This is a genomic window from Mycobacterium sp. DL440 (assembly GCF_011745145.1).
Classification (GTDB): Bacteria; Actinomycetota; Actinomycetes; order Mycobacteriales; family Mycobacteriaceae; genus Mycobacterium.
Genome location: NZ_CP050191.1, coordinates 454,139 through 509,843 on the forward strand (window position 1 = coordinate 454,139; position 55,705 = coordinate 509,843).

Consider the following 55,705-nt stretch of genomic DNA (forward strand, 5'->3'; position numbering starts at 1 on the left):
ACGATCGTGGCCGCACGCCGATCCACCCCGCTGGTGGTCGGCATCGGCGAGGGCGAGATGTTCGTCGGCTCCGATGTGGCGGCGTTCATCGAGCACACCCGCCACGCCGTGGAGCTCGGCCAGGACCAGGCGGTGGTGCTGACCGCCGACGGCTACCGGATCACCGACTTCTTCGGCCGCGACGATCTGCAGGCCGGCCAGGACTACCGGGAATTCCACATCGACTGGGATCTCGACGCCGCCGAAAAGGGTGGCTACGACTACTTCATGCTCAAGGAGATCGCCGAGCAGCCCGCCGCGGTCGCCGACACCCTGCTGGGGCATTTCGTCGACGGCCGTATCGTGCTCGACGAGCAGCGCCTGAGTGATCAGGAACTGCGCGAGATCGACAAGGTCTACATCGTCGCCTGCGGCACCGCGTACCACTCCGGCCTGCTGGCCAAGTACGCCATCGAGCACTGGACCCGGCTGCCGGTCGAGGTCGAGCTCGCCAGCGAGTTCCGGTACCGGGACCCGGTGCTGGATCGCAGCACGCTGGTGATCGCCATCTCGCAGTCCGGCGAGACCGCCGACACGCTGGAAGCGGTGCGGCACGCCAAGACGCAGAAGGCCAAGGTGCTGGCGATCTGCAACACCAACGGCAGCCAGATCCCGCGCGAGGCCGACGCGGTGCTCTACACCCGGGCCGGGCCGGAGATCGGTGTGGCCGCCACCAAGACGTTCCTGGCGCAGATCGCCGCGAACTACCTGGTGGGGCTGGCCCTGGCGCAGGCCCGCGGGACCAAGTACCCCGACGAGGTCGAGCGCGAGTACGCCGATCTTGAGGCCATGCCGGACTTGATCGGCCGAGTGCTGGCCGGCATCGAGCCGGTGTTCCAGCTGGCGCAGCGGTTCGCGAAGTCGCCCACGATCCTGTTCCTGGGCCGGCACGTCGGATACCCGGTGGCGCTCGAGGGTGCGCTCAAGCTCAAGGAGCTGGCCTACATGCACGCCGAGGGCTTCGCCGCCGGTGAGCTCAAGCACGGCCCGATCGCCCTGATCGACGACGACCTGCCGGTGATCGTGGTGATGCCGTCACCCAAGAACGCGCAGATGCTGCACGCCAAGCTGTTGTCCAACATCCGCGAGATCCAGGCCCGCGGTGCGGTGACCATCGTGATCGCCGAGGAGGGCGACGACACGGTGCGGCCCTACGCCGATCATTTGATCGAGATCCCGGCCGTGTCAACGCTTTTTCAGCCGCTGCTGTCGACCATTCCGCTGCAGGTGTTCGCGGCCGGGGTGGCCCGGGCGCGAGGGTACGACGTCGACAAGCCCCGCAATCTGGCCAAGTCCGTCACCGTCGAGTAGCCCTGTCATCCCGTCGAACGTGAACAAGATCGCGAAGTTTCCGAGAAATCTCGCGATCTTCTCCACGTTCGGTGTCGAGGTCTGATGGATCTGCGGGTTCCCACGGTCAACATCGCCGGGCGGTGGGCCCGCGGAGCGCTGGGAGCCTTTGTCTCCGCGGCGGCGTTCGAGCATTTCCTGGGCACCTACCGGGCCGGGATGGCTGCGCTGCCGCCGTTCGAACTGTTCGATGTGCCAACCTCGTTCGGGACCGTACGGGCCTACCGTTTCGCCGGGCCGGACACTGGTGCGCCGGTGGTGCTGCTGCCCGGCCGCAACGCGTCGACGCCGATGTACCGGACAAACCTCGGGCCGTTGCTGGAACGTCGCACTGTCTACGGCATCGATCTGCTCGGTGAGACCGGCTTATCGGTGCAGCGCAAGGTGATTCGTGGCGGTCTGGATCAGGCGCAGTGGCTTGACGAGGCACTGGCCGGGCTCGACCTGGAAAACGCGCATCTACTCGGGGTATCGATCGGCGGCTGGACTGCCGCGAACTGTGCGGTGCATCGGCCCGGGCGGATCGCGTCGCTGACCCTGCTCGATCCGGTATTCACTTTCACCGGTATCCCAGCCAAGGCAATGCTCGCCTCGGTGGCACTGTTCGCGCCGGGCGTACCGGAGAGCTGGCGCCGGCGGGTGCACAGCTGGATAGCCGGCGGTTCCGACCTGGCAGCCGCCGCGATCGAATCCGCGCTGATCGATGCCGGGGCAAAGGATTTCACGCTGCACACGCCGATGCCCAAACTGTTCACCGATGAGCAACTGCGGAGCCTCGACATGCCGGTGCTGGCGTTGATCGCGGGCCGAAGCGTCATGCTCAACCCGACCCGCGCTGTCGCGCGGGCGCGAGAGTTGCTGGTGCACGGTCAGATCGAGCTCTGGCCAGATGCTTCCCACGCCATCAACGGTGAATACCCGGAAGGGATCGCTCAGCGGGCGGGCCGCTTCTGGGACGCCGTGTAGCGTGTGCGGGTCATCCGCCCGGTCGGTCCTCAGGCGCGGATCACCGACGGCCCCAGTGCTTCATAGCGCTGTGCTTCCTCGGCGGGCAACTCGGTGCCGGTGACGATCGACTCGAAATCGGAGACGTGAGCGAACCGGCAGAAACTCGTCTCCCCGAACTTCGAATGCGCAGCCACCAGTACGCGCCGCTGCGCGACGTTCACGGCCGTCTGCTTCACCGCTGCCACCGCGGGGTCCGGGGTGGTCAGGCCATGCTCGGCAGTGATCCCGTTGGTGCCCAGGAAGGCGATATCGATCACCAGGCCGCTCAGTCGCTCCACCGCCCAGTGGTCGACGGTGGCCAGGGTGCGTCCTCGCATGCGCCCACCGATCATCAGGACGGTGACGGTCTCGCTGTGTGCCAGCGCCTCGGCGGCCAGCAGCGATGATGTCACCACGGTCACTTCCTGATCGGCGAGCTGTTCGGCGATCAGCCGTGGCGTGAAACCCTCATCCAGGTAGACGGTTTCGGCACCGTGCAATAGATGTGCCGCTGCAGCACCGATGCGGTGCTTCTGGGCCAGGTCCACCTGGCTGCGGTATTCGACGGTGGATTCGAACGCTGCGGTCTCCAGTGGGATCGCGCCGCCGTGCACACGTTTGAGCAGTCGTCTCCCGGCCAGCGCATTGAGGTCGCGACGGATGGTTTCGGCTGCGACGTCGAGTTCGGAGGCCAGATCCAACACATCGACGCGGCCCCGGCTGCGCGCGAACTCGACGATGCGACTCTGGCGGGTATCTGAATCCACGCTTGCCATTCTGGGGCACCCGGGTGTGGCGTCGGTTATTTGCTGTCGGAGAGCACTGCGCGCACCTCGTCGGCGCTGGTCGCCGTCCGCAGCCGGGCCACCTCGTCCTTGTCGAGGAAGACGTGCGCGATCTTGGTCAGCAGTGCCATGTGGTCGTTGCCCAATCCGGCGATGCCGACGACGAACTCGGCGGGTTTACCGTTCCAGTCGATGGGTTCGGGGTAGCGCACGAAGGAGATCCCGGTACGGCGGATCGCAGTCTTGGCCTCGTTGGTGCCGTGCGGGATGGCCAGACCGTTGCCCATGTAGGTCGACACCGACTTCTCGCGTTCGTGCATGGCATCCACGTAGGCCGGCTCGACGGCGTCCGCTGCGACCAACAGGGCGCCGGCCTCGTCGATGGCGGCGTCTGCTGAGGTGGCGGTGCCGGCCAGCACGATCGAATCCAGCGGCAGCACGTCGCTCTCAGTTGTCTGGTCTTCGCGCAAGCGCTCATCCGCAGTTGTCTGGTCTTCGCGCAAGCGCTCATCCGTAGCCGAATTGGTGTTCCCAAGCATCTCGACGATCTCGTCGTAGCGAGGTGAACTCATGAAGTCCTCCACCGAGACATGAACGGCCGAAGCGGTTTTCAGGCGCGCCCGGTCGGTCAGGTCGCGGTGGGTGACCACCAGGTCGTAGGTGTCGGTGAGGTTCGCGATGGATTGGTTGGTCACGGCGATGTCGCCGAATCCGGCCGAATGAATCTTTTTTCGCAGCACCGACGCCCCCATCGCCGAGGACCCCATCCCGGCGTCACAGGCGAACACGATGCTGGTCACCGGACCCCGGGGCGCACCGACCAGGGCGGAAGCCACACTGGACTTCTTGCCCTTGAGTGCCTCCATCTCGGCGGTGGCCGCAGCCAGATCGGGTTCGGCATCGGCACGATCGGTCTTGAGCAGCAGTGACGCGACGGCGAACGAGACGGCGGTGGCCCCGAGCACCGACAACGTCACCCCGAGGAAGCTGCCGCTCGCGGTCTGCGCGTAGATCGCGATGATCGAACCGGGTGCGGCCGGGGCGCGCAGTCCGGAACCGAACAGCACGTTGATGAAGACGCCGGTCATGCCGCCGAGGACCGTGGCGGCGATCAGCTTGGGCTTCATCAGCACGTACGGGAAGTAGATCTCGTGGATGCCGCCGAAGAACTGGATGATCGCGGCACCCGGGGCTGAGGCACGGGCAGTGCCGCGGCCGAACACCATGAATGCCAACAGGACTCCCAGGCCGGGGCCGGGGTTGGTCTCCAACAGGAACAGAATCGACTTGCCGGTCTCCAACGCCTGGGTGGTGCCCAACGGTGTCAGCACCCCGTGGTTGATGGCGTTGTTGAGGAACAGCACCTTCGCCGGTTCGATGAGCACTGAGGTCAGGGGCAGCAGGTCATTGTTGACCAGGAAGTCCACCGCGTTTCCAGCGGCGCGGGTGAACGACGACACGATCGGTCCGACACCGAAGAATCCGAGGATGGCCAGCAGCATGCCCAGAATGCCTGCCGAAAAGTTGTCGACGAGCATCTCGAAACCGGGCCGGATCTTGCCTTCCCAGAGTGCGTCGGCCTTCTTCATCGCCCAGCCGCCCAGTGGCCCCATGATCATCGCGCCCATGAACATCGGGACATCAGCGCCGGCGACCACCCCCATGGTGGCGATCGCGCCGACGACGGCGCCGCGGTTGCCGTGGATCATCCGGCCACCGGTGTATCCGATCAGTACGGGCAGCAGGTAGGTGATCATCGGGCCGACGATGCCGGCGCCGTCATAGCTGCCCCAGCCGCCGATCTTGGCCACCCATCCGTCTGGGTCCCTGAGCCCGGAGAAGATCGCCTGCAGCCAGCCTTGCTCGATGAAAAGGGCCGTGATCAGGCCCCAGGCGATGAAGGCACCGATATTCGGCATCACCATGTTCGACAGCGAGGTGCCCAGCTTCTGCACGTGCACCCGAACTCCGGTGCGTGGCGCTTCGACAGTGGACATCTGACGACCTCCGATCTTGCCGGCTGCTGGGTGACGCCGGTCACATGCATACCCAGTAGACCGCATAAATGGGCACTAGTGCAAGCAATCGGGCGTAAATGGGCAGTAGATATTGTGGTTTTATGACTGGATTGGCGTTAGGGTGCTGATACCGACCCGGTTATCGCCAGTTCCTGTGAGTCGAGAGGACCGCCATGAAAGCCCTGCGTTACTACGCCCCCGAGGATGTCCGCCTGGAGGATGTGCCGGAGCCCCAGTGCGGCCCTGACGAGGTGAAGATTCGCGTGCGCAACTGCTCCACCTGCGGCACCGATGTCAAGATCCTGCACAACGGGCACCAGAACCTGACCCCGCCACGCACCATCGGGCATGAGATCGCCGGGGACATCGTGGAGGTGGGTGCCGACGTGAATTCCGCCTATGGCACCGATTGGACCGAGGGCGACCGAGTCCAGGTGATCGCGGCGGTCCCGTGCGGAGAATGCCACGAGTGCCGTAAGGGCTGGATGGCCGTGTGCCAGAACCAGACATCGATGGGCTACCAGTACGACGGCGGTTTCGCCGAGTACATGATCGTTCCGCGCCAGGTGCTCAAAGTCGATGGGCTGAACCGGATTCCGGACAACGTCGGCTACGACGAGGCGTCGGCGGCCGAACCGTTCGCGTGCGCGATCAACGCGCAGGATCTGCTTGGTATTGAAGAGGGCGACACAGTCGTGGTGTTCGGTGCCGGCCCCATCGGCTGTATGCACATCCGCATCGCGCGCGGTGTGCACAACTGTGGCCCGGTCTATCTCGTCGACGTGAACGAAAGCCGGCTCAAGATCTCGGCCGACGCCGTGCATCCCGATGAGGTGATCAACGCGGCGGAGGGCGACGTCGTCGAGAAGGTGATGGAACTGACCGGCGGCCGCGGCGCCGACATCGTCATCACCGCCACCGCGGCCAACATCACCCAGGAGCAGGCCATCGCCATGGCGGCCCGAAACGGGCGCATCTCGTTCTTCGGCGGACTGCCCAAGACCAACCCGACCATCACGTGTGATTCGAACGTGGTGCACTACCGGCAGTTGCACATCCACGGCGCCAACGGCTCCGCGCCGGAGCACAACAAGCGTGCGCTGCAGTACATCTCGAGTGGGCAGGTGCCGGTAAAGGACCTCATCACGCGCCACATCCCGCTCGACGATGTGCTCGATGCCTTCTCGATCGTGCAGAACGGTGAGGCCATCAAGGTGACGGTTGAACCTGCCGCTGCGACGGCAGCGGTCTGACGGCGCGGTCATCACGTGTGGGGTCTTCGCTGAAGCCCAGCATCACCCCGCACGCGATCAGGCCGATGCCGGTCCACACCGGTGCGGCGGGAAAGGTCCCGGTGACAGGTATGCCGATCACCGCCGCGGCAATGGGCGCCACTCCGGTCAGCAACCCGGCTCGCCCGGCGCCCAACGCGCGCACGCACGTGTACCAGAGGACGAATGCGACGGCCGTCACGCAGACGGCCAGATAGCCGATCGACAGGATCTCGCCGACATCGAAACTGCTTGCTGCTCTCCACCCTTCGGTGGTCAGCGCGAGCACGCCGAACATCACGGCAGCCATCCAGGTGGTGTGCACCGAAACTCCCGCAGGACCGTGCGAGCTCAGCACCGGCACCGCCAGGAGCGTGAAGCCGGCCTCGCACGCGAATACCACTGCGGCCCAGAACAATCCGATGGCATCCGCGTGGCCCAGCCCTTCGACGACCACCGCCCCGACGCTGACCACGACGGCTGCGGCAAGCACCCGGCTCCGCGGCTGGTGACCTTCCAGTAGTGGTCCCATCGTCGCCAGCGCCACCGGCACGCAGGCCACCGCGACTGCCAGCACCGCGGGTTCGGCATGGCGGGATCCGTACACCAGGGCCACGTTGAACAGCATCAGGCCGCTCCCGGTCACACTCAGCAGCCAGAACCAGTCGGAGCCCCGCGGACGGCGCAGTGGTTGGCCGGTGCATCGGGCCCAAGCGAGCAACAGCACGCACGCAATGCCGTAGCGCAGTGCCTGCGCGGTGTGCAGTGGCGCGTCGGCGAGTGCACCCGAGACGGCCACGCTGCCGCCGACGAACGTCATGCCGAGGGCGCCGGACAGACCGGCGCGGGTGGGGCTGGACATGCTCCCATGCTGGCGCGAATATGGTCCAACAAATAGAACCAAGTTTGGATATCTGTCATGGACCAAATTGCGGGCGCGGACTTCCTCCAACTCGACCCGGCGACCGCCCCGGTGCGCGGACTCACCGACTGGCTCGCGGATGCGCTGCGCTCGGCGATCGCAGACGGGAGGCTTACTGCAGGCACCCGTTTTCCGGCGACCCGGATCCTGGCCGGCGAACTGGCGGTATCACGCGGTGTCGTTGTCGAGGCCTATCGGCGCCTCGCCGACGAGGGGCTGGTGAGCGGGCACGCGGGTGGTGGCACCCACGTGCTCACCCAGCCGGTCCGGCCGCCACGGGCAGGCCCAACAGCGCCGGCGGTGTCACGCCTGCCGCATCCTCGCCTGCCGGTCGGTGAGGGAATCGATCTCTCGCCGGGTGTGCCCGACCTGTCGGCATTTCCGCGCAGCACATGGCTGCGAGCCGAGCGCGCGGTGCTGGCCGAGACCTCGCCCGAAGACCTCGGATACGGGGATCCCCGCGGCCATCCACGGTTGCGGGCGGCGCTCGCCCCATGGTTGGGCCGGACCCGTGGGCTGCGGATCGCTCCTGACGACATCCTGGTGGTCGCGGGTGTCGCCCAGGCTGTCGCATTACTTGCCCAGCAGTTGCGCGGTGAAGGCCTCGACACGATCGCGGTCGAGGATCCCGGCTCGCGCGGGGCCGTCGACGAACTCGAGTATTGGGGTCTGCGCCCGGTGCCCGTCCCCGTCGACGACGACGGCCTCCTCGTCACGGAGCTGGCCGCCACCGGCGCACCGACCGTCTTTCTGACCCCGGCGCATCAATTCCCGACAGGTGTGGTGCTGGGCCCGCACCGGCGCCGCGAGCTGCTCGAATGGGACGGGGAGCTGATCATCGAGGACGACTACGACGCCGAATATCGCTACGACCGCGCACCCGTTCCCTCGCTGCACCCGTCGGCGCCGGACCGCATCGCGTACGCCGGCAGTACCTCCAAGAGCCTGGCGCCCGCATTGCGTCTGGGCTGGGTGGTCGCGCCCCCACAGCGCCACCCCGACCTGGTGGCGGCCAAGCACGCCACCGACCTCGGCAGCCCCACCGTGCCGCAGCTGGTGCTCGCCCGGTTGCTGGAATCGGGCGAGTACGACCGGCATGTCCGGCTGATGCGCGCGCGGCACCGGGCCCGGCGCGACGCTTTGGCCGAGGGACTAGCGGGCCTGCAGGTCACCGGAGTTGCCGCCGGTCTGCACCTGCTCGTCACCCTGCCCGAGGACGTCGATGACGCTGCGCTGGCGGACGATCTGCGTGCAGCGGGGGTCCTCGTGCATCCCGTGTCGTGGCACCGGCGGCTACCCGGACCACCCGGCCTGGTTCTCGGGTACGCCTCGCATCCACCGGACCGATTACGCGAAGCCGCAGCCACGATCGCGCGGGTCGTCGGGGCGAATCGGTGACTGCTCCGAGCAAACACACGTAACCTGTTGGCGCGCGGCAAAGTCGAAGTCATTCGAGTGGAGCGGGAGCTGATGCGGTACTACTACTCGGCCGATGCGATCCGTGCCGCCGAGGCGCCACTGCTGGAATCGCTGCCCGACGGTGTGCTGATGGGCCGCGCCGCGTATGGGCTGGCGAGGGCGATCGCCATCGAACTGAAGCTGCGTACCGGAGGCATTGCCGGCCGGCGGATCTGTGCGGTGGTGGGCTCCGGTGACAACGGCGGCGACGCCTTGTGGGCGGCGACGTTCCTGCGCCGCCGCGGAGCGGCCGCCGATGCGGTCCTGCTGAACCCGGAGCGCACCCACGCCAAGGCGCTGACGGCATTCCGGCGGGCCGGGGGCCGCGTGGTGTCCGGGATCGCCGCAGCAACCGATCTGGTGGTCGACGGTGTCGTCGGCATCTCCGGGCGCGGCCCGTTGCGTCCCAACGCCGCGGCGGTATTCGAGGCCAACACCGCTCCCGTGGTCGCCGTCGACATCCCCAGCGGCCTCGATGTGCAGACCGGTGCCGCCGACGGCCCACACGTGCGAGCCGTCCTGACCGTCACGTTCGGCGGCCTCAAACCCGTACATGCACTGGGCGAATGCGGTCGCGTCGAGCTCGTCGACATCGGCCTGGACCTGGCGCCCTCCGACCTGGCCGGGTTCGAGGTGGCCGATGTCCGGACCCACTGGCCGATCCCGGGGCCGCACGACGACAAGTACACCCAAGGGGTGACGGGCGTGGTGTCCGGCTCGGCGACCTATCCCGGTGCGGCCGTGTTGAGCACGGGGGCCGCGGTGGCTGCCACCTCCGGCATGGTCCGCTATGTGGGAAGCGCTGGACCGCAGGTGCTTTCGCACTGGCCAGAGGTGATCGCCGCGCCCAGTTCGCAGGAGGCAGGCCGGGTCCAGGCCTGGGTGGTCGGGCCCGGACTGGGCACCGATGACACGGCGAAGGCCGCGCTGCGTTTCGCGCTCGATTCCGACCTTCCGGTGATCGTCGACGCCGACGCTCTCACGCTGCTTGCCACCGATCCGGGCCTGCTCCGCGGGCGCAGCGCACCGACTGTGCTGACACCGCATGCCGGCGAATACGAGCGGCTGGCCGGAGATCCACCGGGCGCCGACCGCGTCGCCGCTACCCGCGGCCTGGCCGAAAAACTCGGCGCCACCGTGCTGCTCAAAGGCAACGTCACCGTCATCGCCTCGCCCGGGCACACCACGTATCTCAACCCTGCGGGCCAATCCTGGGCTGCCACAGCCGGATCCGGCGATGTGCTGTCCGGGATCATCGGCGCCCTGCTGGCCGCCGGACTGCCGGCCGGGGCGGCCGCGGCCGCAGCCGCCTTCGTTCATGCCCGCGCCGCCAACCTGTCGGCGGCCGACCCCGGTCCCAGCCCGGCGCCGACCTCGGCGTCACGCATCCTCGCCCATGTCCGCGCGGCGATCGCCGCGCTGTAGAAGAAAAGGATCTCCATGCCGCACAAGCACCGTCACACCCATCACATCTCGCCGGCCTACACCGGCAGGTTGGCGATGGCTCCCGTTCCGTCCCTGCGCCTGCCCGACGATGCGATGGAACCTGCAGCGGCGTACCGCTTCATCCACGACGAGCTGATGCTCGACGGCAGCTCACGGTTGAACCTCGCGACATTCGTCACCACGTGGATGGACCCCGAGGCCGAGAAGCTCATGGCCGAGACGTTCGACAAGAACATGATCGACAAGGACGAGTACCCGGCCACCGCAGCGATAGAGGCGCGCTGCGTGAGCATGGTCGCCGAGCTGTTCCACGCCGAAGGGCTGAGCGACGAGGATGCCTCGGCCGCATGCGGAGTCTCCACGATCGGCTCCAGCGAGGCGGTGATGCTGGGCGGCCTGGCGATGAAATGGCGGTGGCGGGAGAAGGTCGGAAAGGATTGGAAGGGGCGCACCCCCAACCTGGTGATGGGCTCCAACGTCCAGGTGGTGTGGGAGAAGTTCTGCCGGTACTTCGACGTCGAGCCGCGCTACCTGCCGATGGAAAAGGGCCGCTACGTGATCACCCCCGAGCAGGTGCTCGACGCGGTCGACGAGGACACCATCGGCGTCGTCGGGATCCTGGGCACCACCTACACCGGGGAGCTGGAGCCGATCGCGGAGATCTGCGCGGCGCTGGATCAGCTCGCGCAAGACAAGGGCCTGGACATCCCCGTGCACGTCGACGCCGCCAGCGGCGGATTCGTCGTCCCCTTCCTGCATCCCGACCTGGAATGGGACTTCCGGCTGCCGCGCGTGGTGTCGATCAACGTCAGCGGTCACAAGTACGGGCTGACCTACCCGGGCATCGGCTTCGTGGTGTGGCGCAGCAAGGAGTACCTGCCCGAGGACCTGGTGTTCCGGGTCAACTACCTCGGCGGCGACATGCCGACGTTCACTCTCAACTTCTCGCGGCCCGGCAACCAGGTGGTGGGCCAGTACTACAACTTCCTGCGGCTGGGCCGGGCCGGATACACCCAGGTCATGCAGTGCCTGTCGCAGACGGCGCGCTGGCTGGGGGACGAGCTGCGTGACAGCGAGCACTTCGAGCTGATCACCGACGGTTCGGCCATTCCCGTGGTCAGTTTCCGGCTCAAGGGCAATCCGGGGTACACCGAGTTCGACGTGTCGGAGGGGCTGCGCTCCTTCGGCTGGCAGGTGCCGGCCTACACGATGCCCGACGACGCCACCGACGTCGTGGTGCTGCGAGTGGTGGTCCGTGAGGGGTTCTCGGCCGATCTGGCCCGGGCGCTCAAAGAGGACACGATCACGGTGCTCGGGCGGCTCGACAAGCTCAAGCCACGCGGAGCGTTCGACGACCTGCAGCCGTTTGCGCACTAGAGGGTGCTAATCGGTCCGCTGATCTGGCCCGATGCCTACCTCTGGGACAATGGTCGGCGGTGATATGACATGCAGACGACTGAACTCGCGACCGCGCTGACCCCGCACGCCTCGCCGCGCGCGGTCGTGGACCTCGGCGCGATCGACCACAACGTCCGCCTGCTGCGTGAACATGCCGGCAGCGCCCGTGTGATGGCCGTGGTCAAGGCCGACGGATACGGCCACGGCGCGGTCGAGGTGGGCCGGGCCGCCTTGGCCGCCGGGGCCGCCGAACTCGGGGTGGTGACCATCGCCGAGGCGGTGGCACTGCGGGCCGGCGGGATCACCGCCCCCGTGCTGTGCTGGCTGCACCCGCCGGGCTCTGACTTCACCCCCGCGCTCGAGAACGATGTGCAGATCGCGGTGTCCTCGGTGCGCCAACTCGACGATGTGCTGGCGGCCGTGGACCAGACCGGCCGTACCGCGACGGTCACGGTGAAGGCCGACACCGGCCTGAGCCGCAATGGTGTCAGCCCGGCCGATTTCCCCGCGATGGTCGCCGCGCTGGGCCGGGCCCAGGCCGACGGCGCGATCCGCGTGCGCGGCATCATGAGTCACCTGGTGCACGGCGACGAGCCCGACAATCCGTTCAACGAGCTGCAGGGCAAGCGCCTCACCGCGATGCGGGAGCAGGCCGCCGAGCAGGGTGTGGTGTTCGAGGTGGCCCACATCGCGAACTCTCCCGCAGCGATGACCCGTCCCGATCTGGCCTTCGACATGGTGCGGCCCGGGATCGCGGTGTACGGCCTCAGCCCCATCCCGGAGCGCGGCGACATGGGACTGCTGCCTGCCATGACATTGAAATGCCCTGTCGCGCTGGTTCGTTCGGTGCACGCCGGCGACGGGGTGTCCTACGGTCACCGGTGGATCGCCGACCGGGACACCACGCTGGGGCTGCTGCCGGTGGGCTACGCCGACGGCATCTTCCGCTTGTTGAGCGGGCGGATCGAGGTGCTGATCAACGGCCGGCGCTGCCCGGCCGTCGGGCGAATCTGCATGGACCAGTTCGTCGTCGACCTCGGACCGGACGCCACTGACGTCGCCGAAGGTGACGACGCGATCTTGTTCGGCCCCGGCACCAAGGGCGAACAGACCGCCCAGGACTGGGCCGAACTGCTCGGCACCATCAACTACGAGGTGGTCACCAGCCCCCGCGGCCGGATCACCCGCACCTACCTACAGGCAGGTCGCGAGCGTTGAGTCGCAATGCTCAGTGGCTGGCCGGAGCGGCCGGGGTCACTGCCGTGGGTACGGTGGCGGGCAGGTCGGTGGCGCGGTCGCTGACCCGGCGCAGTACCGGCGAGGATCCCTACCTGGGTGAGGATTTCGAACGCCTCGATGCCGACCGCAGTTCCGTGGTGACGACCGACGACGGCGTCCCGCTGGCCGTGCGTGAAGTCGGCCCGAACGATGCACCGTTGACGGTGGTTTTCGCCCACGGTTTCTGTTTGCGCATGGGCGCCTTCTACTTTCAGCGCACCCGGCTGGCCGAACAGTGGGGTCCGCAGGTGCGGATGGTGTTCTACGATCAGCGCGGCCATGGTCAGTCGGGGACTGCACCGCCGGACACCTACACTGTCGAACAACTCGGGCGTGATCTGGAAGCGGTTCTGGCCGTGACGGTTCCACGCGGCCCCGCAGTGCTGGTCGGCCATTCGATGGGCGGCATGACGGTCCTCTCGCATGCCCGGCAGTTCCCGCAGCGCTACCCGAAACAGATCGTCGGCGCCGCGGTGATCTCCTCGGCGGTCGAGGGCGTGGCGCGCTCACCGCTAGGGGAGATCTTGCGCAACCCGGCGCTGGAGGCGGTGCGGTTTTTGGCCCGCTATGCCCCGGGCACGGTGCACCGCACCCGCGGCGCGGCTCGGTCGGTGATCGGGCCGATCCTGCGCGCGGCGTCCTACGGCGACGAGTCGGTCAGCCCCAGCGTGGTCGAGTTCTCCCAACGGATGATGCACGGCACGTCGATCACCACGCTGGTCGAATTCCTGCACGCCCTCGAGGTGCACGACGAGGCCGGCGCCCTGCGGGTGCTGGCCAAGGTACCGACACTCATCGCCTGTGGTGACCGGGACCTGCTCACCCCAATGGAATACTCAAAGGCCATGGCCGCACAGCTACCCCGCTCCGAACTGGTGATCGTCGGGGGAGCCGGTCATCTGGTCCAGCTTGAGGAGCCCGTGGTGATCGACGACGCACTGGTCCGCCTGGTGGAGCGGGCCACGCCCTCCAAACTGGTCACGCTGTCGCGCCGGGTCCGCGATCGGGTCTGGTTCCGTGGCTGAGCGCAGCGCCGGTACGGCCGAGCTCGCCACCACCGAGGACACCCTCGCCCTGGGCGCGACGCTGGGCGCGGGGCTGAAGGCCGGTGACGTGGTGGTGTTGTCGGGTCCGCTGGGGGCGGGCAAGACGGTGATGGCCAAGGGCATCGCGGCGGCCATGGATGTGGACGGGCCGGTGGTCTCACCGACGTACGTGCTGGCCCGGGTGCATCGCGCCCGTCGGGCGGATCGCCCGGCGATGGTGCATGTGGACATGTACCGGTTGCTCGACCATCCCGGTGTCGATCTGCTGGGGGAGCTCGATGCGCTCGACCTCGACACCGACCTGGATGACGCCGTGGTGGTCGTCGAGTGGGGCGAGGGCCTGGCCGAACGCCTCTCCGACCATCACCTGGACATTCGTATCGAGCGCGACACCGACACCGAGACGCGCACGGTGATCTGGCAGTGGAGCGCTCCGTGAACATCTTGACCATCGATACCGCGACCCCGGCGGTCAGTGCCGGCGTGGTCCGCCGAGCGGCGGAGGGCAGCGTGGAGGCCCTCGCCGAGCGGGTGACCGTAGACGCCCGCGCTCACGCCGAACAGCTCACGCCGAACGTGCTCGGCGCCGTGTCGGATGCCGGGATCACCGTTGCGGATCTCGACGCGGTCGTGGTGGGCTGCGGACCCGGCCCGTTCACCGGGCTGCGGGTAGGGATGGCCAGTGCCGCGGCGTTCGGTCATGCGCTGGGCGTTCCGGTGCACGGGGTGTGCAGCCTGGACGCCATCGGAATCCACACCGACGGCGATGTATTGGTGGTCACCGATGCGCGGCGGCGCGAGGTGTACTGGGCGCACTACCGCGACGGAGTCCGGGTCGACGGCCCGTCCGTCAACGCACCCGCCGATGTGGCGTCCGTACTGCAGACCTCGGTCGCCGCAGTGGCCGGCTCACCCGAGCACGCCGCACTGTTCGCCCTGCCCCGGCTCGACGTCGTGTACCCGACACCCGCGGGCCTGGTGCGCGCCGTGACCGATTGGCACGATCCGCAACCGCTGGTACCGCTGTATCTGCGCCGTCCCGACGCGAAACCCTCTGCGGCGGTGCGGAAATGACCGTGTTCGAGGCGTTAACCCGCGCCGACGCCGAGCGGTGCGCGGAGCTCGAAGCCAAGCTGTTCGCCGGTGACGATCCCTGGCCGGCCAAGGCATTCCTGTCCGAACTCGACGCCAAGCACAATCGCTACCTGGCCGCCCGCAGCGACGGTGTGCTCGTGGGCTACGCCGGTATCGCTCGGCTGGGCCGAATGCGCCCGTATGAGTACGAGATCCACACCATCGGCGTCGATCCAGAATTCCAGGGGCGCGGAATCGGGCGTCGGCTGCTCGACGACCTGCTCGACTTCGCCTCCGGCGGAACGGTTTTCCTGGAGGTACGCACCGACAACGAACCGGCCATCGCACTGTACGAAAGCGCCGGATTCGTCAACATCGGCCTGCGCAAGCGGTACTACCGCGTCAGTGGGGCCGACGCCTACACCATGCAACGCCTTCCCCAAGGGGGCCCGACATGATCATTCTGGCCATCGAAAGTTCCTGCGACGAAACCGGAGTCGGTATCGCCGATCTTGGGGACGACGGCACGATCCGCCTATTGGCCGACGAAGTCGCCTCCAGCGTCGACGAGCACGCCCGCTACGGCGGCGTCGTCCCCGAGATCGCCTCGCGCGCGCACCTGGAGGCACTGGGACCGACCATGCGCCGGGCCCTGGACACCGCGGGCATCGAACGGCCCGACGTCGTCGCCGCGACCATCGGGCCCGGGCTGGCCGGGGCACTGCTGGTCGGGGTGGCCGCCGCCAAGGCCTACGCGGCCGGCTGGAACGTCCCGTTCTACGGCGTCAACCACCTGGGCGGGCATCTGGCCGCCGACGTCTACGACCACGGACCGCTGCCCGAGAGTGTCGGCCTGCTCGTCTCGGGTGGACACACCCACCTGCTGCATGTGCGGTCGCTGGGGGAACCGATCATCGAGCTGGGCAGCACCGTCGACGATGCCGCGGGCGAGGCGTACGACAAGGTGGCCCGGCTACTCGGACTGGGTTATCCCGGCGGACGGGTGCTCGACGACCTGGCCCGCACCGGTGACCGCGACGCCATCGTCTTCCCGCGGGGGATGACCGGGCCGCGGGACGACCCGTACGTGTTCAGCTTCTCGGGCCTCAAGACCGCGGTGGCCCGCTATGTGGAGGCCCACCCGGAGGCCTCGCAGGCCGATGTGGCGGCCGGTTTCCAGGAGGCCGTCGCTGACGTGCTGACCGCCAAGGCCGTGCGCGCGGCCACCGACCTCGGGGTGTCCACCCTGCTGATCGCGGGTGGGGTAGCGGCCAATTCCCGGCTGCGGGAACTTGCCGAAGGACGTTGCACGGCAGCAGGTCTGACGCTGCGGGTGCCGAGGCCACGGCTGTGCACTGACAACGGCGCGATGATCGCCTCGTTCGCGGCACATCTGATCGCCGCCGGTGCGGCTCCGTCGCCGCTGGATGCGGCCAGTGATCCGGGGTTGCCGGTGGTGAAGGGACAGGTGGCATGAGTTCGGTCGAGGACAAACTTGAGGTCACCGAGCTGCTGTACCGCTACGCCGAGCTCATCGACGCCGGCGACTTCGACGGGGTCGGGGAGCTGCTCGGACGCGGCTCGTTCATGGGCGTGGCGGGTGCGCCGGCGATCGCCAAGTTGTTCGCGCACACCACCCGCCGGTTCCCGGACCACGGCAATCGCACCCGAACCCGCCACCTCGTGCTCAACCCGATCGTCGACGTCGAGGATGTGCAGGCAACGGCCCGCTCGACGTTCGTCGTCGTGCAGAAGACCGACACCGTGCCACTGCAGCCCATCGTGGTCGGGCGCTACGCCGACGTGTTCGCCCGTGACGAACATGGCTGGTACTTCACCGAGCGCACGGTGGACGTGGAAATGGTCGGGGACGTGTCCGACCACCTGATGATTCCGGTATAGGTACCGGCATCAGGCTGGCCCGCTACGCGGCCGTGTGGATGTTCACGACATGGATGTCGCTGGTGAACAGCCGTGCGCTCATCGGTACCGGTGGGGCGGTACTTCGATAGGTTCGGCCGGTTGGTGTGATGATTTCAGTGGTGTGCCGGCCGTACTGGTCGTAGCTGGTACGGGTCTGCCAGTCGGGGCACTCTTTTGAGTAATTGCACCGTTCGCAGAGCCCTTGGCCGTTGCCGGCACTGGTCGGACCGCCGTCGGCGTGGCGGGTGATGTGATCGATGTGCCGGACGGGTGCGTCGCAGAACGGGGTGCGGCAGGTTTGGTCACGCATCTTGATGAGCCACCTGAGGCCCTTGGGGAAGTTGCGCGCCGTCGATTCCATGGCGACCAGGTTGCCGGTGAGGGGATTGGCGTAGAGGCGGCGCACCGCAGCCTCTACCTCGGGGTCGAGCACGGCGGCCCAGGCCATCTGTCGGGCCACCTCTGCCGGGATCGGGCCGTATCCGTCGAGCACCGCCGGCTCAGAACCCTGGGCCAACAAGCTCTCGTCGGAGAGCACCAGATTGAGCGCGACCGGGACCGCCGCCCCGACCTCACGTCCAGTGACGCGTCGATAGAAGGCATCGGCCATCAACGGGCCCCGCCCCTCGCATCCACCTCCGGCGGCGATCGAGGCCGCCGCGGCGGCAGTAGCCTCCGCCTGCAACGCCTGATAGGCCGTGACGCCTTCGGCCGCGGTCAGCAGCGCCGTGAGGTACATCATGCCGTGTGGGGCCGGCCGCGCGGTGACGGTGCGATCGCACTGATGGCGGCTGATGCGCTCCATCACCGCGTCGTGGTCGAGTCGAATCGCCACTCGCCCGGCCTCGGCCTCAACCTTCCTGTCTCCCAGACCATCCAGCACGTCAGGATCGGCGCACAGTTCGGCATCCATTGCGCGGCGGTCTGCCGGTGACAGGCAGGCGGCCTGGTCGGCGATGATCATCGCTCGGGCCTCGGTGAGTACCCCGGACTCCAGTGCGGCGAGGGTGTAGGGCATGTCGTCAACCAGGATCCGGGACACCTTCAGGTACCTGGCTCCGTGCCAAGGCGAGGTCTTGCGGGCCAGGCCGACCTCGGAGGCCAGACCTCTGCCGCGCTGGTCGACGGGGATGCCCTCGGCCGCCTTGCGGGCATGACGTTTGGTTTCCAGTATGGCCATTACCTGTGCCTGCCCGGCGGCGATGCTGGAAGTAGCTCGGCTCATCGCGGCGAGCTGATCGACCAACGCCTCCTCGGTGGCGTCGGGATCGATCGTGAAACGCGACCCGAACATATGTTCGATAATAGTGTGGCAAGGTCGTGTATGCAACCGTTGACGACTTCAGCTCTCGGCGAGTTCTGGCGGCACGCACAGGCCCACCCTTGAGTGCTAGCACTCGCATGTATAGAGTGCTAGGTGGCACGCGGCCAACCCCCAGCGCCGGCACCCGCGACGACGGAGCGAGGGGCACGGGCGCATGCCGAACACCTGGTAACCGGCATCTGGGGATCCCCCCGGATCCACACCCAAACAAGTGGAGGGCTTCCATCGTGGCAGTCAACATCAAGCCACTCGAGGACAAGATCCTCGTTCAGGCCAACGCGGCCGAGACCACGACCGCATCCGGTCTGGTCATCCCTGACACCGCCAAGGAAAAGCCGCAGGAAGGCACCGTCGTCGCAGTTGGCCCCGGCCGCTGGGATGAGGATGGCGAGAAGCGGATCCCCCTGGACGTTGCCGAGGGCGACACCGTCATCTACAGCAAGTACGGCGGCACCGAGATCAAGTACAACGGCGAGGAGTACTTGATCCTGTCGGCCCGCGACGTGCTGGCTGTCGTCGCAAAGTAGTTCCGTAAAGGACCTCGTGTAACCGCCCCGGAGATCCCCGTGTTCAGCTCGGGTGATGTCCGGGGCGGTATGCGTTCTCAAGCAGAAAGACATCTATGAGCAAGCAGATTGAGTTCAACGAGACTGCGCGCCGTGCCATGGAGGCCGGCGTGGACAAGCTCGCCGACGCGGTCAAGGTGACGCTGGGTCCGCGCGGTCGGAACGTGGTGCTGGCCAAGGCTTTCGGTGGACCGCAGGTCACCAATGACGGTGTGACCATCGCGCGCGAGATCGACTTGGAAGACCCGTTCGAGAACCTCGGTGCCCAACTGGTGAAGTCGGTGGCCACCAAGACCAACGACGTCGCGGGCGACGGCACCACCACCGCCACCGTGCTGGCACAGGCGCTGATCAAGGCCGGCCTGCGCAACGTGGCCGCCGGTGCCAACCCGATCGCGCTGGGTCAGGGCATCAGCAAGGCCGCCGACGCGGTGTCCGAGGCTCTGCTGGCCGCGGCCACCCCGGTATCGGACGAAAAGGCCATCGCCCAGGTCGCCACGGTGTCCTCGCGCGATGAGCAGATCGGCCAGCTGGTCGGCGAGGCCATGACCAAGGTCGGTCACGACGGTGTGGTCACCATCGAGGAATCCTCGACGCTGAACACCGAGCTCGAGGTCACCGAGGGTGTCGGCTTCGACAAGGGCTTCATCTCGGCCTACTTCGTCAACGACTTCGACTCCCAGGAAGCGGTGCTCGAGGACCCGGTGATCCTGCTGCACCGCGACAAGGTCAGCTCGCTGCCCGACCTGCTGCCGTTGCTGGAGAAGGTCGCCGAGGCCGGCAAGCCGCTGCTGATCATCGCCGAGGACGTCGAGGGTGAGGCCCTGTCCACCCTGGTCGTCAACGCCATCCGAAAGACGCTCAAGGCCGTCGCCGTCAAGGCGCCGTTCTTCGGTGATCGTCGCAAGGCGTTCCTCGACGATCTCGCCGTGGTCACCGGCGGGCAGGTCGTCAACCCCGATGTGGGCCTGGTGCTGCGCGAGGCCGGTCTGGACGTGCTGGGTTCAGCCCGTCGCGTCGTGGTCACCAAGGACAGCACCGTGCTCGTCGACGGTGGCGGCTCCAAGGACGCGGTCGCCGATCGCGTCAAGCAGCTCAAGGCCGAGATCGAGTCCACCGATTCGGACTGGGATCGGGAGAAGCTGCAGGAACGGCTGGCCAAGCTGTCCGGCGGTGTCGCGGTCATCAAGGTCGGTGCGGCCACCGAGACCGACCTGAAGAAGCGCAAGGAAGCGGTCGAGGACGCAGTAGCGGCGGCCAAGGCTGCCGTCGAGGAGGGCATCGTCACCGGTGGCGGCGCGGCCCTCGTGCAGGCCCGCACGGCGCTGGTCAAGCTGCGCGGCGAGGTCGAGGGCGACGAGGCCCTCGGTGTCGACGTGTTCTCCTCCGCGCTGTCGGCCCCGCTGTACTGGATCGCCACCAACGCCGGCCTGGACGGCTCGGTCGTGGTGAACAAGGTCAGCGAGCAGGACAACGGCCAGGGCTTCAACGCCGCCACCCTGACCTACGGTGACCTCCTCGCCGAGGGCATCGTGGATCCGGTCAAGGTGACCCGCTCGGCGGTGCTCAACGCCGCATCGGTGGCGCGCATGATCCTGACGACCGAGACGGCCGTCGTGGACAAGCCGGCCGAGGAAGAAGATCACGGGCACGGCCACCACGGCCACGCTCACTAGAAGTAGTCCGAAACACCCCCGGCCATCAGGCCGGGGGTGTTTTGTTTCGACATGGACCGGATCTTTCAGTGGGTGTGGGATCGGTACGGGCCGACGTACTCCTGGGCGATCTGCGTCCTCGTTTACCTCGCGGGGCTGTCGGTCCACCTCGCCTTCCCGTTGATCATCGTCGCCTTCGAGGGATCCGATCGCTATGCGGAGGCGGCCGTCATCACTTGTGTCGCCATGCTGGTGCGGACCTACCTGTTCGTTCTTCCCGGCTCGAAGCGGTTGCGCCCGATCGAAAAGTGGGCAGCGGGCCACCAGGTCGATCCGATGGAGGCGCTGCGCGCCACTTATGTCTATGCGCGGAGGACGACTGCCCGAGTGCTCGCAACCGACGTGGTCTGGACGCCTTGCGTGGCGGTCGTTGTGGCCACGGTTGCCGGGGCGACCGAGTGGCGACTGGTCCAATACGGGGTTGTCGGTGCCGCGTACGGAGCGGCCACCGGAGTGATCGGCATTCACAGCTTCAGCGAGGGATCGCTGCGGCCGGTCAGGACCGCCATCGCCGGTGACACGGGAATCGGCGACTCCCTGCCGCGCTCTCACCCCACTTTTGCCGCGTGGTCCCACATCACCATGATCGCGATGGCGCTCGGATTCTCCACCGGGGCCGCGATCACGGCGTCCGTGATCGACCGCGCCCGCGAGGACCCGATCGTCTCCTTGGCAATCGGGTGTGCCTTGACGCTGATTGCCGGCCCGATCGCATTCATGGCGATCTCGCCCTTCTTGCGACCGATCCGCGACCTCGCCGAGGGGACCGAACGTGTTGCGGCAGGTGACTACATTCAACGTCTGCCGGTAGTTCAGGACGACGACCTGGGTGCCTTGTCGGCGGCATTCAACCGCATGCAGGCGGGTTTGGCTGAGCGGCAACGGCTTCAGGCAGCGTTCGGTACGTACGTCGACCCTGCTCTGGCGTCGCGGCTACTTGAGCAGGGTGACGATGTGTTCACTGGTGAGCGCCGCGAGGTGACGGTCATGTTCGTCGACATCCGCGACTTCACCCCGTACGCCGAGGCGAACAGCGCTGAGGATGTCGTGACTCGTCTCAATGAATTGTTCGACGTTGTCGTGCCTGCTGTGGTCGATGCCGGAGGGCACGTCAACAAGTTCCTCGGCGATGGCGCATTGGCTGTGTTCGGTGCTCCCAACGATCTTGTCGGCCATGCCGACTCTGCAGTGAACGCCGCGCTGTTGATGCAGCGATTGGTTGCCGAACGATTCGAGGGTGCGCTGCGAATCGGTATCGGCATCAACACCGGTGTGGTGATCGCCGGCACCATCGGTGGCGGCGGCAAGCTGGAGTTCACGCTGATCGGCGATGCCGTCAACGTCGCTGCCCGTGTCGAGCAACTCACCAAGACGACCGGCGACTCAATCCTGCTGACCCAGCCGACCGTTGACGCTTTGGAGGTCCGTCCAAGCGGGCTCACCGACCGGGGGCTTCACGAGCTGAAAGGCAAGTCAGCCGCGGTAAGAGTTTTCGGACTCGACCCATCGATGAGTTTTTGAGCCGCCGGTGGTCGGTACGGGCATGACTGACGAAACCATGAGCACCGCGTGCACGATCAACGCGCCGGTCGAAACCGTCTTCGCGGTGCTGGCCGACCCGACCGCCCATCAGGCGATCGACGGCACCGGTTGGGTGCGAGAGTCGCTCGACGGCAAGCGTCTGACCGAAGTCGGCCAGATCTTCCGGATGGCGATGTACCACGACAACTACGGCGGCATGCACTACGAGATGGCCAACCGGGTCGAGGTCTTCGAGTCACCGCGCGTGATTGCGTGGCTGCCGGGCCAAGGCGCTGACGATGCCAGCCTCGAATTCGGCGGCTGGATCTGGCGCTACGACCTTGAGCCGCTCGGTGACGACCGGACCGAGGTAACCCTGACGTATGACTGGTCAGCGGTGCCGGCGGCTCTTCGCGAACACATCGAGTTCCCGCCGTTCGACCGGCAGCACCTGGACAACTCGCTCAAGCACCTGACCGGGCTGGCGCAGGATCGGGCGTAGCTGTCGGCTGAATGGAGACCAGCCGAAACGCGTCAGGCCGGGAGTCGTCGGACACGAACCGCACAATCAGGCTGTCGGGAGGGAACTTGGTGGCCAGGTCATTGAGGGATCTGGGCAGGAACACCCTGGCCTTCGCATTGCCGTACCAATTGGGGTTTGACGGGGAGGTGTCGAGGTTGCCGACCCTCTCGATCGCGGTGTCCCATTCTTGAACCGGATCCGGTGGTGCGTCGCCGAATCCCGCCGATTTCAGGTATGCATCTGCTTGTCCCGCAAGGGTAATCGCCGCACCGCCGACCACCGGCGTCCCGGTGATAGTCCCGTCGATCACGTCGGCCGTCACGGATGTCAGCCGCGCCGTGCAGACGTTGTCGACGATGCTGGGCGGCACACAGAAACCGGGCAGCGGGTTCGCGTGGGCCGAGGCGGCATTCAAGATTGCCGGTACGGCAAGTGCCGCCATGGCGGCACCGACGGCGGTCATTGCTCGGCGACGATCATTCAGCATCGGGTTAACCCCCTTCAGACGCGCTGAACTGTATGTCGGCGCGTCCGCCACGGAAGTTACAGATCGTCAGCTCTCCTCGTCGAAGTTTTCGGGCCGGCGGTGGCGATCCCGGCGGTGGCGGTCGTAGCCGTGGGTGCGAATCGGTATCGGACCGAGACCACGACACGTGCAGCGGTAGTGCGGCTCTTCACGCCAGGTGGCCCACAATTCGGACATGACGGAACCGCGGGAGTCGCCGCGCGGGGTCTCGCGTCAAACGTTCCTGCGCGGCGCCGTCGGGGCGTTGGCCGCCGGAGCAGTGTTCGGGTCGAGCCGGGCCAGTGCTGAACCGGCCGGCTGGGGCGACCTCTCGGCCGCCATCAATGGGAAAGTGGTACTCCCGGACACCGGTGGGCAATTCGCCTCGGCCAAAAGTGTTTTCAACACCAACTTCAACGGCCTGGCGCCCGCGGCCGTGGTCACCCCGGCATCGGCAGCGGACGTGCAGCGGGCGATGGCCTTCGCTGCGGCACACAACCTCAAGGTCGCTCCACGGGGCGGCGGGCACTCCTATGTGGGCGCGTCGACAGCGAACGGGACGATGGTCCTGGACCTGCGCCAACTGCCCGGAGGCATCAACTACGACGCGGCGACGGGCCAAGTCACGGTGACGCCCGCGACCGGTCTGTACGCGATCCACCAGGCGCTGGCCGCAGCCGGGCGGGGCATCCCGACGGGCACCTGCCCCACGGTCGGCGCAGCCGGACACGCCCTGGGCGGTGGGCTGGGCGCCCAGTCGCGGCATGCGGGTCTGATGTCCGATCAGTTGGTGTCGGCGACGGTGGTGCTGCCCGGCGGTGCTGGGGTCACGGCGTCGGCCAACGAGCATCCGGACCTGTACTGGGCGCTACGTGGTGGCGGTGGCGGCAATTTCGGGGTGACGACCGCGCTGACCTTCGCCACCTTCCCGATCGGCGACGTGGATGTCGTCGGCCTGCATTACCCGCTGGAGTCGTTCGCGCAGGTTCTCCTCGGGTGGCAGAACTGGCTGCGTACCGCCGACCGCAACAGCTGGGCACTGGCCGACACCATCACCGATCCGCAAGGCGCACACTGTCGCATCCTGGCGACCTGCCCGGCGGGGTCAGGCAACAGCGTGGGAGCCGCCGTGGTCAAAGCGGTGGGGCTGCAGCCGACCAACACGGAGAACCGCACGTTCAATTACCTGGACCTGGTGAAGTTTCTGGCCGCCGACAATCTCAATCCGTCGCCGCTCGGCTATGTCGGCGGGTCCGATGTCTTCCCGACGATCACCCCGGCCGCGGCTCAGGGAATCGCTGCGGCGTTCAACGCGTTCCCTGCCGGAGCCGGCCGCCCGATCGTGATCATGCATGCGCTCGACGGCGCGCTGGCCACCGTGGGGCCGGGAGACACCGCCTTTCCGTGGCGGCGGCAGTCCGCACTGGTGCAGTGGTACGTGGAAACCTCCGGTTCGCCTGCGCCGGCGGCGAACTGGCTCAACACCGCTCACCAGGCAGTGGCACAGTATTCGGCCGGTGGCTATGTGAATTACCTCGAGGCGAACCAACCGGCATCGCGGTATTTCGGTGCCAACCTCTCCCGCCTGACTGCCACCCGGCAGAAGTATGACCCGGGCCGGGTCATGTTCTCGGGCTTGAACTTCTGAGGAGAGAGGAGGCGGCATGGACGAGATGTCTCCACAGACACCGGCGGCCGCGCACCGCATCGCCTTCGACGACGAGCTCTATTACGTCGCGGCCATGCTGCACGACCTCGGTCTGACCGACCCGTTCGACAGTCACCGCGTGGAGTTCGAGGAGGCGGGCGGGGACCTGGCGTGGGTATTCGGGGTGGCGGCCGGTTGGCCTGCTGACCGGGCCGCCAGGGCAACGGAGATCATCGTGCTGTCCGTTCCGGGAATCCGCTCGCGGCCATCGGCCTAACCTCGAGGCGACAGGTCTCACCCGGCACCGCAACGAGCGAAGGAACCGAGCATGCGAGCAACCGTGATGTATGGGGCCGGCGACGTACGGGTCGAGAATGTTCCCGACCCGATCTTGAAGGAACCGACCGACGCCATAGTGCGCGTCACCCGCGCGTGCATCTGCGGCAGTGACCTGTGGCCGTACCAGTCCATGCCGCACAAGGACGGCGGCCGACGGATGGGGCACGAGTTCATCGGAATCGTCGAGGACGTCGGCGCTGACGTGTCCGGATTTCGTCGTGGCGATCTGGTGGTGGCGCCCTTCGTGTGGGCGGACAACACGTGTGACTTCTGCCAGGAGGGATTGCAGACCTCGTGCCGTCACGGCGGTGGTTGGGGCGCGCCCGGCGTCGATGCCGGCCAGGGCGAGGCCGTGCGCGTTCCGCAAGCGCAGGGGACGCTGGTGAAACTTCCGGTGGCCGAGGACTCGGCGCTCATGCCCTCCCTGCTGACGTTGTCTGACGTCTTCTGCACCGGTCACCACGGCGTGGTGACGGCCGGGGTGGGGCCGGGATCCTCGGTGACGGTCATCGGCGATGGCGCGGTGGGATTGTGCGCCGTTTTGGCCGCCAAGCGGCTGGGTGCCGAGCAGATCATCCTGAACGGGCGGCACACCGTCCGCACTGACCTCGGGCGCGAATTCGGCGCGACCGACGTCGTCGCCGAACGTGGTGATGAAGCCGTCCAGAAGATCCGTGAACTCACCGGCGGCGACGGCACCCACGCGGTGATCGAATGTGTCGGCACCGAGCCGTCGCTGGCCACCGCCCTCGACGCGGTCCGCGCGGGTGGCCGCGTCAGCCGGCTCGGGGTTTCTCAATACACCGAGGTACCAATGGGTTTCGGCACCTTCTTCCGCAACGTCACCCTCACCGGTGGCGTCGCACCGGCCCGCGCCTACATCGAGGAACTGATGCCCGATGTTCTCGACGGCACCATCGAGCCCGGGCGGGTCTTCGACCGCACCATCGGCCTCGACGACACCCCTGACGGCTACCGCGCGATGGCCGATCGGGAGGCCCTCAAGGTGTTGATCGAGCCATGACACTGCTGCTGCACGATCGCGACGACCGCGGCGTCGTCACCCTCACACTGAACCGCCCACAGGCCTTCAACACGTTGTCCGAGGCGATGCTGACCGCCTTGGGCGAGGCCATTGATGCGCTGGCCGAAGACAGGACGGTGCGGGCCGTGGTCCTCGGAGCATCCGGCAAGGCGTTCTGCGCGGGCCATGACCTCAAGGAGATGCGGGCCGAACCGTCACTGGGCTACTACGAGCAACTGTTCGAACAGTGCACAGCCGTGATGCTGTCGATCCAGCGACTTCCGGTGCCGGTGATTGCGCGGGTCCAGGGGCTTGCCACGGCAGCGGGTTGTCAGCTTGTCGCGATGTGCGACCTGGCGGTGGCGGCTGAGGACGCGCGTTTCGCGGTCAGCGGCGTCAACGTCGGGCTGTTCTGCGCAACGCCGGGAGTGGCGTTGTCGCGCAACGTGCCGCGCAAGGCCGCCTTCGAGATGCTCGTGACCGGCGAGTTCATCTCCGCTGACCAGGCTTGCGCGCTGGGGCTGGTGAACCGCGTGGCTCAGGCTGAAGCCCTGGACGACGAAATTGAGGCGCTGGTCGCGAGCATCGTGGCGAAGCCCCGTGTCGCCGTGGCGATGGGAAAAGAGTTGTTCTACCGGCAGATTGACGTCGACATCGAGTCCGCGTTTGTCGACGCGGGCACGACGATGGCCTGCAACATGATGGATCCCAGCGCCCTCGAGGGCGTCCAGGCCTTCATTGACAAGCGCCCGCCTGCTTGGCCGGGCGTCAGCGGCGCTGCAGCTCGATGACCGGGATGACGCGGTCGGTCTTGGTCTGGTACTCCCCGAATCCCGGTGCCTTCTCGACGATGCGCGGGTAGGCGGCGTCCCGCTCGGCCAGTGGCATCTCCCGAGCATGTACGTCGTAGGCGTCGGTGCCGATTTCGATGTGGGTATCGGGATGTGCGCGCAGATTGTGCAACCATGCCGGGTCGACGTCGGCGCCGGCATAGGAGCCGACGATGGCGAGTTTCCCGTCGAGGTCGAACGCCATGACCGGGTTGATTCGCTCCTTGCCGGACTTGGCCCCGGTGGTGTGCAGCAGGAGCAGCGTCGCACCCTCGAACGGGCCGCCGACCTTGCCTCCGTTGGCGCGGAACTCGGCGATGATGTTGTCATTCCAGTTGTCTGCCATGTAGTCCTTCCTACGCCGACGCATCTCGACGGTGCACTGAGATCGCGAAATCGCGGTGTGGTTCATAGCTCAGTCGTGGTGATGTGCACCGACGAGGTGAGGGTCTGATGTACCGGGCAGCGCTCGGCGATGCCCATCAGCCGTTCCCGTTGAGCGTCGTCGAGGACGCCGATCAACTCGATCTCGCGGTCGATGTGGTCCAGCATGCCCTTGGTGGTTTCGCAGTCCGCACAGTCTTTGGCATGAATACGGGAGTGCCGTAACGCTACTCGGACTTGCTCAAGCGGCCAGCCTTTGCGGTTGGCGTACATCCGCACCGTCATGGACGTGCACGCGCCCAAGCCGGCCAACACCAGATCGTAGGGATTCGGGCCGGCGTCGCTGCCCACCGGGAGGGGCTCGTCAGCGATGAGTTGGTGGCGACCGGCGGTGATCTGCTGGGTGTAGGTACCCGCGCCTGATTCGGCGACGGTCACCACACCGACCGGCGATGCGGTGTCGCGCCCGGATTCCTCAGATGTCATGCCGCGCTCCTCAGCAGGTCGACCGATGGCTTTCCCGATCGGATCGTCGCACGAGTTGCCGCCCCGAACCCGGCCGTTGCGGATCGGCGCGCGGCGAGGTTCTGGAATTGATCAAGTGATTTGGAGGCACCTTTGCGGCGCCACGCAATCCCGGTCAGTTCGCCAGGACGATATCGACGGTGGCCCCAAGCGGTCCGGATCGCCGATGATGTCGATGACGTGAATCAGCCGGTCGGATTGCCCACGTCGGCGATGCCGCGCCGGCTGACTTTCAGCCACGCGGCCTGGACTGCATCGTCGGCGTCATGCACTGAACCGAGTAGCCGGTGGGCGACCGCGCGCAGGTGGTGCCGATCCTCCTCGAATCGGGCGGCCAGGGCCTCCAGGTCGTTCACAGCGTCACCTTTCGGGCGTCGGAAACGTCATCAAGGTGAACCACCACCGCCGCAACCGAACATGGGAGACGACCATCATGACCCTACAACTCGGCACGATCGCGGCCGTGATCGTCGCGATCGCCATCGCGGCCAATGGGGCGATGGCTGTCGCGGACCTCGTCGGGGTCCGCTTCGTCCTGGCCAACTCGGCAGAAGTCGGCGTCCCGCGGACCTGGGTACCGACGCTCGGGCTGCTCAAGGGCGCGGGCGCCGTCGGACTGCTCGCGGGCCTGTTGGCTTTCCCGCCGCTGGGCGTCGCCGCCGCGATCGGGCTGATCGCGTTCTTCGTCGGCGCCCTCATCACCCACATCCGCGCGCGGGTGTTCTACAACATCGCCTTTCCCGCCGGGTTCCTCGTGCTCGCGGTGCTGGCGCTGGGCGCCTTCGCGGCAGGCTGACCCAGCCCGGCTGTGAAGTCTGCTGTGGGGCTCAGGCGCTGCGGCGGATGCCCCGCTTGAGCAAAAGCTCGCGCTCGGACTCGCTCAACCCGCCCCAGATGCCATACGGCTCGCCGACGGCGAGCGCGTGCGAGCGGCACTGGGTGATCACCGGGCAACTGCGGCACATCTCCTTGGCACGCACCTCACGCTGCGCCCGGGCGCGCCCGCGTTCGCCATCGGGATGGAAGAACACCGACGAATCGACTCCACGGCAAAGCCCCTGCATTTGCCAATCCCAGATATCCGCATTGGGTCCGGGAAGTTGCTGCGGCTGCGGCATTTGGAAAACCCCTCTCTGCTCGCCCATTTCGCCAGAAGTGGGCGGGTATGAGTCGGTGGAACCGAACTGAGCTCATGTCGCCAATGACCGCTCGTGCACACAAACTAGGGGGGCCCGATAAAGCGAGTCAATACCTCGCCGGTGTGCGAAAGGACATAACCGCAGGTCGAGAATTTACATCACGTTCATCATTGCGGCGCGGTGACTGAGACATCGGTGTTGAGGATCTGCTAGAGGTCTTCAGGTTTTCCCTGTTGGACCAGGCCGGGGCGATCTATGCAATTCCGGGCGGCCGACAGTTAGTTGACGCGCCATTAACATTCGAGCCATCAATTATTAACTAATGCTCATATCGCAAGATTTAATACCCGGTTCCGCCGGTGCCCGGTTCCCGTGGACCCCCGAAGCGCGCCGTATTGATACCGTCGCCTACCGATGACGACATCCGCACCTGCTGCCTCGATGCTGGCTGACGCTGCTTTCGGGGCCAATCCCGGCCGCTGGCCGTTGCCCAGCGCGGTCACCCCGCACGAGCGCTGGCTGCGGGCCGTCGCTGCAGGCGGGCAAGGGCGGTACGCCTGCGCGCTCACCGAGCTCGCCGCGATCCTGCGGTGCCAGGACTCCGGTCCGTTGGTCTCGCTGGCGCACAGCACCCGCGCTTCTTTTCTTCGCCAGCTGGGCGGGCACGTACGCGCTCGCAGCGCCGACGGTCAGGCGTTGGCTCACCGCGGTGATGATGACGAGGCCGCCGCCGACGCGCTCGTCGGGCTCGCCGCGGACGCCCTCGGGGTCGGTCGGTTCGGCGCATCGGCCCGACTGCTGGACCGGGCGCGTGCCGTCGATACTCCCGACGACTCGCGCCAGCGGATCCGACTGTCGTGGGTGAGTGCCGAACTGGCGATGGTTCAGGGCGATGGCTCCGCGGCGGTGCAGCATGCCCGCCGCGGTGTGGCCGCAGCAGCCGATCACCGCTCGACGCGCCACCGCATCAAATCTGAAGTCGTGCTGGCCGCGGCGCTGTGCAGCGCCGGCGAGTTCGACGCCGCCCGGGAGGTCGCCGACGTAGCACTGCTGGCCACCGAGAAATCCGGGCTGGTCCCGCTGCGCTGGGCGTTGGCCTGCGTGCTGGCCGACATCGGAAGTAGCACGCACGACGCTCCCCAAATCAGCCGGATCCGGGACCTCAGCGCCGATACAGTGCGTCGCAGAGGCGGGGTGTGGGCCGGCGCCTAAACCCGGCACCGTCCAGGGCACCGCCTCATTGATCGTTATTGTTTAGCTGAGCCAATCCGCCGCGAGTGTCGGTGCAACGTAACGCTGGAGAGATCGCCCACGATGACAAGTTCGGGAGACCGTCTCGACGTTGTCGTTGCTGAGGCAGTGGCAGGGGATCGGAACGCGCTCTCGGAAGTGCTGGAGATCATTCGGCCGATCGTCGTTCGGTATGTCAGGGCGAGGGTGGGGGCGACCGAGCGCAGTGGTCTATCAGCTGATGACGTTGCGCAGGAGGTGTGCTTGGCCGCCATTACGGCGCTGCCGCGCTACAAAGATCAGGGACGCCCGTTCCTGGCCTTTGTCTACGGCATCGCTGCGCACAAGGTTGCTGACGCGCATCGCGCGGCAGGCCGGAACCGTGCCGAGCCCACCGAGGTGGTGCCCGAGCGGTTTTCCCTTGACGCGGGGCCCGAGCAGTCCGCTCTCGACACCGAATCTTCTGAACGGATGGCCCGGCTGCTGTCCGTGCTGCCCGAGAAACAGCGCGAGATCCTGATCCTGCGTGTCGTGGTCGGGATGAGTGCCGAGGAGACCGCCGAGGCCGTCGGGAGCACTGCCGGCGCCGTGCGTGTCGCCCAGCACCGCGCACTGGCCCGGCTGAAGAACGAGATCATGGCGACGGGGCGGGACCATGCCTGACTTCGGCCGCTGGACCTCGAACGGTGGTGATCCGTCCCTCAACGAGATCAACCGGTCCGAGAAATTCATCGAGGCACTGTCCCTCGAGCATCAGGTCTACGCGACCGACCGGGAGGAAGCCGAACTGGCCGTCCTGCTGACGGGGTGGCGCGATGACGCACGCCGCACCCCGATGTCGGGTATCGCGACGCCGCGTGAGGCCGTCAAAGCGCTCGACAAGGCCACCGCGCAGGGGCGGGTGCGTTTCCCGATGGCACTGGTGGGGTCGATGGCCGCCGCCGTGCTGTGCCTCGGCGGGTTCGGGGCGGCCGTGTACGGCTCCGGTCCGGGCGATGCCCTGTACGGCGTGCGCGGACTGGTCTTCGGATCGGCGCCGGTGACGCGCGACGTGGGGGTCGAGCTGGCGTCGAGCGAGCTCAAACAGGTCCAACAGCTGATCGACGACGGGCAGTGGGATCAGGCCCAGCAGAAGTTGCAGACCATCACCACCACCGTTGCCACCATCGACGACGAGCAGCGCAAGCAGCAACTCGTCGACCAGTGGCAGCAGTTGTCGGTCAAGGTGGAGAACCGCGACCCGAACGCGACCGTGCCGCCCGATGCGCCACCGGTGGTGTTGCCGGAGGTGACGGTGACCACGACGCCGTACCCATCCGAGAGCACGCCCGGGGAGACCCCGACGTCCACACCGACGACTGGGCCTTCGACCTCGCCGACAGAGCCCAGCCCGGGTTCGGAGACGTCCACGCCATCTACGTCGCCGTCGGAGAACCCGACGTCCCAACCGACGACCACCCAGCCGTCGACCCCGTCGTCCTCGACCGCGGCACCGACGCCGTCGAGCAGTGCTGAGCCGACGACGAGCGCGCCCGCGCCGGCGACAGCTCCCTCGCAACCGGTCACACAGTCTTCGGCGACGCATACGACGTCGGCTCCGACCACCTCGGCGGCGCCGGCGGCCGAAGCACCTCCGGCGACCACGACGGTCGCGCCGTCCGTGGAGCCGACATCTGTGCCGTCAGCACCGCCGGTGCGCACGACGCCGGCCGCGCCCGCAGAGACTGGGAGTGGCGAAAGTCACGGAAGCCCGTCGGGCGGGCACAGCGGAGAGGGGCCGGCCATGCCGGCTATCGAGGTGCCCCTGTTGCCGGGGCTAGACGGCGGTCAGCGGTAGCCGTCGGTTTCCGATGTCGCCTCGTTGAGGGATGCATCGGCGTAGCCGCGGCAATAGTCCCACGTCACGTAGGCGTCGGGTTCGGGATCGTAGGCTGGCTCGTGTGGGCGCACGGTGCCGTCGACAAGTAGTTGCAGCAGGTTGGCCCGCAGCATGTCCCAGTCGTGGTAGTGGTCCTGCTGGCATTCGTCACAGCACACGACGAGGCCACGAATTCCCTTGTGCGCCAACAGTGCTTCGTAAACCGCGAGATCGGCTAGATCAGCCTCGACAGCCGTCCGTTCCTGGGGGTCCAGAGGCTGGCCCGGCTCGATCGCGTCCAGCGCAGCAGACGGATCGCAAGGATCGTCGGCAAACGGATCGGGCGGCAAACCAGGGGGGAGGTGGTCACGCACGAGTCCCACACTACGCAGCCGTACAGGTATCGCGCCAGCCGTCCTCATGCGCGCGGTGATCTGCGCCTGAGGTGCAAGGAGCGGCGACATCACTGTCAATATGCGAGCCGATAGAATCGGGTTACAAGCCCCACGCCTGCCACTGGAGGCCCCACCCATGTCGATCGCTGAAAGCAGCGTTCCCATCGCCGTACCGGTCCCCACCGGCGGCGACGATCCCACCAAGGTCGCAATGCTCGGCCTCACCTTTGATGATGTGCTGCTGCTGCCGGCTGCCTCTGATGTGGTCCCGGCCACCGCTGACACCTCGAGCCAGCTGACCCGGAACATCCGTCTGCGGGTGCCGATGGTGAGCTCCGCGATGGACACCGTCACCGAATCGCGGATGGCCATCGCGATGGCCCGCGCCGGCGGCATGGGTGTGCTGCACCGCAACCTTCCCGCCGCCGAACAGGCCGCCCAGGTGGAGACGGTGAAGCGGTCCGAGGCCGGCATGGTCACCGACCCGGTCACCTGCTCGCCGACAGACACCCTGGCCGAGGTCGACGCGAAGTGCGCCCGCTTCCGGATCTCCGGTCTACCGGTTGTGGACAGCTCGGGCGCGCTTGTCGGAATCATCACCAACCGCGACATGCGCTTCGAGGTCGACGAGAACAAGCCAGTCGCCGAGGTGATGACCAAGGTGCCGCTGATCACCGCGCAGGAAGGCGTGTCCGCCGAGGCTGCGCTGGGTCTGCTGCGCCGCCACAAGATCGAGAAGCTGCCGATCGTCGACGGCCACGGCAAGCTGACCGGCCTGATCACGGTCAAGGATTTCGTCAAGACCGAACAGTTCCCGCTGTCGACCAAGGACAGCGACGGCCGGCTGCTGGTCGGCGCCGCGGTCGGCGTCGGGGAGGACGCCTGGGCGCGGGCCATGACGCTGGTCGACGCCGGTGTCGACGTGCTGGTCGTCGACACCGCCCACGCCCACAACCGGGGCGTGCTCGACATGGTGGCGCGGGTGAAGCAGACCGTGGGCGACCGCGTCGAGGTCGTCGGCGGCAACGTCGCGACCCGTGCCGCGGCGGTTGCGCTGGTGCAGGCCGGCGCCGACGCGGTCAAGGTCGGTGTGGGCCCCGGCTCGATCTGCACCACCCGTGTGGTCGCCGGTGTCGGCGCCCCACAGATCACCGCCATCCTGGAGGCGGTGGCAGCCTGTCGCCCCTACGGCGTCCCGGTGATCGCCGACGGCGGCCTGCAGTACTCGGGGGACATCGCCAAGGCGCTGGCGGCCGGCGCATCGACGGCCATGCTGGGCTCGCTGCTGGCCGGCACCGCCGAATCACCCGGTGACCTGATCTTCGTCAACGGCAAGCAGTTCAAGAGTTACCGCGGCATGGGCTCGCTGGGTGCCATGCAGGGACGCGGCGGTGGCAAGTCCTACTCCAAGGACCGCTACTTCCAGGACGATGTGCTCTCCGAGGACAAGCTGGTGCCTGAGGGCATCGAGGGCCGGGTGCCGTTCCGCGGTCCGCTGGGATCGGTGATCCATCAGTTGACGGGCGGGTTGCGGGCGGCCATGGGTTACACCGGCTCGGCGAGCATCGAGCAGTTGCAGCAGGCGCAGTTCGTCCAGATCACGGCGGCCGGGTTGAAGGAAAGCCACCCCCACGACATCACCATGACTGTCGAGGCCCCCAACTACTACACCCGCTGAACCGGTGGGGCAGGAGACTAAGAACAGTCATGCGCGACATGGTTGAAATCGGCATGGGCAGAACCGCCCGCCGCACCTATGAGCTCGACGACGTCACGATCGTGCCCTCGCGGCGCACCCGCTCGTCGAAGGACGTCTCGACGGCCTGGCAACTCGATGCCTACCGCTTCGAGGTCCCGGTCATCGCACACCCGACCGATTCCCTGGTGTCGGTGGAGTTCGCGATCGAGATGGGTCGGCTCGGCGGGCTCGGCGTGCTCAACGGCGAGGGGCTGATCGGCCGGCATGCCAATGTCGAGGAGAAGATCGCCCAGGTGCTGGATGTCGCTGCGTCGGCACCTGACGATTCGGCCGCGATCCGGATGCTGCAGCAGTTGCATGCCGCCCCGCTGGATCCCGACTTGCTCGGCGCGGCGGTGGCCCGTATCCGTGAGGCCGGGGTGACGACCGCGGTCCGCGTCAGCCCGCAGAACGCCCAGGCGCTGACCCCGACGCTGGTGGCCGCCGGGATCGACCTGCTGGTCATCCAGGGAACCATCATCTCCGCCGAGCGGGTCGCTTCCGATGGCGAGCCGCTCAATCTCAAGACGTTCATCTCCGAACTCGACGTACCGGTGGTGGCCGGCGGCGTGCTCGACCATCGCACCGCCCTGCACCTGATGCGCACCGGCGCTGCGGGCGTGATCGTCGGCTACGGCTCCACGGCCGGTGTCACCACGAGTGACGAGGTGCTCGGCATCAGCGTGCCGATGGCCACCGCGATCGCCGACGCGGCGGCTGCCCGTCGTGAGTACCTCGACGAGACCGGCGGCCGGTACGTGCACGTGCTGGCCGACGGTGATATCCACAGCTCCGGCGACCTGGCCAAGGCGATCGCCTGTGGTGCCGACGCCGTCGTGCTGGGCACGCCGCTGGCGGTGGCTGCCGAGGCCCAGGGCGCTGGCTGGTTCTGGCCGACCGCGGCTGCGCACCCGTCGTTGCCGCGCGGTGCCCTGCTGCAGGTGGCAGTCGGGGAGCGGCCGGGCCTGGAGCAGGTGCTGACCGGGCCGTCCGATGACCCGTTCGGCTCGTTGAACCTGGTCGGCGGCCTGCGCCGGTCGATGGCCAAGGCCGGGTACTGCGATCTCAAGGAATTCCAGAAGGTGGGCCTGAGCGTCGGCTCCTGATGCCGACCTTCGCGTGGGCTCCTTTTGCCGCTTTCGCCCCCAGGGTCCACAGCCTTCTTTACAAGTTAGGGACTCCTGTCTAGAAAGTTACCTGTGGGTAGCGTCATACTGGTCACATGCAGCCTGACTATGACGTCTTGGTGATCGGTTCGGGATTCGGCGGCAGCGTCAGTGCGCTGCGGCTGACCGAGAAGGGCTATCGGGTCGGTGTGCTCGAAGCCGGCCAGCGGTTCACCGATCCGGACTTCGCCAAGACCTCCTGGGATCTGCGCAAGTTCCTCTGGGCACCGCAGTTGGGCATGTACGGCATCCAGCGCATCCACTTGCTGCGCAATGTGATGATCCTGGCCGGCGCCGGTGTCGGCGGTGGATCGCTGAACTACGCCAACACCCTGTACGTGCCGCCGGACCCGTTCTTCAACGATCCGCAGTGGAAGGACATCACCGACTGGCGGGCCGAGTTGATGCCGCACTACGACCAGGCCCAGCGGATGCTCGGGGTGGTGAAGAACCCGACCTTCACCGATGCGGACCGCATCGTCAAAGAGGTCGCCGATGACATGGGCTGCGGGGACACGTTCGTCGCCACGCCGGTCGGGGTGTTCTTCGGTCTCGACGGTGAGATGACTCCCGGCAAGACCGTGCCGGACCCCTTCTTCGGCGGAGCCGGTCCGGCCCGCACCGGGTGTATCGAGTGTGGCGAATGCATGACCGGCTGCCGCCATGGCGCCAAGAACACGCTCGTCAAGAACTACCTCGGCCTGGCGGAATCCGCTGGGGCGCAAGTGCATCCGATGACCACGGTGACGAGCTTCGAGCAGCGCGCAGACGGGCTCTGGGAGGTCACCACCGTGCGCACCGGCAGCAAGCTGCGCCGCAAGCGCAAGACGTTCACCGCGACGCACCTGGTGCTGGCCGCCGGGACGTACAACACCCAGAAGCTGCTGTTCAAGATGCGCGATACCGGAAAGCTCAACAAGCTGTCGGAGAAGCTCGGGGTGCTGACCCGTACCAACTCCGAGTCGATCGTGGGTGCCCAGACCCTCACGGTGACACCCGGCATGGATCTCACCCACGGCGTCGCGATCACCTCGTCGATCCACCCCACCGCTGACACTCACGTGGAACCGGTGCGGTACGGCAAGGGCTCCAATGCCATGGGCCTGTTGCAGACGCTGATGACCGACGGCACCGGGCCGCAGGGCACCGACGTGCCCCGCTGGCGGCAGTTCCTCGATCAGGGCCGCCAGGATCCGGGCAAGCTGATCCGCCTCCTGAACCCGCAGCGGTGGAGTGAGCGCACGGTGATCGCGCTGGTGATGCAGCACCTGGACAACTCGATCACCACATTCACCAAGCGTGGCCCCGGCGGCAAGCGCGTGATGTCGTCCAAGCAAGGACACGGCGAGCCGAACCCGACCTGGATCCCGGTCGGCAACGAGGTGACCCGCCGGATGGCCGCCAAGATCGACGGCGTGGCCGGTGGCACCTGGGGTGAGCTGTTCAACATCCCGCTCACCGCACACTTCCTCGGCGGCGCAGCCATCGGCGACAGTGCCGAGCACGGCGTCATCGACCCGTATCAGCGCGTGTACAACTACCCGACGCTGTATGTCATGGACGGCGCGGCGATCTCGGCGAACCTCGGGGTGAATCCGTCGCTGTCGATCACCGCGCAGGCCGAACGCGCGGCGTCGCTGTGGCCGAACAACGGGCAGAACGACCAGCGGCCGGGTCAGAACGAGCCGTACCGGAAACTGGCTCCGATCGCTCCCGAGCGTCCCGTGGTGCCGGCCGACGCGCCCGCCGGGCTGCGGCGGCTGCCCATCGAACCGGTCAACTCAGGCGGTTAGCACCCGCCCGATTCCGGGTATTTAACCCTCGCCAGGGCGAGGCCCGGGCCGGAGGGTGTGACGATGCGCGAGGCGTTCCACGACGAGTTGGCTGCGCTGTGCAACCAGCTTGCAGAGATGTGTGGGCTGGTGATCAGCGTCTACGGCGGCCGCATCGAGGAGTCGGCATTTCGGCTTCTGGTTTTGCAGCAGCCGGTGGCCAGCGAGCTGCGCATGGTGGTCGGATCGATGCACATCGCGGCCGATCTCGACCGGATGGGTGCACTCGCGGTCCACGTCGCCGACATCTCCCGGCTCCGTCATCCCGATTGCGCCCTGCCGGACGAGGTGCGCACGAGCTTCACCGAGATGGGTGTGCAGGCAGTGGCGTTGGCGCAGACCGCCCAGGACGTGCTGGTGTCGCGGGACCCCGACGTCGCCGCGCGCCTGCGTGACGAGGACGACGCCGTCGACGCTGAGCACCGTCACTTGTTCACCCTGCTGTTGGACCGTCAGTGGGATGACGGGGTGTGCTCGGCGGTCGACGTCGCATTGCTGGGCCGCTACTACGAGCGGTTCGCCGATCACGCGGTCGAGATCGGCAAGCGGGTGATCTTCGAGGCGACGGGCGGCCGGCCCGAGCACAAGAAGCTGGCCTGAGCGGTTAATGCCCGTCGGGAGTGGATTCCAGCAGGGCGGTGAACAGCCGGGTCAGCGTGTCGATGTCGATCGTGCCCGGTTGGAGCACCTCTTCGGTGGCAATCCCCGAGATGATCGTGACCACCAATTGCGCCAGTGCCGACAGCTGCTTCCCTGGCAGTGACGTGCCGGCCTGTTCGACGATCCGCAGGGCTTGATCGGCGGCCGTGCGGCGCCTGGCCACCAGGCGTTCACGCAACTCGGGATCGCGTACCGCGCGCAGCCAGTACTCGATCAGCACGATCTGGTACTCGTTCTGATCGTGGATTGAGTCCAGGGTTGCGCGGCTCAGTGCTGCGGCGATCGCGGCGGTGTCACCGTGCCCCCTGTCGAGCGCGGTGGCGATCAGGGCGCCGCGGCTCTCGAACTGCCGGTCCAGTAGGGCCAGGAACAACTCGTCTTTGGATTCGAAGTTGGAGTACACCGCGCCCTTGGTGAATCCCGCGGCGTGACCGATGGCGTCGATGGTGGCGCCGGCGAAGCCTTCGGCCGCGAAAACCGTCAGTGCGGCATCCAGGATCCGGTCGCGAACCTCGTCGCGTGTGGGGCGGATGCGTGCCGGTTTGACAGCAGTCATGACCAACACAATACTCGCTAGTATCGAATGGATACCAGTGAGTATCGAAAGGTCGGAGATGGAAGACAAGGACGACGTCGCGGACACCGGGGAGACCCAGGTCGCCGCGCCGCAGATCTCCACAGCCGGGCTTGGGGTTGACGGCGAGCACGGGCCGCTGTTCTCCGGCATCGACTTGGAGCTCACACCGGGATTTCACGCCATCCAGATGCCCGGGGGCTGGGGCCAGACCGCTCTGCTGCTGACCCTGGCCGGACGCCTGGCGCCCACCCACGGCACCGTGACGGTCTGCGGCGAGACTCGGCCCCGCGACATTCGACGGCACTGCGCGATCGCGGCCTTCGCCGACATCGACGAACTCGAAGACTCGGTCACCGTGCAGACGGTGCTCGCCGAGCAACGCCGATGGCTGGCCCCGTGGTATCGGCGGGTGCCGGCCGAAGCCGGCGAGTCCGCACTACGTGAGGTGTTCGGCGACCTGACGCCGCCCGCACCGGAGACCTACAACAGCGAACTGTCCGACCTCGACCTGTTTCTGCTGAAGGTCACCCTGGCACTGTTCTCGAATCGCCCGATCCTCGTGGTCGGAGATCTCGAACAGGTCAGGGACAACTGCCGGCGCGCAATCGCGGTCGAGCGGCTCGGTGCCATCGCCACCCAGCGCAGTGTCGTTGTCGGAGTGACCAATCCGCTCGGCCACGAAGCTCCCGGCCACGATCTGCACGACCACCGCATCCTGACCGGAAAGAACTGACATGTTGGCTGGACTCACCGACCTGGTTGCGGGCTCGGAAATCAAACGCTTCGGCCGCAGCCGGATGACCCGGGCTGCGATCGTGGTGCTGATGCTGCTGCCGCTCGTCTACGGCGCGCTGTATCTCTGGGCCTACTGGGATCCCTTCGGTCAGGTCGACAAAATGCCGGTGGCACTGGTCAATTCGGACCGGGGAGCGGTGGTGTCGGGACAGCAGGTCAATGTCGGCGCTGAGATCGCCAAGAGCCTGACCGACGATGCCAGCCTGAACTGGCATGTGGTGGATGAGGAAGAGGCACGCAACGGCGTCGACCACGGCACGTACTACTTCATGCTTGAACTGCCGCCGGATTTCAGTGAGGCGATCGCATCACCGCTGACCGGGAAGCCCAAACAGGCCAACTTGAATGCGGTCTACAACGACGCCAACAACTACATCTCGTCGAACATCGGCCGCACCGCGATCGATCAGGTGCTCAACGCGGTGTCGACGCGGATCTCGGGCCAGGCGGTCAACCAGGTGCTCTCGGTCGTGGTCAGCTCCGGCGCCGGGATCAAGCAGGCCGCCGACGGCGCGGCCCAACTCGCCGACGGGGCAGTGAAAGTCGATGACGGCGCCGGTCAGCTGGCCGCCGGCCTGCACACTGCGCGGTCCGGCTCGGCGCAGCTGGCCACCGGCGCCAAGCAACTCTCCGATGGGATCAACAAGGCCACCGATCCGCTGGTCGCGGTGACCTCGGCGCTGTCGAAGATCGGTGGCGACACTCAGAAACTGGAAGACGGCACCGTCGCGCTGCGTCAGGCCAATGACCAGATCGGTGCCATCACCGGGGCGCAGGATTCCGCCGCGACCGCGTTGACGTCGGTGATCGACCAGCTCTCGACCAGCCCCGATCCGATCGCCAACAATGCCGCCGGAACTCTGCGCGGGGTGGCGGATGATCTTCGGTCCCACCAGTTCACGCCGCAGATTCGCCAGCAGCTCACCGACGCCGAAAACGCGGCGATCTCGATGACCTCGTCGCTGCGTAACCCCGGCAGCCCGCTGAACTCCGCGCTCGATCAGGTGGGCAGCAAGAACTCTGATCTCAATGCCAAGCTGAACCAGCTGCGCGGCGGAGCGCAGCAGCTCGCCTCGGGCAACGCCGAATTAGCCAGTGGCATTGCCAAACTCGACACGGGTGCCGGCCAGCTGAAATCCGGCACCACCCAGTTGCGAAGCGGGTCGGCTGAGTTGGCGACGAAGCTCGCCGACGGCGCCGGCCAGGTGCCGGAATGGACGCCCGCGCAGAAGGACGCGATCGCCGACACCATCGGCGGCCCGGTTCACCTGCAGAACTCTGCCGAGAACTCCGCACCCAACTTCGGCACCGGGATGGCACCGTTCTTCATCACGCTCGCCCTGTTCTTCGGTGCACTGGTGCTGTGGATGGTGTTGCGCCCGTTGCAGAACCGACCGATCGCCGCGGAGGTGCTGGCGATCCGGGTGGTGCTCGCCAGCTACCTGCCCGCCGCGGTCATCGGCGTGTTCCAGGCGATCATCCTGTACTGCGTGGTGCGGTTCGCGCTCGGCATGCAGGTGGTGCATCCGGTCGCGATGCTGGGCTTCATGATCCTGGTGTCATGCGCCTTTGTGGCCGCGACACAGGCGATCAACGCCTTCGTCGGCCCCGCGGTGGGTCGGGTGCTGCTGATGGCCCTGCTCATGCTGCAGTTGGTCAGCGCCGGCGGGATGTACCCGGTGGAAACCACGTCACGGCCGTTCCAGATGTTCCACAACTACGACCCGATGACATACGGCGTCAACGGATTACGTCAGCTCATCCTCGGCGGCATCGATCACCGGCTCTGGCAGGCGATCATCGCGTTGCTGCTGATCTGGGCCGGTGCCCTGAGCATCTCGGCGCTGTCGGCCAGGCGCAACCGGATGTGGAACATGACCAGGCTGATGCCCGCGATCAAGATGTGATCAATTCGGCCGCGTCGCCGAGGCCGCGGCTGCGCTGGCCGTGCACGTCGACGGGTACGTCACCGGTCAGGGTGACGCGGTGCATGACCCGGCGCTGATCGTCGTAGTCGTCCACAGCGCGGTGCTGGGTGGCCCGGTTGTCCCAGATCGCTACATCGCCGGGAGCCCAATTCCACCGGATGGTGTTCTCTGGCATGGTGATCCGTCGTTGGATCAGATCCAGCAAGGTGGCGGATTCATGGCTGTCCAGGCCGAGGAACCCGCGGACGAAGTCCCCGGCCAGCAGGGTGCGCTCACCGGTCTCGGGGTGCACCCGCACCACGGGATGCTCGGTGCGGAAGTCGGGCTTCATGAATGCGGCGTGCATCTCGCGTTCCTCTTCGGTCAACGCGATCACCGGCGCCGCAGCATAGTCGAATCGGTTGCTGTGCAACGCCCGGAGATTCTCGGCGAGTTGTTTGAGCGGCTTGGGGAGCGCGTCGTACGCGGCGGCGGTTGACGCCCACAGGGTGGAGCCGCCGTAGCTGGGTAGCGTGACCGCGCGCAGGATCGACGCCGCGGGATAGTTCGGGACGAACGTGACATCGGTATGCCAGCGGGTCGCCTTCGCGTACTCGGAGTCGATCGGCGTGATGATCGGGGCGTCGGCCTGCTTGAGCGCATGGTGGCCGACGGGGGTGCCGAGCAGTCGGGCGAATGCATGTTGTCCTTCGTCGGTCAGATGGTGCTGGCCGCCGAAGAAGATCACCTTGTGCTCGAGTAGTGCGCGCCGGATCTCGGCGACCGTGCCCTCATCGAGATCCCCGCCCAACTGCACGCCGTCGATGCGGGCACCGATACGGCTACCGAGCTTGGTGGCGGTGAGGCGAGCGGTGGTGGAAGCAGTCATCGGCGTGTCCTTTGTCCTGGTGGGAACATGTGTAGTCAGGCGACTACACTCTGTATGTGAGCTAGTGTAACCACATGACTACACCGACGCCACCGGGCAAGGATGCGGCCGGTCCGGTCGGCAAGGACGAGGTGGTCGCGGCCGCATTGTCGGCCGCCGCGGATCTGTTCGCCGAACAGGGACCGGCGGCCACGTCGATCCGCGACATCGCGGCCAAGTCCCAGGTCAACCACGGGCTCATCTACCGGCACTTCGGCACCAAGGATCAGTTGGTCGGCGCGGTACTCGATCACCTCGGCGCCCGACTCACCGCGCTGTTGGACGCTGGCGGCCCCGCCGACGAGATCGAGCAGGCCATGGACCAACACATGCGGTTGATGGCCAGGGCGCTGCTCGACGATTACCCCGTGGGACGACTGCAGACCCGGTTTCCGGGCGTCACGAGGCTCCTCGGGCAGGCGTTGCCGCGCTTCGAGGACGAACGCAGCGGACGACTGGCCGTCGTTAACGCCGTTGCCCTGCAACTGGGTTGGCGACTGTTCGAGCCATTCTTGAAGTCGGCGGCCGGCCTGGACTCGATCAGCGAAGACGAAGCGCGCGCTGCGGTCAGCGCCGAGATCGCCCGGATCCTCGACCCCGGCACCGCAGCGGATGGGTTAACTGAGACTGACGCTCCGGCCTAATTGCCGCTAACCGCGGCCGCGACCTTCTCGCCGAGCTGTTTGTCGACGTTCTTCCAGTATTCGAAGGCCCGCTCCAACACGTGCTCGGAGACCCCCTTCGACAGGTGCCCGGCGATGTTGGAAACCAGCCGGGCGCGCGCCGCGTCGTCGAGCACGTCACGCACCATCGTTCCGGCCTGGCCCCAGTCATCGTCCTCGGCGTGCAGCGTGTAGGCGGTGCGAACCATGTCGCCGTCGGCGTGCCACAGCGACTCGCCGGTGCGCGCCGGATCAGCCTGGGGCCCACCGTATGAGTTCGGGGCGTACACCGGGTCGGACACATTCTTCATCCGCATGGCGCCGTCTTTCGAGTAGCTGTTCACCTCCACCTTCGGCGCGTTCACCGGGATCTGTTTGTAATTGCTGCCGAGCCGGTGGCGGTGGGCGTCGGCGTAGGCGAAGTCGCGGGCCAACAGCATCTTGTCCGGGCTCAGGCCGGTCCCCGGAACGCGATTGTTCGGTTCGAACGCGGCCTGCTCGATCTCGGCGTGGTAGTCCTCGACATTGCGGTCCAGCCGTAGCGTGCCGACGTCGATCAGCGGATAGTCGCCGTGCGGCCAGACCTTGGTCAGGTCGAATGGGTTGAACCGATAGTCCTTGGCCTCCTCGAACGGCATGATCTGGACCTTCAACGACCACGTCGGGTAATCGCCATGCTCGATCGCGGCGTACAGGTCACGTTGATGGGCATCGCCGTCGATGCCGGCCATCTCGTCACCCTCCTGCTGGGTGAGGAACTCGACGCCCTGGTCGGTCTTGAAGTGGTACTTCACCCAGAAGATCTCTCCAGCGGCGTTGATCCAGCTGTACGTGTGGCTGGAGTAGCCGTTCATGTGGCGCCAGTCGCGGGGGATGCCGCGATCGCCCATCAGCCACGTCACCTGGTGTGCGGATTCCGGGGACAGCGTCCAGAAATCCCATTGCATGTCGTGGTCACGCAGGTTGTTGGCGGCACGGCGCTTCTGGGATCGGATGAAGTGCTGGAACTTCAGCGGGTCGCGCATGAAGAACACCGGGGTGTTGTTGCCGACCATGTCGAAGTTGCCCTCGGTGGTGTAGAACTTGGTCGCAAATCCGCGGGGGTCACGCCAGGTATCTGGGCTCCCGCGCTCACCCGCCACGGTCGAGAAGCGGGTCAGGGTCTCGGTTTTGACGCCCGGCTGGAACAGTGCGGCCTTGGTGTAGGCGCTGACGTCGCTGGTCACCTCGAAGTGACCAAATGCGCCGCCGCCTTTCGCGTGCGGCTGACGCTCCGGGATGCGCTCCCGGTTGAACATCGCCATCTGCTCGATCAGGTAGTGATCCTGCAGCAGGATCGGCCCGTCCGGACCGATCGTCAATGAATGTTCGTCGCTGTACACCGGGATTCCGGCGTCGGTGGTTGTCGGCTTGGGCTGGGTACCGGTCACCCCGTCGCTCCTTTCGCTGTTCAGCGGGACGCGTCGCGCGCGGCGACGCCACCGCTGTCACTTACGAGAGCCGGGTACCCCGCGGTGGTCGAATCCACACCTGGTCGGCCGGGGTGGTGGTCACTGTTCGGCGACGCCCGAACGGTGGCGCACCGGCTCGCGACCGGCCGGCTGGGGTGGTGGCGGCAGCAACGGATGGCGGGGGACCACCTCGACGGTGGTCGGCACGCGGGTGTTGAGTACCACCTCGTCTCCGGCGTGACGGATGGTCAGTGACCCGTCAGGCCCATCGCGCAAGGTGTAGGTGACGTTGTCGTGGTGCGCGTCGACGGTCACCCGAAAATCTTTCCACCGCAACCGGAACCGCAGACACGAGATGCCGTCGGGCAGGTGCGGGTCCAGCGACAGGAAGCCTTCGTCGTCGCGCAGGCCGCCGAACCCTCCCACCAGTGCCGTCCAGGCGCCGGCAAGCGAGGCCATATGCAGGCCGTCACGGGTGTTTCGGTGCAGGTCCCGCAGATCGATCAGCGCGGCCTCATACGTGTAATCGTGGGCCAGCTCCAGGTGTCCCACCTCGGCACACATCACCGCCTGGGTGCACGCCGACAACGATGAGTCCCGGGTGGTCCGCCGCTCGTAGTAGTCGACGTTGCGGGCCTTCTGCTCGGGGGTGAACGCGTGGCTCTGCCACTGCATGGCCAGCACCAGATCGGCCTGCTTGATGACCTGAGTCGGGTACAGCCGTACGTACGGCTCGTTCAGCAGCAGCGGGTAAGAGGTGTTGGCCGAGAAATCCCACTCCGCCAGTGTGGTGAACCCCTCGGACTGCTGGTGTACGCCTAGTTCTTCGTCGTACGGAATGTGGGCAGCGCCGGCGGCGTCCCGCCACGCCGCGGTCTCCTCGGTGGTCACACCCATCGAGCTAGACAAATCCGGATGGCGCATGCACGCGTCGGCCGCCACCCGCAGGTTGTGTGCGGCCATCAGGTTGGTGAAGACGTTGTCGCGCACGACCGCCGTGTATTCGTCGGGCCCGGTCACTCCGTCCAGGTGCCAGATCCCGTGGCGGTCATGGTGGCCCAACGACATCCACAGCCGGGCGGTGTCCACCAGCACCTCCAGGCCGCACTCCTGCTCAAGCGAATCATCACCGGTGACAATGCGATAACGCTCGAATGCGGCGGCGATATCGGCGTTGATGTGCCAGGCCGCCGTGCCGGCCGGCCAGTAGGCCGAGCATTCCTCGCCCCGGATGGTGCGCCACGGGAAACTGGCCCCCTTCAGATCGAGCAGCGATGCGCGTTCGCGGGCGAGGTCCAGAGTGGAGGCCCGCCACCGCAACGCGTCGGCCGCTGCGTGGGGCTTGGTGTACGTCAGCACGGGCAGTACGAAACCTTCTATGTCCCAGAAGGAATGACCGTCATAGCCCGTGCCGGTCAACCCTTTGCCGGCGATCGCTCGGCGCTCGGCCCGGGCGCTGGCCTGCAGCACGTGGAACAGCCCAAATCGCACCGCCTGTTGGCAGTCCGGGTCGCCCTCGACCTCGACGTCGGCGCAGTCCCAGAACTCGTCGAGGTAGGCACGTTGGGAGTCGAGCAGGCCCTGCCACCCGCTGTAGCGCGCGCCGGTGATGGCAGCGGCGGCCTGATCGCGCAGCGCCGGACGAGAACGCAGGCTCGACCATCCGTAGCCGAGGTATTTGACGATGCGCAGCTTCTGGCCCGGCCGCAGTCCGCAGATGACAGTGGTCCGGGCAAGGTCGTCGCGGGAGTCCGTGCTGATCTCGACCCGCCCCGGCACTTCGACGTCGTGGTCCATCGCGGCGGCCATCATCAGCCCGCTGCCGGGCGTGCGGTGCACCAGAAGCGCACCGTGGTCCGTGTTCTCGTGGTGCACGGCGTGCAGCGCGCGACTCATTACCGCCGAGACGCGGGGATCGTCGGATGTCTCAGGCTGATCCTCGTTGGTGACGAGCTCGGATTGCACTGTCACCCGGGTGAATTCGTCGATCGCTTCGACGGTGTACTCGATGGCGGCGACGCCACGGTGGGCGAACGACACCAGCCGGGTGGTGACGACCTTGACCTGCTTGCCCGCCGGGGAGCGCCAGTGGGCGTGGCGGGTCAGGGTGCCTGCCCGCAGGTCCAGGGTGCGTTCGTGGTCGAGCAGCTCGCCGTAGCGCACGTCGAACGGCTCGTCGTCGACCAGAAGCCGCAGCAGCTTGCCGTTGGTGACGTCGACGACGGTCTGCCCGGCCTCGGGGTAGCCGAAACCGGCCTCGGCGTAGGGCAGTGGGCGCACCTCGAAGAACCCGGCCAGGTACGTCCCGGGCAGGCCGTACGGCTCGCCCTCGTCGAGGTTGCCGCGCAGGCCGATGTGACCGTTGGACAGCGCGAACAGTGATTCGGACTGCGCCAGCAGGTTGAGGTCCAGCCGGGTTTCCCGCACCTGCCACGGTTCTACCGGGTACGCCTCGTGGGTGATCATCATGGCGCTACATCAACTCCGCCAGGTCGGTGACCACGATGTCGGCGCCGTGCTGGCGAAGCTGCTCTGCCTGGCCGACGCGGTCCACGCCCACCACGAAGCCGAACTTTCCGGCCCGGCCCGCTGCCACCCCAGCCAATGCGTCCTCGAACACCGCGGCCTGCGCGGGGGAGACGCCGAGTAGTTCGGCTGCCCGCAGGAAGCTGTCCGGTGCCGGCTTGCCCGGCAGATTTTCGTCGCGCATCGTGACGCCGTCCACGCGTTGCTCGATGAATGTGTCCAACCCGGTGATCTTGAGAACCTCCTCGGTATTGGCGCTCGACGACACCACCGCGCGGCGCAGGCCCGCATCGGTCACGGCCTGCAGATAACGCCGCGACCCTTCGAACACCTCGACCCCGTCCTTGCGCAGGGTCTGGTGGAACATCGCGTTCTTGCGATTGCCGAGACCCTCTATGGTGTCGGAGCCTGTTGGGTCATCGGGTTGACCCTCGGGCAGGTGGATCCCGCGACTGGACAGAAACGACCGGACCCCGTCCTCGCGGCGCTTGCCGTCGACGTAGCGCAGGTAATCGTCATCGATGTCGAACGCGACGAACGGCTCACCGCTGTTTTCGGCCCGCGTGCGCAGATAGTCGTCGAACATGGCCTTCCAGGCCTTCTTGTGCACGCTGGCGGTATCGGTCAGCACACCATCGAGATCGAACAGGCAGGCGGTGATCTGCTCGGGCAGGCCCAGCAATGGGCACCTCGCTTTCGCCGACGTCTCCTTCATCATGCGTAATCACCGCGCGAGGGTGGGTTTAAACACGCCTTCTGTTGCGACTATCCAACGTCTGGGTCGTACCTCGGACTCAACCCGGAGGACGACGGGAACACATCACCCTGAGTTGCGGCGTCATCGGCGTCGGTAGTGAACGCGCGACTTGGCCCAGGTCCGACCGCGACCGCAGCGTCATTCGGCAGGTGCATCGAGGAATCGGGCTCATGCACATCGAAAACCAGTCGAAAACCAGTCGAAAACAAGTGGTTCGATCGGGGTGACCGTCACAAGGCCCACATTCGGGTGCCATTTGCCCAGATTTCCGGCACCGCGAGCACGCTCTGACCTGCCCTCTAGACTGTTGCGGTGGCTTCTCCATCTCCCCGTCCCGTCCTCGTCGTCGACTTCGGCGCGCAGTACGCACAGCTGATCGCTCGCCGGGTCCGTGAGGCGCGGGTGTTTTCCGAGGTCATCCCGCACACCACCACGGTCGAGGAGATCAAGGCCAAGGATCCGCAGGCCATCGTGCTGTCGGGCGGCCCGGCCAGCGTGTACGCCGAGGGTGCTCCGCGCCTGGATCCCGCGCTGTTCGATCTCGACGTGCCGGTGTTCGGCATCTGCTACGGCTTCCAGGCCATGGCCCAGGCGCTCGGCGGCACCGTCGAACACACCGGGACCAGCGAGTATGGGCGCACTGAGCTGAATGTCACCGGCGGTGACCTGCATGCTGAGCTGCCCGCCAGCCAGCCGGTATGGATGAGCCACGGTGACGCGGTCACCGCCGCGCCGGAGGGCTTCCAGGTGATCGCCTCCAGCACCGGCGCTCCGGTCGCGGGCTTCGAGAATCGGGCCCGCCGACTGGCCGGCGTGCAGTACCACCCGGAGGTGCTGCATTCCCCGCACGGCCAGCAGGTGCTGAGCCGGTTCCTGCACGAGTTCGCCGGCATCGGCGCGACGTGGACGGCCGCCAACATCGCTGAGCAGTTGATCGAGGCGGTGCGCGCTCAGATCGGCGACGGCCAAGCCATCTGTGGGCTGTCCGGCGGTGTCGACTCCGCGGTGGCCGCCGCGCTGGTGCAACGGGCCATCGGGGATCGGCTCACGTGCGTGTTCGTCGACCACGGCCTGCTGCGGGCGGGGGAGCGGGCGCAGGTCCAGCGTGATTTCGTCGCCGCGACCGGCGCCAAGCTGGTGACCGTCGACGTCGCCGACCGCTTCCTCGAAGCACTGACCGGTGTCACGAACCCCGAGGGCAAGCGCAAGATCATCGGCCGCGAGTTCATCCGCGCGTTCGAGGGTGCAGTGCGCGACACCCTCAGCGAGGCGGACATCGAGTACCTGGTGCAGGGCACGCTGTATCCCGACGTCGTGGAATCCGGTGGCGGTACCGGCACGGCCAACATCAAGAGCCACCACAACGTCGGTGGCCTGCCCGAGGATCTCAAGTTCAAGCTCGTCGAGCCGCTGCGGTTGCTGTTCAAGGACGAGGTTCGCGCGGTGGGTCGTGAACTCGGCCTGCCCGAGGAAATCGTTGCCCGCCAACCCTTCCCGGGTCCAGGGCTGGGCATCCGCATCGTGGGCGAGGTGACGGCCGACCGGCTCGACACCCTGCGCCGCGCCGACGCGATCGCCCGCGAGGAGCTCACCGCCGCCGGTCTGGATCAGCAGATCTGGCAGTGCCCGGTGGTGCTGCTGGCCGACGTGCGGTCGGTCGGTGTGCAGGGTGACGGACGTACCTACGGCCACCCGATCGTGCTGCGGCCCGTGTCGAGTGAGGACGCCATGACGGCGGACTGGACCCGGGTGCCTTACGAAGTGCTGGAACGGATCTCGACCCGGATCACCAACGAGGTGCCCGAGGTCAACCGGGTGGTGCTGGATGTCACCAGCAAGCCGCCGGGCACCATCGAGTGGGAGTAGTTCTCTCCCGCGAGCAGTTTCATGTCTGCTCGGCAGGGTTTGCGGCGGCCTTCTCGACGTACTCGGTCAACATCTGACTGACGACCGATTCGATGGTCGACTCGATCGAGGCCGCCAGCGTCGCACTGACCGCCGATACCGCCTCGGTGCGGAAGCGGATCAGCATGGTGATCAGATCGGCCACTTCGGTATCCGCGGGCAACGACTCGCCGGGCTTGATCTTCTCGGATACCTGATCCACCCCGGCCCGCACCAGGATCGAGCTGATCTGATCCAACAATGGCACCACCTGCTCGTGCACGTCGATCAGGGTATCGATCGGCACCCCGTACTGTCGGATCTCATTGAACGCCTCGATCAGCTTGGGCCGCACGATGATTGCCTCATCTGACGACTTCTCGACCTTGATCACACCGTTGGTCACCAGCCGGTCGAACCCGGCGTCGTCATCGGCCAGCCGCTTGGCCTCGGCCAGCGGCACGCGCTCGGGTTTCTCGGTCGCCCAGCTGCCCGCAATGGCGTCCTCCAGACCCAGCACGTCGGCGATGTCCTTGCCCTGCTCCCAGGCGCTGAGCATCTCGTGGACATGCGCGATGTTGTAGCCCCGGTCCAGCATCGAGGTGATCAGCCGCAGCCGGGTCAGGTGCGTGTCGTTGAACAGCGCGATCCGGCCGACCCGTAGCGGTGGGTGCAGCAATCCCCGGTCGCGGTACACCCGGATGTTGCGGGTCGTGGTGTCAGCCAGCCGTGCGAGCTCCTCGATCCGGTACTCGCCGGACGCTGCAGCGCCATGGGGTTGTACGGCGGCGTCGAACAGCTGTGACACCGCTGTTTCGATGACGTCGCGCGATCCGCGCCGGATCTGCCTCGGCGCCCGGCGCAGGCCGGTGAGGATGGTCGAGATGGCGCCCGCCGGCTGGCGGGGCTGCTTGGCTGCCATCACGCCGAGGAGCTGATCGCGACACGTGCGTCGCGCACCGCTACGTCATAGTCGCCGAGCCGGAAATCCCGCATCTGTCGAAGATACTGGGTGGCGGTTCCGGGATACATCGACGCGTTGAATCCGTCCGCGGTCAGGTACCAGCTGGTGCACCCCGACATCCAGGTGGTTTTCGTCAGCCGCTGCTGCAGTCGGGCGTTGTAACGCTGCTGTACTTCGGCGCGCACGTCGAGGTGGCGCAGATTCTTGCGGAGGATGGTGCTGATGCCGGTGACGGCGTAGTCGATCTGCCCCTCGACGTAGACGAGCAGCGAGTTGTGCCCGGGCCCGGAGTTGGGTCCGGTCATCAGGAACAGGTTCGGGTACCCGTGGACGTTGATGCTCTTGTACGCCTGGGCCCCGCCGGTCCACTCGTCGGCCAGGGATCTGCCGCCCAGACCGGTGACCGGATAGGGCGGCCCGGTGAGATGGACGTCGAAGCCGGTCGCGAACACGATCGCGTCGAGGTGGTGCTCGATACCGTCGCTGGTGCGGATGCCCACCGGGCTCATCGTGGCGATCGGCCAGTCGACCAGCTTGCAGTTGTCGCGCTGCAGTGCCGGGTAGTAATCGCTGGAGACGAGCATGCGCTTGCAGCCGGGAGTGAAATCCGGGGTCAGCTGTCTGCGCAACCACGGGTCGGAAACCTGTCGGCGCAGATGCGCCTTGCCGACTCGGGCGACCAGGGAAGTCAGCGGAGTGTCCCACACCATGGCCGTCGCGCTGGCCTCGTGACCCCAGAACAGGATCTGCCGAGCGAGCTGTTGTACGGCAGGCACTTTCGTGAACAACGTGCGTGCCGCCGGCGGTGTGGCGATGTCCAGCCGTGGGATCACCCAACCTGGGGTGCGCTGGAACACCTTCACGAAGCCCGCCGTCTTGACCAGTTCCGGGATGATCTGCACGGCGCTGGCGCCGGTGCCGATGACGGCGACGCGCTTGCCGGTGACGTCGTACTCGTGATCCCAGTTGGCACTGTGGATCTTGTGCCCCTGATAGGTGTCCAGTCCACGGATGTCGGGCCATTTGTGGTCGGGCAGAGGACCGGAGGCCAAGACGACGGTGCGGGCCTGGAATCGCTTACGTCCCGTCGTCTTGACTGTCCAGACCCCTTCGGCTTCGTCGAACGACAGACCGTTGACCTCGATGCCGAACTGGATGCGCCGGCGCAGGTCGAACGAGTCGACCATGTCCTCGATGTGTTGACGGATCTCGTCGGCCGGGGAGTACGCCCGGGACCAGTCCGGCTTCTTGACGAACGAGAACGAGTACAGCAGCGACGGAATGTCGCAGGCCGCACCGGGATAGGTGTTGTCCCGCCAGGTTCCGCCGACCCGGTCCGAGCGGTCCAGGATGACGAAGTCGTCGACACCGGCCTCGATGAGCTTGATGGCCGTGCCGATTCCGGTGAACCCGGCGCCGACGATCAGGGTGTCATAGGTGTGCATATCAGGCCGCCGGTTCGTGGGTCAGCTCTTTGAACCAGCTGGGTATCGGCCGCAGCAGCGTCTTCGGATAGCGGTCGGACGCCCACACCATCGGATTGGCGATCCAGTGGTAAGGGTGGCGCGGGTTGGTGACCATCCGGCCGTGCAGTTTGAGCAGCTGATAGGTCGGTACCCGCCAGGTGTATTCGGCGCGTCCGCCGAGTTCCTTGAAACGCATCATCGCCTTGTAGAGCTTCTCGGGTTGCAGCCCCATGTCGACGATGTTGTTGCGCATCCGGTTGAGTAGTGGCACGTACATCAAGGTGCCGATGATCACACCCGGTGAAGCCACGTTGCCGACGAACTCGACTGCCAGGCGTCGCGCGCTGGAGTGGCCGATCATGTTGAGCACCTCGAAATCAACGGCGATATGCCGGGATTCATCGTTGTTGATCTTCTCGAAGACCTGGTGGCAGATCGGGTCGTCGACCTCCTCGAGCAGGAACTTGAGCAAGGCGCCGTCGAGCGCCACCTCGAGCATCGGGATCACGGTGCCCAGCACGGACAGCGACATGTTGTCCGAGAATGTGTCCAGCCATTCGATCGCCAGCCGGATGTTGACGTTCGGCTCGGGCATCTCGCCATCTTCGAGCATGCCCCAGCGCTTCATCAGCGCCAGTTCGGCATTGGCGTGCCGCTGTTCCTCGGCGTGGAAATAGCGGTAGATCTCGGCGATGGTGGGGGTCGGCGCCTTCTTGGCCAGCGCAGCGAATCCCCGCGCACCGACATTCTCGATCCAGCACAGATCGGCCATGAAAGCCTTGAGTTTCGGCTTCATCTCGTCGGTGATGGTTTCCGCACCCGGGGCGCCCCAGTCGATGTCGGCCAGGGCCCACTGGCGGTCCTTGATCTTCGCCAGCATTCGTTCCATATCCATCGCCATGGCTAAACCTCCTCGTGACTGGTGATGCGGGTCGTCAACCCCACCGCTCGTGTGTAGACGGTCGGGGTGAGACGTTTGATGCCCCAACCGATCCGGGCGTCGGGTTGCGGCATGCAGTACAGGCCGCCACGATCGTTGGTGTCCAGGCACATCCGTGCGACCCGTTCGGGGGAGAACCCGGTCCAGCGCATCAGCCGGTCGGCGAGTTGGGTGGATTGTTCGGTGATCCGGCCAGACGTGACGATGTTGGTCTTGACGAATGTCGGGCACAACACCGTGACGTTGATACCCGTGCCGGACAGCTCGGCGGCCAGGGTCTCCGAAAGCGACAGTGTCCCTGCCTTGCTGACGTTGTAGGCGGCCATGCCGGGAGCCGCGCCGAACGCCGCCGCCGAGGCGACGTTGATGATGCCGCGTGGTCGGCCGGAGTCTGCCGCCCGCAAGATGGGGGTGAACACGTGGCAGCCATGGATGGGTCCCCACAGATTGACGCCGAGCACCCAGTTCCAGTCATCGACGCTGACCTCGCCGACGGGTTGTCCGCCCGCCCCGACGCCGGCGTTGTTGATGACCAGGGACGGCGGCCCGTCGAACCAGGCCTGGGCGGCCTCGGCGAGGTGGCTGACTTCCTCGACCTGGGATACGTCGCAGCGCAGCGCGGTGGCGGCACCGCCGTCGGCGACGATGGCATCGGCGGTGGCGCGCGCCGCGGCCTCGTCGATGTCGCTGCAGACCACCCGACCGCTGCGGGCGGCCAGTTCGCGGGCGAACGCGGCGCCGATGCCGCTACCCGCGCCGGTGACGATGGCGTCGGCGTGCCGGCTGCGTTTGTGGCCGGATCCGAAGAAGTTCATCCGGAAACCCCGATAGTGTTGCAGCGCAGGGTTTCTGAGATTGGTCCTGCGGCTTGCCGCATGGCCGGGTGAATTCCGGTGGTTCCGGACATGGGGCCTCCTCGTTGAAGCGTACGAGGAGTACATCAACAATTGATGACATTTGTCAATGTCAACAATTGCCATCGTCAGATGTCCACGTGTCCGTGCGGCGGGAACGCTATCGAGGTGGGTCGCCGCGCCAACGAAAACTGTTGACGTACTTGCCCATATCCTGCGCGAGATCCAGGTTGGCGCCCGAGGGCAGGCCCGGGCCGAAATCGGGACCGTATTGGCGGTACGGTCCGGCAGCGACGGCTATCAGCGCCAGGTCGTTTTTGACCGCAGCCACAATGATCACCCGCAACCGCATGTAATCGCCGGTGGCATTCTGCGGCCAGCTGTCGAGGACCATGCCGTACCCGGGCTGATAGCCGACCATCGCATTCGGAATCTCGTAGTCCACATCTGCGTCGGGATAAGTGTCCTCGACCAGCGTGTCCGTGATCTCTCTCGGCGTTCGCCCCTCGGCCGGTCGGCTGATCAGTTGCATGGTGCCGCCGTCGTCGATCAGATAATCGGCTGTCACACCGTCATCGGCGGTGCTCACCTGGTACACCGTGCCGGTGGCGGGATAAGAGACCGAGAACGAGCCGTCGGGCGCGGTGAAGCGGGGGTTCGTCGTTACCGGCTCGCTGATCGGCGGACTGCCGCAGTCTGGCGGGCACACATAACGTGCCGGCGGTCTGCTGACCAATGCCGACACCCCGAGGAGGGCAACTGCCAGCACCGTGGCGGCGACACCCCACGTCCTTGCCAGTCGGCCGTAGCCGGTGCGGCGCATCTGCTGCGATGACACGCGGGTGGCGACGCCGCAACGCGGGCAGAACGTCATGGCGGCGACGACGTGGTCGCAGTGCGGGCACAGCAACGTCTGGTCGGCGCGGGTCTCATCGTGCGCTTCGTGTAACAAGGCCAACTGCAGGCCGACTCGTAATGCCAGTACTGCCAACACCATCACCACAAGGTGTACTGCGAACACCAATAGCTCTGGCGCCGGTGCGACGTCGATCAGTCCGAGAGCAGCGTAGGCGGCGGGGACGACGAGGACCGCCAGTCCGAGCATCGCGCGCACCCGGGTCCATCGACCCGCCTGGTCCGCCGGTGGGGTGAACCACAGCACGACGCCGACGAGACCGCCGGCGGCGGCGGCGGTCAGCGGCACTGTCACCGCCTGGATTCCGGCCTGGACCAGCAGCCCGCTCAACGGCCGGTCGTGGTCGACCATCCCGTCGTCGACCTGAGGAGCCAACCGGCTCAGCGTGGCGGCCGCGGTGAAGGCCAGTGCGCCCAGGGCGCCGATCGTAAAGCCGCTCAGTGAGTTTCGCCTCCGCGGACCGAGCAGACGGATCACCGCCACCGGGGCGATCATCAGCAGCATGGCGCCAAGCGGGACACCCAGGCCGTCGCGCATGATTCGGTACGGCGACATGCCGGCGCCCATCGGTATGTCGTACTCGCGGGCCACCGCTGTTCCGGTCAGCAACGCCCAACCGGCGCCCAGTCCGGCGCCCAAAATGACGGTGAGCAACAGCGTGCGCACCGAAACACTCTGAGAGGAGCCGGATTCGCGCAGATACGTGAGGAACAGCAGTGGCACCCCGAATGCGGCGAGCGCGATGATGGCAGCGGGCAGTCGCAGTAATGCACAGGTGGTGACCGCAACCACCAGCGTTACGACCGCCAGGCGGAACGGTGCGCGCGAATGTTGCGGTAGCGCAGGGAACAGCGAGCTGACCACCGTCGGTCGGAGCACATGTTCGCCACGGCCTGCGCAGTACGCCCGGATTCGCAACCCTGCGGGCGCATCATGCTGTGGGTCGACATGGGCACCGCACAGACCGCAGAACGCGCCTGCTGGAACATCGGCCCGGCACACCCGGCATTCGATGGTGGGCACTCGGTCGTCGGAGCCGTTTCAGGTGCTATTGCCCGTGAGGGCTGCCGAGCCCGTGCCGCCCGGTGGGCGGGGCCGCCGGTTCTACGTGGGTGGGGGTGAACTTGTTGGCGCCGCCGGGGGTGACCTGCTTCTCGGTGG

At 66.8% G+C, this 55,705-nt stretch carries 54 protein-coding genes and 1 pseudogene (2 of these 55 cut by a window edge); 33 read left to right on the plus strand and 22 right to left on the minus strand.

The annotated features are described in order from the left end of the window. Positions 1-1,350, plus strand: partial view of a glutamine--fructose-6-phosphate transaminase (isomerizing) gene (glmS, locus tag HBE63_RS02250; protein WP_166902907.1) — the 3' portion only. The gene continues 528 nt to the left of window position 1, outside the view; the window shows 1,350 of its 1,878 coding nt (coding positions 529-1,878); its start codon lies beyond the left edge, outside the window; the stop codon is at positions 1,348-1,350. An 84-nt stretch (positions 1,351-1,434) separates the two neighbouring features. Next, positions 1,435-2,355, plus strand: a complete 921-nt coding sequence (locus HBE63_RS02255) for an alpha/beta fold hydrolase (RefSeq protein ID WP_166902909.1) — start codon at positions 1,435-1,437, stop codon at positions 2,353-2,355. A gap of 29 nt (positions 2,356-2,384) precedes the next feature. Here HBE63_RS02255 and HBE63_RS02260 read toward each other — a convergent pair whose 3' ends face one another. Together HBE63_RS02260 and HBE63_RS02265 are read right to left on the minus strand one after the other, a co-directional pair. Next, a complete protein-coding gene (locus HBE63_RS02260) occupies positions 2,385-3,143 on the minus strand; it encodes a DeoR/GlpR family DNA-binding transcription regulator (protein ID WP_166902911.1) in 759 nt (252 codons plus the stop codon). Between the two features lie 35 nt (positions 3,144-3,178). Beyond that, positions 3,179-5,158, minus strand: coding sequence for a PTS mannitol transporter subunit IICBA (locus tag HBE63_RS02265; protein WP_166902914.1), 1,980 nt, complete (start codon positions 5,156-5,158; stop codon positions 3,179-3,181). Between the two features lie 194 nt (positions 5,159-5,352). Between HBE63_RS02265 and HBE63_RS02270 the strand changes: the two genes are divergently transcribed. Beyond that, positions 5,353-6,432: a zinc-dependent dehydrogenase gene (locus HBE63_RS02270; protein WP_166902915.1), complete on the plus strand. Its 1,080-nt coding sequence runs from the start codon at positions 5,353-5,355 to the stop codon at positions 6,430-6,432. Here the strand turns inward: HBE63_RS02270 and HBE63_RS02275 are convergent. Further along, positions 6,389-7,312 (minus strand): DMT family transporter, encoded by a 924-nt coding sequence (locus tag HBE63_RS02275; protein ID WP_166902917.1) that lies wholly within the window; start codon positions 7,310-7,312, stop codon positions 6,389-6,391. The genes HBE63_RS02270 and HBE63_RS02275 overlap by 44 nt on opposite strands. Before the next feature lie 57 nt (positions 7,313-7,369). On the opposite strand from HBE63_RS02275, the gene HBE63_RS02280 reads away from it, so the two are divergent. The 10 genes from HBE63_RS02280 (at position 7,370) to HBE63_RS02325 (ending at position 16,974) form a co-directional block, all read left to right on the plus strand. After that, positions 7,370-8,770, plus strand: coding sequence for a PLP-dependent aminotransferase family protein (locus HBE63_RS02280; protein ID WP_166902918.1), 1,401 nt, complete (start codon positions 7,370-7,372; stop codon positions 8,768-8,770). 72 nt (positions 8,771-8,842) lie between these two features. Beyond that, positions 8,843-10,255, plus strand: coding sequence for an NAD(P)H-hydrate dehydratase (locus HBE63_RS02285; protein WP_166909271.1), 1,413 nt, complete (start codon positions 8,843-8,845; stop codon positions 10,253-10,255). 15 nt (positions 10,256-10,270) lie between these two features. Next, positions 10,271-11,653 (plus strand): glutamate decarboxylase, encoded by a 1,383-nt coding sequence (locus HBE63_RS02290; protein ID WP_166902920.1) that lies wholly within the window; start codon positions 10,271-10,273, stop codon positions 11,651-11,653. A gap of 69 nt (positions 11,654-11,722) precedes the next feature. Next, positions 11,723-12,892: an alanine racemase gene (gene alr, locus HBE63_RS02295; protein ID WP_166902922.1), complete on the plus strand. Its 1,170-nt coding sequence runs from the start codon at positions 11,723-11,725 to the stop codon at positions 12,890-12,892. Continuing rightward, positions 12,889-13,977 (plus strand): alpha/beta fold hydrolase, encoded by a 1,089-nt coding sequence (locus tag HBE63_RS02300; RefSeq protein ID WP_166902924.1) that lies wholly within the window; start codon positions 12,889-12,891, stop codon positions 13,975-13,977. Before alr ends, HBE63_RS02300 begins: the two co-directional genes overlap by 4 nt. Continuing rightward, a complete protein-coding gene (tsaE, locus tag HBE63_RS02305) occupies positions 13,970-14,437 on the plus strand; it encodes a tRNA (adenosine(37)-N6)-threonylcarbamoyltransferase complex ATPase subunit type 1 TsaE (RefSeq protein WP_166902926.1) in 468 nt (155 codons plus the stop codon). The genes HBE63_RS02300 and tsaE overlap by 8 nt, the downstream gene beginning before the upstream one ends. After that, a complete protein-coding gene (gene tsaB / locus HBE63_RS02310; protein ID WP_243858461.1) occupies positions 14,434-15,072 on the plus strand; it encodes a tRNA (adenosine(37)-N6)-threonylcarbamoyltransferase complex dimerization subunit type 1 TsaB in 639 nt (212 codons plus the stop codon). Before tsaE ends, tsaB begins: the two co-directional genes overlap by 4 nt. Beyond that, positions 15,069-15,530 carry a ribosomal protein S18-alanine N-acetyltransferase gene (gene rimI, locus HBE63_RS02315; protein ID WP_166902928.1) on the plus strand — a complete coding sequence of 154 codons (462 nt, stop codon included), beginning with the start codon at positions 15,069-15,071 and terminating at the stop codon, positions 15,528-15,530. Before tsaB ends, rimI begins: the two co-directional genes overlap by 4 nt. Further along, a complete protein-coding gene (tsaD, locus tag HBE63_RS02320; RefSeq protein WP_166902930.1) occupies positions 15,527-16,549 on the plus strand; it encodes a tRNA (adenosine(37)-N6)-threonylcarbamoyltransferase complex transferase subunit TsaD in 1,023 nt (340 codons plus the stop codon). The genes rimI and tsaD overlap by 4 nt, the downstream gene beginning before the upstream one ends. Beyond that, a complete protein-coding gene (locus HBE63_RS02325; protein WP_166902932.1) occupies positions 16,546-16,974 on the plus strand; it encodes a nuclear transport factor 2 family protein in 429 nt (142 codons plus the stop codon). The genes tsaD and HBE63_RS02325 overlap by 4 nt, the downstream gene beginning before the upstream one ends. A gap of 22 nt (positions 16,975-16,996) precedes the next feature. On the opposite strand, the gene HBE63_RS02330 is transcribed toward HBE63_RS02325, so the two are convergent. Next, entirely contained in the window at positions 16,997-18,289 is a 1,293-nt protein-coding gene (locus tag HBE63_RS02330) for an HNH endonuclease signature motif containing protein (RefSeq protein ID WP_166902934.1), read from the minus strand. A 254-nt stretch (positions 18,290-18,543) separates the two neighbouring features. Here HBE63_RS02330 and groES point away from each other — a divergent pair, with 254 nt between their 5' ends. The 4 genes from groES (at position 18,544) to HBE63_RS02350 (ending at position 22,623) form a co-directional block, all read left to right on the plus strand. Beyond that, positions 18,544-18,846, plus strand: a complete 303-nt coding sequence (groES, locus tag HBE63_RS02335; protein WP_036390082.1) for a co-chaperone GroES — start codon at positions 18,544-18,546, stop codon at positions 18,844-18,846. A 95-nt stretch (positions 18,847-18,941) separates the two neighbouring features. After that, positions 18,942-20,561, plus strand: a complete 1,620-nt coding sequence (groL, locus tag HBE63_RS02340) for a chaperonin GroEL (RefSeq protein ID WP_166902936.1) — start codon at positions 18,942-18,944, stop codon at positions 20,559-20,561. A 51-nt stretch (positions 20,562-20,612) separates the two neighbouring features. Beyond that, the gene (locus tag HBE63_RS02345; protein WP_166902938.1) at positions 20,613-22,121 is read left to right on the plus strand and encodes an adenylate/guanylate cyclase domain-containing protein; all 1,509 of its coding nucleotides are present in this window, start codon (positions 20,613-20,615) and stop codon (positions 22,119-22,121) included. Positions 22,122-22,143: 22 nt separating this feature from the next. Next, complete coding sequence (locus HBE63_RS02350; protein ID WP_166902940.1) at positions 22,144-22,623, plus strand: SRPBCC family protein; 480 nt, start codon at positions 22,144-22,146, stop codon at positions 22,621-22,623. On the opposite strand, the gene HBE63_RS02355 is transcribed toward HBE63_RS02350, so the two are convergent. Together HBE63_RS02355 and HBE63_RS02360 are read right to left on the minus strand one after the other, a co-directional pair. Continuing rightward, on the minus strand, positions 22,586-23,182 hold the full coding sequence (locus HBE63_RS02355) for a hypothetical protein (RefSeq protein WP_243858462.1): 597 nt from the start codon (positions 23,180-23,182) through the stop codon (positions 22,586-22,588). The genes HBE63_RS02350 and HBE63_RS02355 overlap by 38 nt on opposite strands. Positions 23,183-23,197: 15 nt before the next feature. Next, positions 23,198-23,347 carry a hypothetical protein gene (locus tag HBE63_RS02360; RefSeq protein WP_166902942.1) on the minus strand — a complete coding sequence of 50 codons (150 nt, stop codon included), beginning with the start codon at positions 23,345-23,347 and terminating at the stop codon, positions 23,198-23,200. On the opposite strand from HBE63_RS02360, the gene HBE63_RS02365 reads away from it, so the two are divergent. From HBE63_RS02365 to HBE63_RS02380, 4 genes are read left to right on the plus strand one after another with little or no spacing between them, the layout of a single operon-like run. Continuing rightward, positions 23,346-24,797: an FAD-binding oxidoreductase gene (locus HBE63_RS02365; protein ID WP_166902944.1), complete on the plus strand. Its 1,452-nt coding sequence runs from the start codon at positions 23,346-23,348 to the stop codon at positions 24,795-24,797. The genes HBE63_RS02360 and HBE63_RS02365 overlap by 2 nt on opposite strands. 16 nt (positions 24,798-24,813) lie before the next feature. Further along, positions 24,814-25,074 (plus strand): hypothetical protein, encoded by a 261-nt coding sequence (locus HBE63_RS02370; RefSeq protein ID WP_208301283.1) that lies wholly within the window; start codon positions 24,814-24,816, stop codon positions 25,072-25,074. A gap of 51 nt (positions 25,075-25,125) precedes the next feature. Continuing rightward, entirely contained in the window at positions 25,126-26,160 is a 1,035-nt protein-coding gene (locus HBE63_RS02375) for a zinc-dependent alcohol dehydrogenase family protein (protein ID WP_166902946.1), read from the plus strand. Continuing rightward, the gene (locus HBE63_RS02380; RefSeq protein ID WP_166902948.1) at positions 26,157-26,951 is read left to right on the plus strand and encodes an enoyl-CoA hydratase; all 795 of its coding nucleotides are present in this window, start codon (positions 26,157-26,159) and stop codon (positions 26,949-26,951) included. Before HBE63_RS02375 ends, HBE63_RS02380 begins: the two co-directional genes overlap by 4 nt. Here the strand turns inward: HBE63_RS02380 and HBE63_RS02385 are convergent. The 3 genes and pseudogenes from HBE63_RS02385 to HBE63_RS02395 all read right to left on the minus strand — a co-directional run. Then, positions 26,929-27,336: a nitroreductase family deazaflavin-dependent oxidoreductase gene (locus HBE63_RS02385; protein ID WP_208301284.1), complete on the minus strand. Its 408-nt coding sequence runs from the start codon at positions 27,334-27,336 to the stop codon at positions 26,929-26,931. The two genes, HBE63_RS02380 and HBE63_RS02385, sit on opposite strands and share 23 nt — an antisense overlap. A 62-nt stretch (positions 27,337-27,398) precedes the next feature. Continuing rightward, positions 27,399-27,860 (minus strand): OsmC family protein, encoded by a 462-nt coding sequence (locus HBE63_RS02390; protein ID WP_166902952.1) that lies wholly within the window; start codon positions 27,858-27,860, stop codon positions 27,399-27,401. 227 nt (positions 27,861-28,087) lie between these two features. Continuing rightward, positions 28,088-28,255: pseudogene (locus HBE63_RS02395) on the minus strand (sigma factor); the annotation flags it as partial. A 77-nt stretch (positions 28,256-28,332) separates the two neighbouring features. Here HBE63_RS02395 and HBE63_RS02400 point away from each other — a divergent pair. Beyond that, complete coding sequence (locus HBE63_RS02400; protein WP_166902954.1) at positions 28,333-28,695, plus strand: DoxX family protein; 363 nt, start codon at positions 28,333-28,335, stop codon at positions 28,693-28,695. Between the two features lie 31 nt (positions 28,696-28,726). Here the strand turns inward: HBE63_RS02400 and HBE63_RS02405 are convergent, their stop codons facing one another. Beyond that, positions 28,727-29,017, minus strand: coding sequence for a WhiB family transcriptional regulator (locus HBE63_RS02405; protein WP_163663981.1), 291 nt, complete (start codon positions 29,015-29,017; stop codon positions 28,727-28,729). A gap of 435 nt (positions 29,018-29,452) precedes the next feature. Here HBE63_RS02405 and HBE63_RS02410 point away from each other — a divergent pair, with 435 nt between their 5' ends. The 3 genes from HBE63_RS02410 to HBE63_RS02420 all read left to right on the plus strand — a co-directional run bounded on the left by HBE63_RS02410 (position 29,453) and on the right by HBE63_RS02420 (position 32,105). Continuing rightward, the gene (locus HBE63_RS02410) at positions 29,453-30,250 is read left to right on the plus strand and encodes a hypothetical protein (RefSeq protein ID WP_166902956.1); all 798 of its coding nucleotides are present in this window, start codon (positions 29,453-29,455) and stop codon (positions 30,248-30,250) included. A gap of 102 nt (positions 30,251-30,352) precedes the next feature. Next, entirely contained in the window at positions 30,353-30,931 is a 579-nt protein-coding gene (locus tag HBE63_RS02415; protein ID WP_166902958.1) for a sigma-70 family RNA polymerase sigma factor, read from the plus strand. Beyond that, a complete protein-coding gene (locus HBE63_RS02420; protein ID WP_166902960.1) occupies positions 30,924-32,105 on the plus strand; it encodes an anti-sigma-D factor RsdA in 1,182 nt (393 codons plus the stop codon). The genes HBE63_RS02415 and HBE63_RS02420 overlap by 8 nt, the downstream gene beginning before the upstream one ends. Here the strand turns inward: HBE63_RS02420 and HBE63_RS02425 are convergent. After that, entirely contained in the window at positions 32,096-32,500 is a 405-nt protein-coding gene (locus tag HBE63_RS02425; RefSeq protein WP_069404784.1) for a DUF5319 domain-containing protein, read from the minus strand. The genes HBE63_RS02420 and HBE63_RS02425 overlap by 10 nt on opposite strands. A 157-nt stretch (positions 32,501-32,657) precedes the next feature. Here HBE63_RS02425 and guaB point away from each other — a divergent pair, with 157 nt between their 5' ends. The 4 genes from guaB to HBE63_RS02445 all read left to right on the plus strand — a co-directional run bounded on the left by guaB (position 32,658) and on the right by HBE63_RS02445 (position 37,857). Continuing rightward, the gene (guaB, locus tag HBE63_RS02430) at positions 32,658-34,199 is read left to right on the plus strand and encodes an IMP dehydrogenase (RefSeq protein ID WP_166902962.1); all 1,542 of its coding nucleotides are present in this window, start codon (positions 32,658-32,660) and stop codon (positions 34,197-34,199) included. A 38-nt stretch (positions 34,200-34,237) separates the two neighbouring features. After that, a complete protein-coding gene (locus tag HBE63_RS02435; protein ID WP_208301395.1) occupies positions 34,238-35,365 on the plus strand; it encodes a GuaB3 family IMP dehydrogenase-related protein in 1,128 nt (375 codons plus the stop codon). A 116-nt stretch (positions 35,366-35,481) separates the two neighbouring features. Further along, positions 35,482-37,218, plus strand: a complete 1,737-nt coding sequence (locus tag HBE63_RS02440) for a GMC family oxidoreductase (protein ID WP_166902964.1) — start codon at positions 35,482-35,484, stop codon at positions 37,216-37,218. A gap of 117 nt (positions 37,219-37,335) precedes the next feature. Next, a complete protein-coding gene (locus HBE63_RS02445; protein WP_371815077.1) occupies positions 37,336-37,857 on the plus strand; it encodes a phosphate uptake regulator PhoU in 522 nt (173 codons plus the stop codon). 4 nt (positions 37,858-37,861) lie between these two features. On the opposite strand, the gene HBE63_RS02450 is transcribed toward HBE63_RS02445, so the two are convergent. Next, complete coding sequence (locus HBE63_RS02450) at positions 37,862-38,473, minus strand: TetR/AcrR family transcriptional regulator (protein WP_371814904.1); 612 nt, start codon at positions 38,471-38,473, stop codon at positions 37,862-37,864. A gap of 58 nt (positions 38,474-38,531) precedes the next feature. On the opposite strand from HBE63_RS02450, the gene HBE63_RS02455 reads away from it, so the two are divergent. Further along, entirely contained in the window at positions 38,532-39,227 is a 696-nt protein-coding gene (locus HBE63_RS02455) for a hypothetical protein (RefSeq protein ID WP_166902968.1), read from the plus strand. A gap of 1 nt (position 39,228) precedes the next feature. Continuing rightward, on the plus strand, positions 39,229-41,196 hold the full coding sequence (locus tag HBE63_RS02460) for a YhgE/Pip domain-containing protein (protein ID WP_166902969.1): 1,968 nt from the start codon (positions 39,229-39,231) through the stop codon (positions 41,194-41,196). Here HBE63_RS02460 and HBE63_RS02465 read toward each other — a convergent pair. Beyond that, the gene (locus HBE63_RS02465; protein WP_166902971.1) at positions 41,186-42,085 is read right to left on the minus strand and encodes a TauD/TfdA family dioxygenase; all 900 of its coding nucleotides are present in this window, start codon (positions 42,083-42,085) and stop codon (positions 41,186-41,188) included. The genes HBE63_RS02460 and HBE63_RS02465 overlap by 11 nt on opposite strands. A 74-nt stretch (positions 42,086-42,159) precedes the next feature. Here HBE63_RS02465 and HBE63_RS02470 point away from each other — a divergent pair, with 74 nt between their 5' ends. After that, positions 42,160-42,768: a TetR/AcrR family transcriptional regulator gene (locus HBE63_RS02470; RefSeq protein WP_166902973.1), complete on the plus strand. Its 609-nt coding sequence runs from the start codon at positions 42,160-42,162 to the stop codon at positions 42,766-42,768. On the opposite strand, the gene HBE63_RS02475 is transcribed toward HBE63_RS02470, so the two are convergent. The 3 genes from HBE63_RS02475 to HBE63_RS02485 all read right to left on the minus strand — a co-directional run bounded on the left by HBE63_RS02475 (position 42,765) and on the right by HBE63_RS02485 (position 47,481). After that, a complete protein-coding gene (locus HBE63_RS02475; protein WP_166902975.1) occupies positions 42,765-44,216 on the minus strand; it encodes a catalase in 1,452 nt (483 codons plus the stop codon). The two genes, HBE63_RS02470 and HBE63_RS02475, sit on opposite strands and share 4 nt — an antisense overlap. 120 nt (positions 44,217-44,336) lie before the next feature. Beyond that, positions 44,337-46,703, minus strand: a complete 2,367-nt coding sequence (locus HBE63_RS02480; protein ID WP_166909279.1) for a glycoside hydrolase family 65 protein — start codon at positions 46,701-46,703, stop codon at positions 44,337-44,339. A 7-nt stretch (positions 46,704-46,710) separates the two neighbouring features. Continuing rightward, complete coding sequence (locus HBE63_RS02485) at positions 46,711-47,481, minus strand: beta-phosphoglucomutase family hydrolase (protein ID WP_208301285.1); 771 nt, start codon at positions 47,479-47,481, stop codon at positions 46,711-46,713. Positions 47,482-47,832: 351 nt separating this feature from the next. On the opposite strand from HBE63_RS02485, the gene guaA reads away from it, so the two are divergent. Beyond that, positions 47,833-49,386 (plus strand): glutamine-hydrolyzing GMP synthase, encoded by a 1,554-nt coding sequence (gene guaA, locus HBE63_RS02490; RefSeq protein ID WP_166902977.1) that lies wholly within the window; start codon positions 47,833-47,835, stop codon positions 49,384-49,386. Between the two features lie 19 nt (positions 49,387-49,405). Here guaA and HBE63_RS02495 read toward each other — a convergent pair whose 3' ends face one another. The 6 genes from HBE63_RS02495 to HBE63_RS02520 form a co-directional block, all read right to left on the minus strand. After that, a complete protein-coding gene (locus tag HBE63_RS02495; RefSeq protein WP_166902978.1) occupies positions 49,406-50,326 on the minus strand; it encodes a MerR family transcriptional regulator in 921 nt (306 codons plus the stop codon). Continuing rightward, positions 50,326-51,813 (minus strand): NAD(P)/FAD-dependent oxidoreductase, encoded by a 1,488-nt coding sequence (locus HBE63_RS02500; protein ID WP_166902980.1) that lies wholly within the window; start codon positions 51,811-51,813, stop codon positions 50,326-50,328. Before HBE63_RS02500 ends, HBE63_RS02495 begins: the two co-directional genes overlap by 1 nt. Position 51,814: 1 nt before the next feature. Then, a complete protein-coding gene (locus tag HBE63_RS02505) occupies positions 51,815-52,735 on the minus strand; it encodes a ferritin-like domain-containing protein (protein WP_166902981.1) in 921 nt (306 codons plus the stop codon). A 2-nt stretch (positions 52,736-52,737) separates the two neighbouring features. Further along, the gene (locus HBE63_RS02510) at positions 52,738-53,589 is read right to left on the minus strand and encodes an SDR family oxidoreductase (protein ID WP_166902983.1); all 852 of its coding nucleotides are present in this window, start codon (positions 53,587-53,589) and stop codon (positions 52,738-52,740) included. A gap of 199 nt (positions 53,590-53,788) precedes the next feature. Beyond that, positions 53,789-55,567: a zinc ribbon domain-containing protein gene (locus tag HBE63_RS02515; protein WP_243858464.1), complete on the minus strand. Its 1,779-nt coding sequence runs from the start codon at positions 55,565-55,567 to the stop codon at positions 53,789-53,791. A 25-nt stretch (positions 55,568-55,592) separates the two neighbouring features. Next, positions 55,593-55,705, minus strand: partial view of a hypothetical protein gene (locus tag HBE63_RS02520; protein WP_166902985.1) — the 3' portion only. The gene runs 175 nt beyond the window's last position; only the last 113 of its 288 coding nucleotides appear in the window; its start codon lies off the right edge, out of view; the stop codon is at positions 55,593-55,595.

What these genes read in the sequence shown, in the direction of transcription:
- HBE63_RS02255 (WP_166902909.1), top strand. Translation starts at nt 1,435, where the DNA reads ATGGATCTGCGGGTTCCCACGGTCAACATCGCCGGGCGGTGGGCCCGC.
- HBE63_RS02265 (WP_166902914.1), bottom strand. Translation starts at nt 5,158, where the DNA reads ATGTCCACTGTCGAAGCGCCACGCACCGGAGTTCGGGTGCACGTGCAG.
- HBE63_RS02270 (WP_166902915.1), top strand. Translation starts at nt 5,353, where the DNA reads ATGAAAGCCCTGCGTTACTACGCCCCCGAGGATGTCCGCCTGGAGGAT.
- HBE63_RS02275 (WP_166902917.1), bottom strand. Translation starts at nt 7,312, where the DNA reads ATGTCCAGCCCCACCCGCGCCGGTCTGTCCGGCGCCCTCGGCATGACG.
- HBE63_RS02280 (WP_166902918.1), top strand. Translation starts at nt 7,370, where the DNA reads ATGGACCAAATTGCGGGCGCGGACTTCCTCCAACTCGACCCGGCGACC.
- HBE63_RS02285 (WP_166909271.1), top strand. Translation starts at nt 8,843, where the DNA reads ATGCGGTACTACTACTCGGCCGATGCGATCCGTGCCGCCGAGGCGCCA.
- HBE63_RS02290 (WP_166902920.1), top strand. Translation starts at nt 10,271, where the DNA reads ATGCCGCACAAGCACCGTCACACCCATCACATCTCGCCGGCCTACACC.
- alr (WP_166902922.1), top strand. Translation starts at nt 11,723, where the DNA reads ATGCAGACGACTGAACTCGCGACCGCGCTGACCCCGCACGCCTCGCCG.
- rimI (WP_166902928.1), top strand. Translation starts at nt 15,069, where the DNA reads ATGACCGTGTTCGAGGCGTTAACCCGCGCCGACGCCGAGCGGTGCGCG.
- tsaD (WP_166902930.1), top strand. Translation starts at nt 15,527, where the DNA reads ATGATCATTCTGGCCATCGAAAGTTCCTGCGACGAAACCGGAGTCGGT.
- HBE63_RS02325 (WP_166902932.1), top strand. Translation starts at nt 16,546, where the DNA reads ATGAGTTCGGTCGAGGACAAACTTGAGGTCACCGAGCTGCTGTACCGC.
- HBE63_RS02330 (WP_166902934.1), bottom strand. Translation starts at nt 18,289, where the DNA reads ATGTTCGGGTCGCGTTTCACGATCGATCCCGACGCCACCGAGGAGGCG.
- groL (WP_166902936.1), top strand. Translation starts at nt 18,942, where the DNA reads ATGAGCAAGCAGATTGAGTTCAACGAGACTGCGCGCCGTGCCATGGAG.
- HBE63_RS02345 (WP_166902938.1), top strand. Translation starts at nt 20,613, where the DNA reads ATGGACCGGATCTTTCAGTGGGTGTGGGATCGGTACGGGCCGACGTAC.
- HBE63_RS02350 (WP_166902940.1), top strand. Translation starts at nt 22,144, where the DNA reads ATGACTGACGAAACCATGAGCACCGCGTGCACGATCAACGCGCCGGTC.
- HBE63_RS02365 (WP_166902944.1), top strand. Translation starts at nt 23,346, where the DNA reads ATGACGGAACCGCGGGAGTCGCCGCGCGGGGTCTCGCGTCAAACGTTC.
- HBE63_RS02360 (WP_166902942.1), bottom strand. Translation starts at nt 23,347, where the DNA reads ATGTCCGAATTGTGGGCCACCTGGCGTGAAGAGCCGCACTACCGCTGC.
- HBE63_RS02370 (WP_208301283.1), top strand. Translation starts at nt 24,814, where the DNA reads ATGGACGAGATGTCTCCACAGACACCGGCGGCCGCGCACCGCATCGCC.
- HBE63_RS02375 (WP_166902946.1), top strand. Translation starts at nt 25,126, where the DNA reads ATGCGAGCAACCGTGATGTATGGGGCCGGCGACGTACGGGTCGAGAAT.
- HBE63_RS02380 (WP_166902948.1), top strand. Translation starts at nt 26,157, where the DNA reads ATGACACTGCTGCTGCACGATCGCGACGACCGCGGCGTCGTCACCCTC.
- HBE63_RS02385 (WP_208301284.1), bottom strand. Translation starts at nt 27,336, where the DNA reads ATGGCAGACAACTGGAATGACAACATCATCGCCGAGTTCCGCGCCAAC.
- HBE63_RS02390 (WP_166902952.1), bottom strand. Translation starts at nt 27,860, where the DNA reads ATGACATCTGAGGAATCCGGGCGCGACACCGCATCGCCGGTCGGTGTG.
- HBE63_RS02400 (WP_166902954.1), top strand. Translation starts at nt 28,333, where the DNA reads ATGACCCTACAACTCGGCACGATCGCGGCCGTGATCGTCGCGATCGCC.
- HBE63_RS02405 (WP_163663981.1), bottom strand. Translation starts at nt 29,017, where the DNA reads ATGCCGCAGCCGCAGCAACTTCCCGGACCCAATGCGGATATCTGGGAT.
- HBE63_RS02410 (WP_166902956.1), top strand. Translation starts at nt 29,453, where the DNA reads ATGACGACATCCGCACCTGCTGCCTCGATGCTGGCTGACGCTGCTTTC.
- HBE63_RS02415 (WP_166902958.1), top strand. Translation starts at nt 30,353, where the DNA reads ATGACAAGTTCGGGAGACCGTCTCGACGTTGTCGTTGCTGAGGCAGTG.
- HBE63_RS02420 (WP_166902960.1), top strand. Translation starts at nt 30,924, where the DNA reads ATGCCTGACTTCGGCCGCTGGACCTCGAACGGTGGTGATCCGTCCCTC.
- guaB (WP_166902962.1), top strand. Translation starts at nt 32,658, where the DNA reads ATGTCGATCGCTGAAAGCAGCGTTCCCATCGCCGTACCGGTCCCCACC.
- HBE63_RS02435 (WP_208301395.1), top strand. Translation starts at nt 34,238, where the DNA reads ATGGTTGAAATCGGCATGGGCAGAACCGCCCGCCGCACCTATGAGCTC.
- HBE63_RS02440 (WP_166902964.1), top strand. Translation starts at nt 35,482, where the DNA reads ATGCAGCCTGACTATGACGTCTTGGTGATCGGTTCGGGATTCGGCGGC.
- HBE63_RS02445 (WP_371815077.1), top strand. Translation starts at nt 37,336, where the DNA reads ATGTGTGGGCTGGTGATCAGCGTCTACGGCGGCCGCATCGAGGAGTCG.
- HBE63_RS02450 (WP_371814904.1), bottom strand. Translation starts at nt 38,473, where the DNA reads ATGACTGCTGTCAAACCGGCACGCATCCGCCCCACACGCGACGAGGTT.
- HBE63_RS02455 (WP_166902968.1), top strand. Translation starts at nt 38,532, where the DNA reads ATGGAAGACAAGGACGACGTCGCGGACACCGGGGAGACCCAGGTCGCC.
- HBE63_RS02460 (WP_166902969.1), top strand. Translation starts at nt 39,229, where the DNA reads ATGTTGGCTGGACTCACCGACCTGGTTGCGGGCTCGGAAATCAAACGC.
- HBE63_RS02465 (WP_166902971.1), bottom strand. Translation starts at nt 42,085, where the DNA reads ATGACTGCTTCCACCACCGCTCGCCTCACCGCCACCAAGCTCGGTAGC.
- HBE63_RS02470 (WP_166902973.1), top strand. Translation starts at nt 42,160, where the DNA reads ATGACTACACCGACGCCACCGGGCAAGGATGCGGCCGGTCCGGTCGGC.
- HBE63_RS02480 (WP_166909279.1), bottom strand. Translation starts at nt 46,703, where the DNA reads ATGATCACCCACGAGGCGTACCCGGTAGAACCGTGGCAGGTGCGGGAA.
- HBE63_RS02485 (WP_208301285.1), bottom strand. Translation starts at nt 47,481, where the DNA reads ATGATGAAGGAGACGTCGGCGAAAGCGAGGTGCCCATTGCTGGGCCTG.
- HBE63_RS02495 (WP_166902978.1), bottom strand. Translation starts at nt 50,326, where the DNA reads ATGGCAGCCAAGCAGCCCCGCCAGCCGGCGGGCGCCATCTCGACCATC.
- HBE63_RS02500 (WP_166902980.1), bottom strand. Translation starts at nt 51,813, where the DNA reads ATGCACACCTATGACACCCTGATCGTCGGCGCCGGGTTCACCGGAATC.
- HBE63_RS02505 (WP_166902981.1), bottom strand. Translation starts at nt 52,735, where the DNA reads ATGGCGATGGATATGGAACGAATGCTGGCGAAGATCAAGGACCGCCAG.
- HBE63_RS02510 (WP_166902983.1), bottom strand. Translation starts at nt 53,589, where the DNA reads ATGAACTTCTTCGGATCCGGCCACAAACGCAGCCGGCACGCCGACGCC.